General features: G+C 59.6%; 39 protein-coding genes and 3 pseudogenes. 24 read left to right on the forward strand and 18 right to left on the reverse strand.

Annotated elements, in window-relative coordinates:
• The first annotated feature begins 463 nt into the window (after nucleotides 1-463).
• Entirely contained in the window at nucleotides 464-1,390 is a 927-nt protein-coding gene (locus HMPREF3160_RS10080; RefSeq protein WP_218078964.1) for a DDE-type integrase/transposase/recombinase, read from the forward strand.
• A 665-nt stretch (nucleotides 1,391-2,055) separates the two neighbouring features.
• The gene (locus HMPREF3160_RS04800; RefSeq protein ID WP_070507334.1) at nucleotides 2,056-3,036 is read left to right on the forward strand and encodes a PIN domain-containing protein; all 981 of its coding nucleotides are present in this window, start codon (nucleotides 2,056-2,058) and stop codon (nucleotides 3,034-3,036) included.
• Between the two features lie 123 nt (nucleotides 3,037-3,159).
• Here HMPREF3160_RS04800 and HMPREF3160_RS10175 read toward each other — a convergent pair.
• Nucleotides 3,160-3,494 (reverse strand): annotated as a pseudogene (locus HMPREF3160_RS10175) (SCO6880 family protein); the annotation flags it as partial.
• Between the two features lie 26 nt (nucleotides 3,495-3,520).
• Nucleotides 3,521-3,964, reverse strand: a pseudogene (locus HMPREF3160_RS09625) (GNAT family N-acetyltransferase); the annotation flags it as partial.
• A gap of 59 nt (nucleotides 3,965-4,023) precedes the next feature.
• Here HMPREF3160_RS09625 and HMPREF3160_RS04805 point away from each other — a divergent pair.
• The gene (locus tag HMPREF3160_RS04805) at nucleotides 4,024-4,644 is read left to right on the forward strand and encodes a TetR/AcrR family transcriptional regulator (protein WP_256173987.1); all 621 of its coding nucleotides are present in this window, start codon (nucleotides 4,024-4,026) and stop codon (nucleotides 4,642-4,644) included.
• Nucleotides 4,645-4,674: 30 nt separating this feature from the next.
• On the opposite strand, the gene HMPREF3160_RS04810 is transcribed toward HMPREF3160_RS04805, so the two are convergent.
• The gene (locus tag HMPREF3160_RS04810) at nucleotides 4,675-5,058 is read right to left on the reverse strand and encodes a VOC family protein (protein WP_035756255.1); all 384 of its coding nucleotides are present in this window, start codon (nucleotides 5,056-5,058) and stop codon (nucleotides 4,675-4,677) included.
• A 71-nt stretch (nucleotides 5,059-5,129) separates the two neighbouring features.
• Between HMPREF3160_RS04810 and HMPREF3160_RS04815 the strand changes: the two genes are divergently transcribed.
• On the forward strand, nucleotides 5,130-6,140 hold the full coding sequence (locus tag HMPREF3160_RS04815) for a helix-turn-helix transcriptional regulator (RefSeq protein WP_218078965.1): 1,011 nt from the start codon (nucleotides 5,130-5,132) through the stop codon (nucleotides 6,138-6,140).
• A 431-nt stretch (nucleotides 6,141-6,571) separates the two neighbouring features.
• Here the strand turns inward: HMPREF3160_RS04815 and HMPREF3160_RS04820 are convergent, their stop codons facing one another.
• The 3 genes and pseudogenes from HMPREF3160_RS04820 to HMPREF3160_RS10310 all read right to left on the reverse strand — a co-directional run bounded on the left by HMPREF3160_RS04820 (nucleotide 6,572) and on the right by HMPREF3160_RS10310 (nucleotide 10,014).
• A complete protein-coding gene (locus HMPREF3160_RS04820) occupies nucleotides 6,572-7,723 on the reverse strand; it encodes an MFS transporter (protein ID WP_070507417.1) in 1,152 nt (383 codons plus the stop codon).
• 5 nt (nucleotides 7,724-7,728) lie between these two features.
• Nucleotides 7,729-8,334 (reverse strand): TetR/AcrR family transcriptional regulator, encoded by a 606-nt coding sequence (locus tag HMPREF3160_RS04825; RefSeq protein ID WP_070507336.1) that lies wholly within the window; start codon nucleotides 8,332-8,334, stop codon nucleotides 7,729-7,731.
• Nucleotides 8,335-8,339: 5 nt separating this feature from the next.
• Nucleotides 8,340-10,014 (reverse strand): annotated as a pseudogene (locus tag HMPREF3160_RS10310) (ATP-binding cassette domain-containing protein).
• 243 nt (nucleotides 10,015-10,257) lie between these two features.
• On the opposite strand from HMPREF3160_RS10310, the gene HMPREF3160_RS10000 reads away from it, so the two are divergent.
• A complete protein-coding gene (locus tag HMPREF3160_RS10000) occupies nucleotides 10,258-10,422 on the forward strand; it encodes a hypothetical protein (protein ID WP_176744704.1) in 165 nt (54 codons plus the stop codon).
• 101 nt (nucleotides 10,423-10,523) lie between these two features.
• Here HMPREF3160_RS10000 and HMPREF3160_RS04835 read toward each other — a convergent pair whose 3' ends face one another.
• Both HMPREF3160_RS04835 and HMPREF3160_RS04840 read right to left on the reverse strand, forming a co-directional pair.
• A complete protein-coding gene (locus HMPREF3160_RS04835) occupies nucleotides 10,524-10,733 on the reverse strand; it encodes a hypothetical protein (protein WP_070507338.1) in 210 nt (69 codons plus the stop codon).
• Nucleotides 10,714-11,586, reverse strand: a complete 873-nt coding sequence (locus HMPREF3160_RS04840) for a DMT family transporter (RefSeq protein WP_070507339.1) — start codon at nucleotides 11,584-11,586, stop codon at nucleotides 10,714-10,716. The genes HMPREF3160_RS04835 and HMPREF3160_RS04840 overlap by 20 nt, the downstream gene beginning before the upstream one ends.
• A 76-nt stretch (nucleotides 11,587-11,662) precedes the next feature.
• On the opposite strand from HMPREF3160_RS04840, the gene HMPREF3160_RS04845 reads away from it, so the two are divergent.
• From HMPREF3160_RS04845 to HMPREF3160_RS04860, 4 genes are all read left to right on the forward strand, one after another.
• On the forward strand, nucleotides 11,663-12,229 hold the full coding sequence (locus HMPREF3160_RS04845) for a TetR/AcrR family transcriptional regulator (protein ID WP_070507341.1): 567 nt from the start codon (nucleotides 11,663-11,665) through the stop codon (nucleotides 12,227-12,229).
• A gap of 661 nt (nucleotides 12,230-12,890) precedes the next feature.
• On the forward strand, nucleotides 12,891-14,753 hold the full coding sequence (locus HMPREF3160_RS04850; protein WP_083285444.1) for an ABC transporter ATP-binding protein: 1,863 nt from the start codon (nucleotides 12,891-12,893) through the stop codon (nucleotides 14,751-14,753).
• A 332-nt stretch (nucleotides 14,754-15,085) separates the two neighbouring features.
• Nucleotides 15,086-15,472, forward strand: coding sequence for a TetR/AcrR family transcriptional regulator (locus HMPREF3160_RS04855; protein ID WP_070507343.1), 387 nt, complete (start codon nucleotides 15,086-15,088; stop codon nucleotides 15,470-15,472).
• 29 nt (nucleotides 15,473-15,501) lie between these two features.
• Complete coding sequence (locus HMPREF3160_RS04860) at nucleotides 15,502-15,873, forward strand: hypothetical protein (RefSeq protein ID WP_070507344.1); 372 nt, start codon at nucleotides 15,502-15,504, stop codon at nucleotides 15,871-15,873.
• Nucleotides 15,874-15,911: 38 nt separating this feature from the next.
• Here HMPREF3160_RS04860 and HMPREF3160_RS04865 read toward each other — a convergent pair whose 3' ends face one another.
• Together HMPREF3160_RS04865 and HMPREF3160_RS04870 are read right to left on the reverse strand one after the other, a co-directional pair.
• Complete coding sequence (locus HMPREF3160_RS04865; RefSeq protein WP_070507348.1) at nucleotides 15,912-16,205, reverse strand: antibiotic biosynthesis monooxygenase family protein; 294 nt, start codon at nucleotides 16,203-16,205, stop codon at nucleotides 15,912-15,914.
• 163 nt (nucleotides 16,206-16,368) lie between these two features.
• A complete protein-coding gene (locus HMPREF3160_RS04870) occupies nucleotides 16,369-16,887 on the reverse strand; it encodes a hypothetical protein (protein WP_070507350.1) in 519 nt (172 codons plus the stop codon).
• Nucleotides 16,888-17,128: 241 nt separating this feature from the next.
• Here HMPREF3160_RS04870 and HMPREF3160_RS04875 point away from each other — a divergent pair, with 241 nt between their 5' ends.
• The 4 genes from HMPREF3160_RS04875 (at nucleotide 17,129) to HMPREF3160_RS04890 (ending at nucleotide 23,556) form a co-directional block, all read left to right on the forward strand.
• Nucleotides 17,129-20,635, forward strand: a complete 3,507-nt coding sequence (locus HMPREF3160_RS04875; RefSeq protein WP_141739833.1) for a YobI family P-loop NTPase — start codon at nucleotides 17,129-17,131, stop codon at nucleotides 20,633-20,635.
• A 326-nt stretch (nucleotides 20,636-20,961) separates the two neighbouring features.
• Nucleotides 20,962-22,230, forward strand: a complete 1,269-nt coding sequence (locus tag HMPREF3160_RS04880) for an AbiH family protein (protein WP_070507352.1) — start codon at nucleotides 20,962-20,964, stop codon at nucleotides 22,228-22,230.
• Nucleotides 22,231-22,609: 379 nt separating this feature from the next.
• Nucleotides 22,610-23,203 carry a TetR/AcrR family transcriptional regulator gene (locus tag HMPREF3160_RS04885; protein ID WP_070507420.1) on the forward strand — a complete coding sequence of 198 codons (594 nt, stop codon included), beginning with the start codon at nucleotides 22,610-22,612 and terminating at the stop codon, nucleotides 23,201-23,203.
• Entirely contained in the window at nucleotides 23,200-23,556 is a 357-nt protein-coding gene (locus HMPREF3160_RS04890; RefSeq protein WP_070507354.1) for a DoxX family protein, read from the forward strand. Before HMPREF3160_RS04885 ends, HMPREF3160_RS04890 begins: the two co-directional genes overlap by 4 nt.
• A gap of 172 nt (nucleotides 23,557-23,728) precedes the next feature.
• Here HMPREF3160_RS04890 and HMPREF3160_RS04895 read toward each other — a convergent pair whose 3' ends face one another.
• Nucleotides 23,729-24,643 (reverse strand): 3-hydroxyacyl-CoA dehydrogenase, encoded by a 915-nt coding sequence (locus HMPREF3160_RS04895; protein ID WP_070507355.1) that lies wholly within the window; start codon nucleotides 24,641-24,643, stop codon nucleotides 23,729-23,731.
• Between the two features lie 200 nt (nucleotides 24,644-24,843).
• Between HMPREF3160_RS04895 and HMPREF3160_RS04900 the strand changes: the two genes are divergently transcribed.
• Nucleotides 24,844-25,479: a DsbA family protein gene (locus tag HMPREF3160_RS04900; protein ID WP_070507357.1), complete on the forward strand. Its 636-nt coding sequence runs from the start codon at nucleotides 24,844-24,846 to the stop codon at nucleotides 25,477-25,479.
• 44 nt (nucleotides 25,480-25,523) lie between these two features.
• Here HMPREF3160_RS04900 and HMPREF3160_RS04905 read toward each other — a convergent pair whose 3' ends face one another.
• Nucleotides 25,524-26,972 carry an NAD-dependent epimerase/dehydratase family protein gene (locus HMPREF3160_RS04905; RefSeq protein WP_070507359.1) on the reverse strand — a complete coding sequence of 483 codons (1,449 nt, stop codon included), beginning with the start codon at nucleotides 26,970-26,972 and terminating at the stop codon, nucleotides 25,524-25,526.
• Between the two features lie 141 nt (nucleotides 26,973-27,113).
• Here HMPREF3160_RS04905 and HMPREF3160_RS04910 point away from each other — a divergent pair, with 141 nt between their 5' ends.
• Both HMPREF3160_RS04910 and HMPREF3160_RS04915 read left to right on the forward strand, forming a co-directional pair.
• Complete coding sequence (locus tag HMPREF3160_RS04910) at nucleotides 27,114-27,476, forward strand: BlaI/MecI/CopY family transcriptional regulator (RefSeq protein WP_083285434.1); 363 nt, start codon at nucleotides 27,114-27,116, stop codon at nucleotides 27,474-27,476.
• A gap of 25 nt (nucleotides 27,477-27,501) precedes the next feature.
• Nucleotides 27,502-28,284: a M56 family metallopeptidase gene (locus HMPREF3160_RS04915; protein WP_070507360.1), complete on the forward strand. Its 783-nt coding sequence runs from the start codon at nucleotides 27,502-27,504 to the stop codon at nucleotides 28,282-28,284.
• A gap of 52 nt (nucleotides 28,285-28,336) precedes the next feature.
• Here the strand turns inward: HMPREF3160_RS04915 and HMPREF3160_RS04920 are convergent, their stop codons facing one another.
• The 3 genes from HMPREF3160_RS04920 to HMPREF3160_RS04930 are packed head-to-tail and all read right to left on the reverse strand — an operon-like array spanning nucleotide 28,337 to nucleotide 31,007.
• Nucleotides 28,337-29,599, reverse strand: coding sequence for a Dyp-type peroxidase (locus HMPREF3160_RS04920; protein WP_070507362.1), 1,263 nt, complete (start codon nucleotides 29,597-29,599; stop codon nucleotides 28,337-28,339).
• A gap of 48 nt (nucleotides 29,600-29,647) precedes the next feature.
• Nucleotides 29,648-30,301 (reverse strand): copper chaperone PCu(A)C, encoded by a 654-nt coding sequence (locus HMPREF3160_RS04925; RefSeq protein WP_070507364.1) that lies wholly within the window; start codon nucleotides 30,299-30,301, stop codon nucleotides 29,648-29,650.
• Between the two features lie 25 nt (nucleotides 30,302-30,326).
• A complete protein-coding gene (locus HMPREF3160_RS04930; protein WP_070507366.1) occupies nucleotides 30,327-31,007 on the reverse strand; it encodes a copper resistance CopC family protein in 681 nt (226 codons plus the stop codon).
• 336 nt (nucleotides 31,008-31,343) lie between these two features.
• Here HMPREF3160_RS04930 and HMPREF3160_RS04935 point away from each other — a divergent pair, with 336 nt between their 5' ends.
• Entirely contained in the window at nucleotides 31,344-32,678 is a 1,335-nt protein-coding gene (locus HMPREF3160_RS04935; protein ID WP_083285435.1) for a CDP-glycerol glycerophosphotransferase family protein, read from the forward strand.
• 128 nt (nucleotides 32,679-32,806) lie between these two features.
• Here the strand turns inward: HMPREF3160_RS04935 and HMPREF3160_RS04940 are convergent, their stop codons facing one another.
• Nucleotides 32,807-34,246, reverse strand: a complete 1,440-nt coding sequence (locus HMPREF3160_RS04940; protein WP_070507367.1) for a variant leucine-rich repeat-containing protein — start codon at nucleotides 34,244-34,246, stop codon at nucleotides 32,807-32,809.
• Between the two features lie 95 nt (nucleotides 34,247-34,341).
• On the opposite strand from HMPREF3160_RS04940, the gene HMPREF3160_RS04945 reads away from it, so the two are divergent.
• Nucleotides 34,342-35,214, forward strand: a complete 873-nt coding sequence (locus tag HMPREF3160_RS04945; protein ID WP_070507369.1) for a hypothetical protein — start codon at nucleotides 34,342-34,344, stop codon at nucleotides 35,212-35,214.
• Between the two features lie 108 nt (nucleotides 35,215-35,322).
• Here the strand turns inward: HMPREF3160_RS04945 and HMPREF3160_RS04950 are convergent, their stop codons facing one another.
• On the reverse strand, nucleotides 35,323-35,559 hold the full coding sequence (locus tag HMPREF3160_RS04950; RefSeq protein ID WP_035756368.1) for a helix-turn-helix domain-containing protein: 237 nt from the start codon (nucleotides 35,557-35,559) through the stop codon (nucleotides 35,323-35,325).
• Nucleotides 35,560-35,916: 357 nt separating this feature from the next.
• Here HMPREF3160_RS04950 and ald point away from each other — a divergent pair, with 357 nt between their 5' ends.
• A complete protein-coding gene (gene ald / locus HMPREF3160_RS04955) occupies nucleotides 35,917-37,029 on the forward strand; it encodes an alanine dehydrogenase (protein WP_070491635.1) in 1,113 nt (370 codons plus the stop codon).
• Between the two features lie 38 nt (nucleotides 37,030-37,067).
• Here ald and HMPREF3160_RS04960 read toward each other — a convergent pair whose 3' ends face one another.
• Entirely contained in the window at nucleotides 37,068-38,168 is a 1,101-nt protein-coding gene (locus HMPREF3160_RS04960; protein ID WP_083285436.1) for a YeiH family protein, read from the reverse strand.
• A 195-nt stretch (nucleotides 38,169-38,363) separates the two neighbouring features.
• Here HMPREF3160_RS04960 and HMPREF3160_RS04965 point away from each other — a divergent pair, with 195 nt between their 5' ends.
• From HMPREF3160_RS04965 to HMPREF3160_RS04985, 5 genes are all read left to right on the forward strand, one after another.
• Entirely contained in the window at nucleotides 38,364-39,230 is an 867-nt protein-coding gene (locus HMPREF3160_RS04965) for an NUDIX hydrolase (RefSeq protein ID WP_070507372.1), read from the forward strand.
• A gap of 73 nt (nucleotides 39,231-39,303) precedes the next feature.
• Entirely contained in the window at nucleotides 39,304-39,759 is a 456-nt protein-coding gene (gene aroQ, locus HMPREF3160_RS04970) for a type II 3-dehydroquinate dehydratase (RefSeq protein WP_070491745.1), read from the forward strand.
• Nucleotides 39,760-39,955: 196 nt separating this feature from the next.
• Nucleotides 39,956-41,743 (forward strand): DHA2 family efflux MFS transporter permease subunit, encoded by a 1,788-nt coding sequence (locus HMPREF3160_RS04975; protein WP_070507374.1) that lies wholly within the window; start codon nucleotides 39,956-39,958, stop codon nucleotides 41,741-41,743.
• Nucleotides 41,736-42,242 carry a MarR family winged helix-turn-helix transcriptional regulator gene (locus HMPREF3160_RS04980; protein WP_070491631.1) on the forward strand — a complete coding sequence of 169 codons (507 nt, stop codon included), beginning with the start codon at nucleotides 41,736-41,738 and terminating at the stop codon, nucleotides 42,240-42,242. Before HMPREF3160_RS04975 ends, HMPREF3160_RS04980 begins: the two co-directional genes overlap by 8 nt.
• A gap of 133 nt (nucleotides 42,243-42,375) precedes the next feature.
• Nucleotides 42,376-42,918, forward strand: a 543-nt coding sequence (locus HMPREF3160_RS04985; protein ID WP_070507376.1) for a DNA-3-methyladenine glycosylase I, incomplete at its 3' end; no start/stop codon positions are given.

A 42,918-nucleotide genomic window follows, 5' to 3' on the forward strand; every position in this document is an offset into this window, starting at 1 on the left:
CGGTGTTCCCGGGGCTATTCTGCTGCCGCTGCGGTTGCTGTTCACCGGTGTAGTCGCTACTCGTGGCCGCTGGGATAGTTAGTTTCTGCGGCGCCCCGTCTCAACCTGGTCTGCGGCGGCGGACTGGTCGCACCTTGCATCGGAGGGTGAAGGACCTCGTGAAACTAGACATGTCATGTCTAAGGACATTTTGGACGCGGAGTCCATTGACTCTTTGGACAGGATGTCTAGTGGCTTTTTGGACGTCGGCGGCGGTGGAATATCCGGATGGCTATTCCATTGCACAAGCTCAGAAAAGTCGCAGATTTCGATCCCGTTCGTGACGGCAAAACGATCACACAGTTTTGCAAAGAACTTGGTATCTCGCGGCAGACGTACCACAACATCAAAGACCGGATAGCGCAGAAGGGACGATCTGGCATCATGCCGGATTCGACTGCCCCGAAGCACCCGGCTGGAAAATTTGAAGACTTCCGACAAGATCGCAGTCGTCCACGCCAGGCAAACGTTGATGGAGCAGGGCTTGGATTATGGCCCGTGGTCGATCTACTACTTCTTGTTCGACTCTGTCGGTGCCGATCGGACCCCTTCGCGTTCCACAATCGCTTTGTGGCTACATCAGCTGGGGTTTGTCGATGCTAATGCCCGCAAACGGCCGCGGAGTTCCTATAAGCGCTTCGCCCGCGATTTCGTTGGTGAACTCTGGCAGATCGATGGACTGGTCTATCGTCTCTTCGACCGTGCTCACACGCTTGTGACGATCTACCAGGTCATCGACGACGTCAGCAGATTCGATGTCGGAACCAAAGCGTTCGCGTTGCAGGAAAACGGTACTGATGCCCGCGCCGTGCTGGCCGAAGCGTTCGCCACTTACGGCAAACCCCAAGAGATCCTTTCCGATAATGGCGATGCGTTTGCCGCCTACCACCGTGGATATCTCTCAGCGACTGAAACGTGGCTCGCCAGCGAAGGCGTACTGGCAATTGCTGGGTTCGCTGCGACAACCCAGGGAAAAGACGAGCGCTCCCACCGCACGCTGACCCAGTTTCTAGACGCGCGTGGCCCCATCAGCCTTGCCGAGGTCAACACGTATCTCGCTGAGTATCGGCAGGTGTACAACGAGCGACGACGGCACCAGTCACTGTTGGTTGGCAAAATGCATATCACTCCACGCCAGGCCTTCGAGACCTTCCCCAAGGCTCCTTCGCCCACGCAACCACTCGATCCTGACCAGGTCTGGGCCCGCGTACTGGCCTACAACCAGGCACACAATCTGCAGGCAGCATCCGAAATGAGAAACGGCCCCGGGGAAGCGGCAACTTCACCCGAGGCCAGCACCGATGACATGGCAACCCAACACGGCATACCTCCCACCGATACCCCACACTAACGGTGCCAACGACACAACCAACAAACGATTGGTATATCCCAGACCAGCTCCGCGTGAGCAAAGACGGTGTCGTCCGAGTGTGTAGCTACGGGCTCTACATCGGCTTGAGATTCAAAAACCGCAAGCTCTACGCCACGGTCACACACGATAATGTCGCGGAGTTTTTCACAGCCCACGACGGTGAGTTCCTCTTCAGCGTGCCACTACCAATCACACTGAGCCACAGGCCACCAGGTGGGCAAATCAACATCAACCTCGTTGAAGGGATGAAGCACCGCCAATCACCCCGGATGAACCCGAAACTATCCAAACCCCGACCGAAGCGCAGACCACAATAGTGATCCGCTAGAAAGTGTCCAAAAACTCCATGGACTCCGTGTCCACCAAGTCATTGGACTCCGTGTCCAAAAACTCTATGGACATAACATCGTGAAACTAGACACCCCGTCTCCGCTTTTGTTAAGTCTCGGGACATCGTTCTTATCTGCACCCCACTACCAGGCCCCCGAACGAAGCCTACGGCTTCTCTCTCGATGTATATGCAGCGCCGTGCTTGCCGTCACCACGCAGTCCAGTTGCAAGACATAACCGGCGGCCGAGAGATATCGTGACAATCGTCACGGGGTGGACAACCCGAGAATTCTCACCGCAGAGGAGAACAGCTGATGGCCAAGTCAGTCTTCATCGACGCAAATACATACCTTTCGTTCTTTCGCCTCTCAAATAATGACCTGAATGAGATCAAGAAGTTGCTTCAAGGCGTCAAGTCAAAGGAATTGACCTTGCAAGTCACTAGCCAAGTCCGCGATGAATTCGACAGAAACCGGGAGGGTGTTATCTTCGATGCGCTGAAAGAGTTTCGTGCCCAACAAGTTCCGAAGAGCTACCCGAAACTCATACATGGATATTCAAAATATGAGAACCTCAAGAGACTGGCCACAGATCTGCAAGAGCTGCGCAATGACATCTTGAAGGACGCCGAGAAAGATGCTCGAGAATGCAATCTCGAAGCAGATCGACTGATAAAACAAGCATTCGAGTTTGCGAATGTGATCAACTGTGACGATAAAATTCGGAAGTCTGCCCGAGAGCGCATGGATTGTGGAAATCCTCCCGGAAAGAATGGCTCATACGGGGACGCTATTAACTGGGAGGCCCTCTTGGCAGAGGTTCCAGACGATGACGATCTCATCATCGTCTCTGAGGATTCTGACTACACCACCAAGCTGAACCCAGACAAAATGTCCCAGTTCTTGATTGACGAATGGGAATCCTCGGGTCGCAATGGAGACCTCACCCTTTACAAGACATTAAATGAATTCTTTAGGGCGCATTATCCGGACATTGAGCTGCAAATTGAGTTTGAACAGGATAAATTCATCACTGCCCTCGAGACGTCTCCAAGCTTCGCCAGCACACACGCCGCAATTGCGGGCCTCGATCCTCGAGAGTCCTACACGGGATGCCAGAAGAGACGGATTATCAAGGCTGGCGTGGAGAATGATCAAGTTTATTCTATTGGCGAAGATTACGACGTGAAAGACTTCTACTGCGCCTTCCTGGACAAAAACAGATCTGAACTTTCCGACGCAGAGAAACGCCACTTTAGTGAGCACTTCGCATGGACCGATCCTCAGGAAGGTTAACCGGAACAGCCTGAGCCGCGATCATGAAGGCGGGGAGCCATTCTCAACTCACTAAGAGCCGGGTGACGCAACGTGGGTCTATCTCCGCCGTGCGAGGACCGGTATGCCGATGGCAGTGAACGTTCAGACTTGACGGCATGGTGGCATGGTTGCAGAGGTGAAGGCTTTGGCTTGTTGTCCGGCGAGGAGTCGGGTTTCGCAGTTGGCTTGGATGGCGCTTGTTCGAGGGCGGTCACGTGGGCGTCGAGGTCTTCGATCGTGGTGGCGGTGATGGTGATGAGGCCGGTGTAGCGCAGGGTGCCGTGGCCGGCGGTGAGGTCGGCTTCTTGTTGGAGGACGTCGTGGTATTCGGCGGTCTGTGAGGCGTCTTCGATCTGTCCGATTTTAGCGCGTTGGGCTTGAGAGCGCGCCGGTAATGGAATAGTTCCTCGCGCTGTCCTGCGGGCGTGGTCCCGACGGCTCGCTCGACCTCATGGAACCCTGCGTTCGTCAAGCACCGCTGGGAGGCCTTGTTCTCCAGGAGCGTGCGTGCTGTCAAGGTTCGCAGTCCACTGTTGCGTGCGAAGCGCGATGCCAACTCCAGGCCCCGACGAGCGTGCCCTGCTCCCCGCGCATCGGGATGAATCCAGAACCCGACCTCGGCCGCCTCGGAGCTGACGTCGAAGAGCACCATGGACCCCACAAACCGGTCCGCCTCGGCGTCGGCAAGTGCGAGGACTGCCAGCGTGCCGGTCGACAGACCCACAGCAACCTCGTCACGGATCATCCGTCGCACGGAGTCGGGAGTGTAGTCGGGCTCAGGCAGGTGGCCGAAACGCCGCACAGCTTCGTCCCTGGTTCCGGATGCATACGCTTCTGCATCCCAGTCGGACAGGGCGCGTAGGCGAGTGTTCTCAAAGGTGATCGGGAGGGTGGTAGTATCCAGCATGCGCTAAACCTAACATAGAATGGATAGCTAACTGAAGCGTGTTTGGTTAGGCTGGTGGGGTGAGCTACTGGGAACACCGCAAACCTGTGCAACGTCTCCGCGCAGTGGACATCGGGGAGGTTGCGAGGGCATCGGTACGGTTACTAGACGAAGGCGGGTTGAGGGCCCTCACCCTGCGATCTGTGGCGCAACAGGTGGGTGTCGCTCCAGCCAGCCTGTACTCCCGCGTCGAATCCGTCGACGATCTGTTCGACCTCGCCCTCGACACAGCGCTTGAAGACGATCCGGTCATGTCCGACTCGATCCGTAACGCTGACCTGCCTGCCCTGATGCAGGCCTTCTTCGCGCACCTCACAGCCCACCGGTGGGCCGGTCGGGTCATCGGTATGCGCGCTCCCAGGGGCCCGGCGTACCTGGCCCTTTCTGAGCGAATGTGCGTCCTACTCGAACAAACAGGCACCCCGGACCCGCTCGGCACTGCCTACCGACTATCCAATTTGGTGATCGGTTCCGCTCTAACTGCTCCGATGGCGCCTGACGAGAAGCATGTCACCATCGACCCTGAGCAAGCTCCGACCTACGCGCGACTCCACGCGCAGCACCACATCAGCCCGCAGGAGATCCTTGCCGACGGAATCAGCGCTCTCCTCGCCTCGCCCTCCAAGCCGGGTGCGCTTTGAGGGCGAGGCGAGGGAATGCCCGCAAGACCCCTAAAGATTAGTGGGGTCGGTGGCGCAGACGCGGAGGCGGTGCCCGTCGGGGTCAGTGGCGACGAACGTGTAGCCGAACTCCAGGGTGGTGGGTTCCAGCGCGATCGGAAAGCCGAGGGTTGTCCAATCGTGGTAAAGCTGGTCGACATCATCGTGGGTGGCGTAGCTCATGGATAGTTCGACGCTGCCTGGTGTGCCGGTGGCGGCGGGGTCGATCTGGTCGCGGGTCTGCAGACCGATGATGACATTGTCGGTGAGGGCGAACACTGCGAAGTCTTTGAAGGTCTCGATGGGCTCCTTATTCAGGGCTTGACGGTAGAAGATGGTGCTGGCCTCGACGTCGGTGACGTAGAGGATCACGCTAGTGGGTGCGAAGGCGGTCATAGCTTCTCTCTCTGTGAGCGCCCCTTTTGGGGACGATTTTGTCGTTACGCTTACGAAGCTACGGGTGATAGGTGACATCTTCTGTCATGTATCTGTGCGAGTATTGGGGCATGCGAGCGGATCGGTTGTTGTCGATGATCTGGCTGCTGCGTACCCATGGCGGGCTTTCGACGGCAGAGTTGGCGCAGCGCCTGGAGGTGTCGCGTCGTACCGTGCTGCGGGATGTGGAGGCACTTTCGGCTGCCGGGGTGCCGGTGTACTGCGAGCGCGGCCCCCACGGCGGTGTCCGCCTGATGCCGGGCTACCGCACCGATGTCACAGCGCTATCTGAGGACGAGAGCCGCGCGTTGTTCTCCGCGATCTCATCGTGGGGCCCTGATTCGATTGGCTTGGGTGACGCGTTCGCCTCGGGGGTGCGTAAGCTGCTGGCTGCGGTTCCCGACGCCCATCGTAACCAGAGCCTGGAGGTTGCGTCGCGGATCGTGATTGATCCTCAGGGCTGGTTGCCGCAACCTGATGCGTTGCAACCTGGGGAGGCATTCGCAATCCTCGAAGCCTGCGTGTTCGCCCGTCAGCGGTTGCAGCTGACCTATCGCTCACGCCAAGCCACACGTGCACAAGAGCTGATCGTGGAACCGCATGGTCTGGTGTCGGCCGGCAGCGACTGGTATCTATGCGCCAGCACCGAGGGAACGGTGCGGTTCTTCAAGGCAGTCCGTATCGAGCACGCCGCCCCGTTGGCTGAACCGTGCTCCGGACCTGACCTGGATGTGGCCCAAGCATGGCGAGAGCACCGCGGCCGGTTTCTCGACCAGTTCACTCCTGTGAGTGTTGATGCCTGGCTCCTGGCCGCACGGTGGGACGACGCGCGCGAGTGGAGTATCCGCACCAAGCCGATGGATGCGTCCGGGAGCCCACCGGGTGAGGGGTGGCGGCCCGTGAGCCTGGAGTTCATGGACGACCTGCACGCGGTCACCGTCCTGCTACGCCTCGGCTCGGACGTGCGCATCGAAGCCCCCGACGACATCAAAGCCAAGCTCCTGGACCACATCGATCAGGTCGCCACGCTCTACCGCTCGTGATCCTGCTCCGTACAGGGGCCTCTGAGCACCCTGATCTCAGCCAGCTGTAGCCACCATCTGGAGCTGCCAGGCCCCTTGCAGATCGAGGTTAGGAGGCTCCGGCTCACCTGTGTGATGGCCAGGTGAGGGGTGGTTTGGCTGACGATGTCGATGCGGGTGATGTCGGCTGGTGATGGCTACAAGTACTTGCTGCGGACTGTAATGTGTCGGGACATCGTTCCGCTGAACTGCTTCCCATTAGTTGGACTGAGAAATCAGTTACCGACTAGTGGGGAGCAGTTCATCAACGAACAGGCCCTTTAAGCGAGACGGAGAAATGTGAGCGTATTGAGCAAGCTCGGCGAGAGTCCACTTATGTGAAAGATCTCTGCGCATCTCTGTGATGGCGGAATGCACCTCAATTCGTTGCGTCCCATGATCTGTTTTGAATGTCATGGGACAGCACGTGTGTAGGCGAGCGAAATGATTGCCATGATCCCGAAAGCTGCAGCTGTGAGAGGGAGAGCTCCGATACCAGCGGTTGAGAGGATGCTGCCCCCAACCGCGGCTCCGATGGCAACCCCGAGGTAAGTGCCGGAAGTGTTCAGCGCCAGCGCTTGGCCCGAGACGGGACCGGCGAGGTGGTGCAGGCGGGCTTGGATTGCTGGGGAGGTCCAGAACGCCATGCCGCCCCACAGCGTCGCGACGACCAGCACGAGCGGCAGTGGAGCGGGTCTCGCTGTCCAGAGCACCCAAAGGACGATCATCGTGGCGACGATCGTGCCGATACCGATCAGCAGGGTTCGATTCGCGCCGAGGCGGTCGGTAGCGATCCCGCCGAGCCAGATGCCTCCAATGCCGGCGATCCCGGAGAGGCTGAAGGCGAGTGCGCGTTCTTCGATGCCTGCTGTTGTGGTCTCGGCCAGGTAGGGGGCGAGATATGTGAGCATCATCATCGAGTCGGTCATGAGCAGGCAGTTCGCCATCAATCCGAGCGAGATCGGAGCTCGCCGCAGGATGCGGAACTGATCGGCCAGGCGTGGAGTGTCGTCGGTTTCCTCGGAGCGGGGCAGGGTGCTGAGCACGAGGAGGAAGACGAGAGCCCCTGCGATGGCCATCGTCGCGAAGGTCGCTCGCCAGCCGAGGACGCCGCCGATCCAGGTGCCAAGCGGCACTCCGGCTGAGATCGATCCAGTGACGCCGAGCGAGACGATGGCGAGGTACCTGCCGACCTTCTGCGCTGGTGCGTGACGGGCGGTGAACGCGAACAGCGCCGGGGTCATCGCCGCAGCCGTCAACGCAGCGGCAACGCGCAGCGCCGTCAACACCGCAAACGAATCAGTGGCCGCGGCGGCGAGGTTTGCGGCCATGAAGACAGGCAACGCGGTCGTGAACAGTCTCCGCCGTGACACCGCCGCGAGAACGACTGCCGCGACCGGTGCGGTGAGGGCGACGGTCAGGGAGAACATGGTGACCAGTTGTCCGGCCTGGCCCTCGGTGACCCCAAGATCGGCCGCGAGTTCAGGCAGGATTCCGGCGATCACGTAGTCGTCGGTGTAGAGCACGAACGCAGCGGCCAGCAACGTGAACAACCAAGCAGGCATACGCATCACCCGTGACGCGCGTTCGCGAGCAGCATCCGCAGATGTGCCCGCAGGACGGCTCGCAAGCGTTCGACGCTCAGACCGCCGTGTGGCGTCACGGTGTCCAGAGTCAGCCCGCCGATCACGGCGGAGAGCTGCGCCGCAGCGAGGTCAGCGTCCGGCACGTCGAGGGAGTCGAGTGCGTCGCGCAGGACCGCGTGAAGGTCGGCGGCCATGCGCGCGGACATCACGCGGAACACCGGCATCGTTCGGGAGGCCATGATCAGTTCGACCACCACGATCGCCTCGTCCCGCCGTGGCTCATCGACCGGCATGACGGTCTCGACCAAGGTTTGCAGGGCGTCGAGCGCCGCCTCACGTGTGAGCCCGCGCAGTCCTTCGGCCGGATGGGCGGCAAGACGGCGACCCATCCGGGCACCCGCCTCCTCCGCCGCAGCAGTGAGCAGATCGTGATGTCCGTCGAAGTAGTGTCGCACCGAGCCGATGTTCAAACCGGACTCGTCAGCGACCTTCCTCAGCGACACGCCCTCCATGCCTTCGGCCACCACGAGGCGGAATGCCGCCTCGATGACCTGCTGACGACGCTGCTCCGGGTCGATCCGTGCGGGCATGACGCTTACTTCCTCTCCCTGATGACGCCGGCCTCGTCCCACACGGGCTCGCTGCTCTCGTAGACGTCTCCGTCGGCTCCGAAGACGAGATAGCGATCGAAGTCTCGGGCAAACCAACGATCATGAGTTACGGCCAGAACCGTGCCCTCAAACGCCCTGAGTGCGTGCTGGAGAGCCTCGGCGGAAACAAGATCGAGGTTGTCGGTCGGTTCGTCCAGCAGCAGCATCGTCGCTCCGCCGAGTTCCAGCAGCAGTACCTGGAACCTTGCCTGTTGCCCGCCCGAGAGCGAGTCGAAGAGTTGCTCTGCGGACTTCGCCAGCCCGTAGCGCGCGAGTACCCGCGAGGCGTCCTCTCGCGGAAGGCCAGTACGGTGCTCATCACCGCGGTGCAGGATGTCCAGCAGTGTGCGGCTGGCGAGGTCGGGCCGGCTGCGATTCTGAGCAAACCATCCCGGCCGTACCCTCGCACCGAGCCGTGCTGTGCCGCCGTGCGGCACGGGTTCGATCCTCGCATCGGTCACGGGCTCCTGGCCCGGTGCGGGCTCAGTGCCCCCCGGCCGCGAGCAGGCGCAGGAAGTGCGACTTGCCCGACCCGTTCGAGCCGAGCACCCCTACTCGATCACCGAAGTACGCCTCGAAGTCGAACGCGCGCATCAGGCCCGTCAGCTCCAGCGCCTCGCAGGTCACAACACGCTTCCCGGTCCGCCCACCGTGCAGCCGGATCTGAAGGCGTTGCTCGCGAGGCTGTTCTTGCGGAGGCCCGGCCTCCTCGAACCGGGTCAGCCGGGTCTGCGCTGCCCGATACCGGGAGGCCATGTCGGAGTTGTAAGCGGCCTTCTGCTTGTACATGAGCATGAGCGAGCGCAGTTTCGCGTGCTCTTCGTCCCAGCGGCGGCGCAGCTCGTCCAACCGCTGGAACCGCTGTCCCCGCGCACGGTAGTAGGTATCGAACCCGCCAGGATGCGTCCATGTGGTGTTGCCCGCCGCGCCGAGTTCCAGCGTCACGAGCGAGGTCGCCGTCCGGGCCAGCAGCTCACGGTCGTGGCTCACGTAGAGCACGCCCTTGCCCGTCGCGCGCAACCGCTCTTCCACCCAGCGTTTGCCCGGCACGTCCAGGGAGTTGTCCGGCTCATCCAGCAGCAGCAGATCGTCCGGGCCTCGCAGCAGCGCCTCCAGCGCGAGCCGCTTTTGCTCACCACCAGACAATGTTGACAACGACCGGTGGCGACACCGCTCGAAGGGCACCCCGAGAGCGGCGACCGTGCAGACGTCCCACAACACCTCGGCGTCATAGCCGCCCACCTCGCCCCATGCTGCGACTGCCGACGCGTACGCTATCTGCGATTGAGTGGTGCCCTGCTCCTTCATCAGGGCCTCAGAGCGTGCGAGCTGTACGGCAGCATCGCGGATCGCAGGCTGTGCGACCGACAACAGGAGTTTGCCGACTGTTGAGCCGGTGACGAACTGGCGCATCACACCCAAGCTTCCGTCACGGGTTACCGTGCCGGAGTCCGGCGAAAGTTCGCCAGTTACGATCCGCAGCAGCGTACTCTTCCCGGCGCCGTTCGCGCCGATCAGGGCCACCCGCTCGCCCCCGCTCACTGCCAGCGAGGTATCGCGCAGCAGCGGTCGACCATCGGCCAGCGTGTACGTCACAGACGCGACATCAAGATGAACCATGACCCAATACTATCACACCTGTGATAAATACCGGTTGGGCCTGCCAGCCTGCTCACGTGATCAGGTGCTTCTCGTAGTGAGGCTCAGGACGCGCGCATCCGCACCTCGGAGTTGCCACACGTCTTTCAAGCGAGGCCCGAGCAACGTCACCCTGGGCTGAGACTGGGCTCCAGCGTCTCCAGCAGCGCACCTGACCGATGCGAACCCGTCCCGCGGGGACGGGACCAGGGAGGAGCTGGCCGCATGAGAGTTCTGTCATTGGATCGCGCTGAGCGATCCGCGGTCGCGCACGAGATCCGCCGCTACCAGGACTATCGAGTGCGTATCGGTGACGACCTACACGCCTCCCATGTGCTGGTGGGGCATGGAGAGACCGATCCTCCCGATATTACGCCGCAGGTCGTCTGACCCTTAACCCACTTTTTCGGTGGACGTGCCAGGACATCGTTCCACCTTTTTGGGTGCGGCCATAGCTGAGCTGGGCCCCATTAGTTGGACTGAGAAATCAGTTACCGACTAGTGGGGAGCAGTTCATGTTCGCGAGGGCCTTCGATCATGAGCTTGGCTCCGCCGGCGCACCACAGGACGCCTTTGAGGTAGTGGTCGTACTTCTGGGGTGGTCGTTCGCCGCGGGCGTTGTTGGCGTCGAGGTTGGTTTGGACTCGCAGCCTGGTCTCGGCGTCGACGAAGGGCCGGTGGTCAGGCCGTGTCTTCCTCACGGTGGTTGGTGCGTCTGGTCGCGAGGCCGACGCCACCCAGGACGACCGCAAGCCCAATCCACTGCAGGAGCGAGGGCTGCTGGCCGAAGAAGGACCACGCCCACAGCATTGTGACCGGTGCAGTCAGGTAGAGCAGAGTGCTGGTCCTGGTGGCTCCCACCTGGCGTAGGCACCAGATGAACGTGGCGTAGCCGCCGAGGCCAGACAGGAGAACCAGCCAGCTGATTGCCAGCACCAGTACCCCCGTGACCTGCACTGCAAGCCCGTCGGTCAGGAGGGCTATGCCGCTGAAGATCACGGCCGCAACGCTCACTTGCACGGTCAGGCTGGTCACCACGGGCACCTGGGGCTTCCACGAGCGTTCCAGCAATGAGGCCATGGACAGTCCCAGCAGGCTCACTACCACCAGGCCCACGCCTCCCACCCCCACTGCGCTGATGCCTCCCACGCTCAAAGCGACGCCAACCAGAGCGATGAGCAGGCCAACCCACTGGAGGATGCTGACTCGGTCACCGAAGAAAATGCGCCCCGCCGCGGTCACGAGCAGCGGCTGGAGTGCACACACCAGCGCAGACACGCCGGCATCAAGCCCCTGTTCAGCAGCCAGGAACACACCGCCCAGGAAGAACACGTGAGACAAGACGGCCAGGACGACCTGCTGCCACACCTCGCGTCGGCTCAGCGCGCGGAAAGAATCACGCACCGAAGGAACCAGGAGACACCCGACGACCAGTAGAAGGGCCGTCATCAGATAGCGCCAGGCCAGCAGGGACCACGCCCCCAGGCCTGTCCGGTCCGCCAACGTCGCCCCGACAAACCCGGAACTCCACGCCACCACGAACGCCACACACATAAACCATCGCATGCGAACAGCTAAACATACCGGTCGGTATACTGTCAGTGCACCACAGCCGAATGGGGGACGGATCATGCACATCGACCTCGAGGTCTTCGAGCCTGTCGACACCACACCGGTCGGCCACAGGGTTCTCGATGCTGCCTCGGAACTCTTCCGCGACCACGGAATCAGGGCCACCGGTGTTGACAGCATCGTCGAACGCGCTGAGACCACGAAGAGGACCTTGTATCAGCGCTACGGGTCCAAGGATCGGCTGGTCGCCTGTTACCTCCAACAACGCGCGCACGTCTGGCAGGGCAAACTCCTGGAAGCCTTGACCGGCGCCTCCCCAGCCGAAGCCCTGGAGGTCGTCTACCGGCACACTGCTCGGTGGGCGACCGGCACCCCTCGCGGTTGTGCCTTCGTGAACGCTTGGGCCGAGATCGGTGCCAGCGAGCATGAGGCAGGCGATTTCGTTCGGGCGGAGAAGGCCTGGATGTTGGCCTTGTTCACGCAGATCGCCGGTGGCGATGAGAACACCGGCGCCCTCCTGCACCTGCTCCATGAAGGTGCCCAGGTCACCGCGTCGATCCAGGGCGACCCACGGGTGTTCGCTCAAGCCTGCGCCGCATCACAGGAACTCTTGGCCCAACGGTGAGGAGTCCCTCTCACAGCAAGCTCGAGTCGCGTTGCGCTCTTCAACCAACCTCTCCGGGCAGTACGCTTAGTGAGACAGGGCTCGATCACTGCGCAGGAGGAGGGCGATGCCCATGAACCCGACAAGGCATGCAGCCGCTGCGAAGCCAGTGAAACCTGGTACCCACAGCTCCGCGGCAGGGTTCACGGGCCATGAACGCCGCGTAGATGCCGCCTAGCAACGTGACGGAGATCAGGCTGTCGAACTCGTATGACACTTCCTCGACGCCCGAGGGCGAGTACAGCTCGTGAAGCCATTCGGCATCGTCGGCGTTATGCGGACGGAGCCGAAGCCGCAACGCCACGTTGCAACCTTCGCTGACAAGCCATTGATGCCCAACCTAGCTTGACATTCTGAAGCCTTCACGGGTCGCCGTGGTCGCGGCGAACATGCACTAACCCGAGGGCGGGGCTGCAGGCGGTCGAGTCGTTACGGGTGCTGGCTGACACGTTGGAGTTGCGGCAGATCGAGCTGGACCGGACGCACGGGATGGCGGCACCTGGTCGGTGTCCCGCTGCCTCCATTGCAGAAATTCATGGTCTGGTTTAGCCTGTTCCAGACCGGTAGCGCCACTAGCCGGGCGTTCCGCTAACCCGCATCGAAGATGATCACGAAAGACACCATGAACGTCTCTGAATCTCCGATTAACGGCATCGACGACGCGAAGTCGGGCAACGCTGCGGTCCCGTTCCGGGAAGGTATCGCGCTGTTGTGGTCGTACTCGCGCCCACATCTTCGAACCCTCATCATTGGTGTGTTGCTGGGGTTGTTCGCAACGGCGATCGCGCTCGCGACACCGATGGTCACCAAGTGGGTGCTCGACTCGCTCGGCACTAATCTCGATCTCACAGGTCCAGTCACGGTCCTGGTGCTGATCCTGATCGTCGGAGTCATCGCGAACCTCGCCCAGAGCGTGCTACTGGGTAGGCTCTCAGAGCGCATCGTGCTAGATGCTCGCCGTGGCCTGGTCAGTCGATTCTTGCTGGCGAAGCTGGAGCAGATTCAGCGCTTCCGGTCCGGCGAACTCGTCACCCGCGTCACCAGCGACACGCTGCTTTTGCGGGAGGCGACGACGAATAGTCTCGTGCAACTCATCAACGGCCTGGTATCCCTGGTCGGAACCATTGTGTTGATGGCGATCCTCGATTGGCCTCTCCTGCTGGCCACGCTCCTCGCGCTGGTCGTGGTCGGCGTCTTGTTCGGTGTGCTCGTTCCGCAGATCGGTAAAGCTGACAAACGCGCACAGGACGCCATCGGAGATCTTGGTGCGACGTTGGAGGGCGGGGTGCGAGCCTTGCGTACCGTGAAATCCAGCCGTGCCGAGCACCGCGAGATCGCACGGGTGAACGCAAAAGCCGAAGAATCTGCCCGCCACGCGATCCGATCGGTCTGGTTCTCGGCACTGGCGTGGTCAGTCGCGGGCGGCGGGGTGCAGCTGGCGATCATCGTCATCCTCGGCCTCGGCGCAGGACGAGTCGCGCTCGGCGAGCTTGCTGTGTCCACTCTTGTCGCATTCCTCATGTATGCCTTCAACATCGTTGACCCGATCACCTCACTGGCAGGGGCATTCTCCACCCTCCAGAGTGGCCTCGCCGCCGCCGCACGCATTCGCGAAACCGAACACCTCGAACTCGAAGACACGCACGCTCGCCCCGCCGATGCACCTGCTCCTGTGAGCAATCCTGATGCCCCAGTGCTTACGCTCCGTGCGGTCACAGCAGGCTACGCCGACGCAGAAACCCCCGCGCTGCGCGACGTTACTCTCGCCATCCCGCGCAAGGGGCACATCGCACTCGTCGGCCCGTCCGGAGCGGGAAAGACCACCGTCTTCTCACTACTACTCCGTTTCATCGACCCCACCTCAGGGCGACTCGAACTGAACGGTGTCCCGTACGAGCACTTGAGCATCGATGATGTCAGGTCAGGCATCGCCTACGTCGAACAAGAAACACCCGTGATCCCCGGCACCGTTCGTGACAACGTGCTCTTCCGCGCGCCCGACGCCACCGATGAGGAAGCATGGGAAGCGCTCGCGTCAGTACGTCTCGATCAGAAGATTCGATCCCTCAGTGACGGGCTGGACACTAACGTTGCCGAGACCAGTCTCTCCGGTGGGGAGCGTCAACGCCTTGCCGTCGCACGAGCCCTGGTTCGTCGCCCGAACGTGCTCCTGCTGGATGAAGCCACCGCCCAGCTCGACGCGACTACCGAAGCGGCCATCCAGAACCTCATCGCCACCGCTTCACGAGAAGGTGCGGTCGTCACCATCGCACACCGCTTATCCACCGTGCTCGATGCAGACCAGATCATCGTCCTCGAGAACGGTCAGGTGCGAGACGCAGGAACCCACCGCGACCTCCTCACTCGTGACACCCTCTACCAAGAGTTCATCTCCGCACTACACATTCACACAAGCGCCGACCTTCCCCCGGCCGAAACGTTAAAGCAAGCCCGACCCAGTTCTCCGGACACTGATCGTGCGTGAAACATGGATGGCGTGAAAGCACGACAATCACGCTTACCTCATACTAGTCTGGGGAGCACTATATCCCCCACGCCTCTCCACGGAAGCGCACTTGGGGGATTTTTTCTATCCTTCAACGTGGCAGGCTGGAAACGGCTCATTGACGCTACAGACGGAACAGCTCTAATTTCCTGCAGCTCCCCGCCGCGTCGCCAGTAAATCCCAGCTAACCGCCACCTTGAGCGCGCACGGACAAAGGCCGGTCCGTCATCTCGACAGGCAAGCTCCTCATTCCGTTAGATACCCCAGATAAAGTTCTTGACCACCAGTTCTAGAACATCTATTCTGAAACTATGGCAAGACCACGGGAGTTTGATACGGCGGCTCTCCTGCAGCAGGCGGGTGAGTTGTTCATTAGGCGGGGTTTCACTGCGACCTCGATCGACGAGGTCGTGAAAACTACGGGCGTGGTGAGGGGAAGCCTGTATTCGATCTTCGGTTCGAAGCAAGGCATTTTCGTTGCGGCCCTCAAACATGCTGCAGACAAACACAGCGACGACGACGGTCCTGGCCGCGGGGCGTTGCTTGACCTGCTCAACGTCGCTGTCTTTGAGATCGCACCCCACAACCGTGACGTCGCGGAATTGGTTCAGCGCATCATCCACACCAACGGGATTACAGCTCAAGCGCTTGGTCAGCGAGCGCTCGAGCGGGCTTGCCTCACCGAGGCAACCGGCTAGATCTATAGATTTTGAAGAAGGAGAAACGCATGGCTCGCAACAAGGTTGAAATTCAGGACGGGGAGCTCATCGTCACCCCGCGCGGCTTAGACAAGATGTGGTCATTCAAGAGGGAAATCCGTGTGCCGCTGGCACTTGTTCGCGGGGCTACGTTCGACCCGGGTGTGGTGACGGAACCGAAGGGCATCCGTTCACCGGGGCTGAATACGGGGGGTAAGAAGGTGTCGGCGACGTACCGCAAGGACGGGGAACGCCACTATTGGAACGTGACCGGCGCATCGGATGTGCTCGTGATCGAACTGGACCCGACGTTTGAGTACAGCCGCCTCATTCTTTCCGTTGATGATCCGGTTGGTTTGGAACGGCGCATTAACGAGACTGTCCGCGACCGCACACAATGAACGATGGCGGCCGCGGACAAATTTGAGGCAGGTGCGGGCTACTCGTTGAATGGGACGACGTCGAAGCCCAGGAGTTCCACGCTCATGCCGCGCTGCTCATCGTCGCCGTGATCGCGGGCCGGGCGCGCATCAAGCCATGCCTGGAAGTGCTCGCGGGTTTCCCAACGGGTCACAACAAAGTAGCGGTCCTCCCCGATCTGCGGACGCAACAGTTCAAACCCTTGGAAACCTTCAGCGGTGTCCACGGCTTTCTTCCGTGCAGCGAAACGCTGCTCGATCTCGGCTTCGGCCCCTTCGGGGTATGTGAGTGCCGTGATGTTGACGAACGTCATCTGAACCTCCCTAGACGGCGGCGGTGTTACGCGCCGCGACGTGATTCAACCTACTAAACAAGGCTACCGATGTTTCCTGAAGTTTCGCCAAGTGGTGGCCGCGGCTCCGCTCAGGTTCCGGTGTGGGGCGGGCGTGGGCTGTTGGATGGTCATGGACCGCGGTTTAGTACTTCTCGTAGATGTGCGCTAAATGCGGAAACTCAGGGAGTTTGCCTTCATCTCGGATGAAGGTGCAAAAAATAAGGGCTGTATCGTCAATTCTAGTTTCTAGGACACTGTCCCCCTTCTTTGTGGGTCTCCCGTAGAGGTAGCAACCTTCGCCGCGGAGCTGTACCTCATTTCGGTAGAAGTGTATGCCCTTTTCTGGTCCGCGCTTATCTGGCTTGAAGCAAAGAGTTTGGGCGCAACCGTTTGGGATAGCGTCATTGCTGATGATCACGAAAGACTGGTCGTTGTTTGACGCCAGTTCCTGAATTTCTTCTAGCGCCCACCTGATCTGTCCGTAAGACGTAATCGGCGTATCTTCGAAATCGTCAAGGGAAACATATATTTTCCACCCGTCGGGGACTCGCGCGGTGTAGTCGAATTCGGGCACTGGGACCGGCGGAGCAGCCTCCGGCTCGACATGCTCTTGCTCATCTTGTTTTGTGGTGCTGAATATTTTCTTGAAGAGGGAGAACATGGTGACCTTTCTGTCATTGTTCGACCCTTGCCACACTAGCCCAGACCCCTAGCGAGCGCCCCGATTCGATTTCGGGTCCGAGGCACCGGACAAAACGTACTGATTGTGCACAGTTATCACTTAGCATGAGAGCAAATCTCAGCAGCTCACCTTCGTTCGTATAACTAGTGGCATCCGCCTTTCCACGACCGCCAAGGTTCGGCTGTTGAACGCGGGAAGTCTGGTAGCGACGGAGGGTTTAATGAGCGAAACCAATTGGAACCTGGTTCCGCTTACGCCTGAATACATTGAAGATGAGCATGGCGGCTACGTTGCGGAGCTTGAGAACGCGCTTAAGAACGATGAAATCCGCAACATTGCTCTTTCGGGGCCTTACGGTGTCGGTAAAAGCAGTATCCTTCGCGAGCTGGCGCGGAGGCTTAAAGGTCGCGTCGTGGAACTTTCGCTGTCGACGCTTGCAGCCACCAGACCGCCCGAATCAGAAGAGTTAGACGAAGCGGTCCCGATACAGGCCACGACAACTACGAACCGCATTCAGCAGGAGATCGTCAAACAACTGCTTTATCGGATGGACCCTGCCAAGGCCCGAGCGTCCAGGTTTCATCGAATCGAGCGCTTTCGCTGTCCGCGGGCGATCGGCATAGCTACGCTCTTCGGCCTGTTCATCACCATCGCATTCTTGCTGACCGGCTGGACTGAACGGATTGCCACGACTTTCGATGCACTAGCCAGCTTCGGAGCTTGGCCGCATTTAGTTATTTGGGGTGGGGCCACGGCTGCATTGCTTATTTTGCAACGGCTCTTCTACGGGAAGATCCAGATCAAGCAACTCTCCGCGGGAACCGCTAGCGTCACGCTCGATGACAACTCGGTTTCGTACTTCGACCAGTACCTCGATGAGATCGTTTATTTCTTCACCGTAACCGACCATGATGTCGTGATCCTGGAGGACATCGACCGCTTCAACGATTCACACATTTTTGAGACGCTCCGTGAGCTCAATATATTGCTCAATGCATCCCCGCAGGTTAAGAAAACAATCCGTTTCATCTACGCGATCAAGGACAGCATCTTTGACCAAGACCGACTAAGGCAAGAAGGCCGCCAGGTCGAGCCAGGTGCATTCTCCGTTGACGGTTCCGTGCACGCCGAGGTGGCCCTAGCGAACCGCACCAAGTTCTTCGACCTAATTATCCCGGTTGTACCATTTATTGCGCATCACAATGCCCGAGACCTTCTGAAACGATTGTTGGGCGATGACCATGGGGTGGAGATAGACCTGGTGGATCTAGCGGCGAAGTACCTGCCCGATATGCGGCTACTGAAAAACGTTTGCAACGAGTTCATCGTTTTCCGCGATCGCATAATCTCCACTGACAGCGAGCAACTCAATCTTGATGAGACTGAGCTGTTTGCGATGATGCTCTACAAGAACACACACCTTGCAGACTTTGAGAAAATCCGTCTCGGCACAAGCAACTTGGACAAGCTCTACAAACTCAGTCGCGAGTTTACAGCTCAGAACATCCAACGACTCGAGCAAGAAATACATGAGCGTGAACTGCAGATAGATAGTACGGAACTTTTAGATCGCAACTCTGTGGTTCTACAACCATTAGAAATCGATGACCCAGAAGAGTACGATTCGCTTTCACATGATGGACTTTCCGAGTATGAGGAACTAGTAGCCGACACCATAGGAAAACGGGAAGATATCGCATTCCTGCGTGGTGCAGATCTGAGCGGTCTAATAAAGCGTCCAAAGTTTCATATGGACATCAAAGAAAACGCGACGTCTCTGCATAAAGAAACACTCACAAACGATAAAATTGCCAGCAAACCCTTTAGCTACTACGCCAAAGCTATACTCAGCCCCGGTTTAGCTTACGAACTTGTCCGTACTGGATATATCAATCGCAGCTTCACGTTATTCACCTCGAGATTCTACGGAGTCAGTGTGAGCCCCGCGGCGATGAACTTCATCATCCACCACGTCGAACCACGACAAATGGAGCCTTACCTCGTGCTTGCCCCACAGGATGTCGATACCGTAATTCGGGAATGTGGCGAGAACGAATTAGCAGAACCAGGATGCTACAACATTTCCATCCTTGATCATCTCCTTGCAACCGGCGACAATAAAGCCAATATCTTGTTTCAACCATTGGCGCGGCCAGATCAAGATGCAACAGATTTCGTGAGGATCTACCTGCTTCACGGTACGCATCGCCCCGAATTCATTCGACAACTCACGCCGATGATGCCAGCGGTGCTTTCACAGCTCGCGAGGCTACCCCTAGACGAATACTCCCGGCAAGAACTAATGGATATCGCTCTGGCAAGTCTTTCACTTCCAGAGGATGACGTTTTACCGTCATCACAAGTCCTCTTCGATAATGGCCTCGCTGAGCATCTCTGGGAACACTACGCTGAGTATTCCGTCCTCACGAAAGACGGGACGCCCGAACAGGCGAAACGAATCGCCATGCTCTTTGCCGATAATGATATCCAGGTGCCTAAACTGCGCCCCCTCTCAAAAAACGCACGCACGGCATTCATCTCGCGAAGCCTCTATGACATCACGTCTGAGAATCTAGCCATCGCTATTGACAATGAAGAAACCGTGGCACTTGACGCCATTCAAGGTAAAAACGAGGCGGTATATGACTACATGCTCAAGAACCTGTGTGAGTACTTGAAAGCTGTTGATGGTTTCTCGTCAACGATCGACAAGAATGAACAGTTCATCCGGATACTTGAGGACCTACTCAAGAAGGACGAAAGCCAAACCGCGGAAGAGCCGATTCCTATAAACGAAGTGATTGAACATGCTGCGCGAGAATGTCAGGTCCAGGACCTTGCGGACATCTCCGACAAAGCATGGCAGGCGTTGGCTTTGCATAGGCATTTCCCCGCTACGTGCAACAATCTGAGCCAGTACCTTGATGCGTTCGGCATCGAAGAAAACCTTGCTTCACTACTCTCTCACACGGTCGAGGTCACTGAAGTTGACTCAGTCGACGCACAGGAGAAGACCGATTTAGCGATTGAGATTCTTGCAGCAAAAGAGCATTTGCCAAGCGCTTCTATTCGCGCCGACCTTGTAGCGAGCTTGCAACTAGGCCACCCTCTCAATACTGAAAAGATTGATGCTGAACCAGGCGACTTATTTGCGTTACTCCTCCAGCACAACATCATCTCCGACAACGGCACATCATACGAGCACCTCTTGACTGCCGACTGGCCAACCCGTAAAGCGTTTATCCTCAGGTCAAAGAAATTCACAAGCTACATGACACCCGAGCTGCTAAAGCCTGATCTTGGAGAAATTCTGTCTGACGATGACCTCAACGATGAAATCAAGCAGACAATCGTTGAAAATTCTGAAGAGTATGTGGAAATTGCCGATCACGACGAAATAAATAAACTCGCACGTCTTACTTTGGCATATGAAGAGATTGCTCCATTCGAGGTCATCGCAAAGATGGCGCAAAGGGGTGTTCTTGCTGAGCATGTAATCAGACTCCTCAACCCCCATCTTGACACCCTCGATATTGAAGAGCTCCACTCTGTTTTGCATGATCTAGGGGGCTACTACCGGAAACTGACTATAAGGGATGGCTCCCGTCCACGTATCCCTAACACAGAAGAAAACCGTACCCTCCTTAAGTTTCTAGAACAGCACGGGAACATAAGTTCCTATGACAGCGAAGCCTCATCCATCAAGGTTTATATGAGGCGCAAGTAGCCTGTACACCTGCAGGCGGAGGTGCCCTTCTTCGTTACATGAAGCGAGAAGTCAGCCGCTGCCGTTTAGGGATGTCCGAAATGAGGTCTAGTAGCTCCTTAGGCGGACCCGGCGAGGACTATATTGCCCAGGAAACCCGGCAGCGCCCGTTCCCTCCACCCCTACTGTCTCGTTCGCCACCTAAGCTTTTGGCATTCCAGCATATTTCAGGGCACATCTGTACGGGCTTTCGGAACTTTCGCGCTGGCCTATTCCCATCGGCAAGACCCTCCATTACCTTCAAAGAAAGGACCGCCGAAAAGAAAACGGATCAGGAAGGAAACCATATGTCGTGGAGAGAAGGCTGGACCAGTGGGAATCTCAAACAAGATGGGATGGGCCCGGGTTTCACACGATTCACTACGGATGAGTTCAAACGGCTTAGGATACAACACAACGTCATGGTGTTAGTTGGTAACGGCTTCGATATTCAAGCACTCCATGACTATTCGCAGCCCGTGGATTCCCGTTATGCATCTTTTTACTACTACCTAAAGATGCGCAGTTTCAATCCTGAGAATAGGATTTTCCGTCACATGGAGGAGGCGCTAGAACAAAACCATCCCAACTGGAGTGACGTCGAAGCAGCTGTATCCTTCACCTTGAAGAAGGACAAATCTCAGGCAGAGAAACTCTTATCCGACTTACAGGAGATCCAGGCAGCCTTCGCCCAGTTCTTGCAAATGGTTGCTCCGAGCCGTCTCTTAGACAAGATGGGGGCCGATGCCCGCGAATTTGGATGGAGCCTCAAGAGTTTATCAGAGTTTCTCCGTGATTTCAGGAATAAAAATAGCTTCAGATTATTGAGCTTCCCGCGCAAGATCGACCACTACAATGCCTTCAATTTCCTGTTCGTCAACTTCAACTACACCACAATTCTGGATAACTATATCTACCTTGATCAGAAACAGTTTGACCCACTTATGCATCAGACTGTTGACACAAACTTCAGATTTAAAACTGACCCACGCGGCTTCTTAGACAGTAGCTGTTTCAAGAACCCTGAGAACGATCGCGACAACGGCTACTCTGGCTACGTCACCAGCCAAGTACTCCATCCACACGGAATTTTGAGCACTCCAAGGTCATTACTGTTTGGCACCGATGCAGAGGACGATTACAAGGAGAAACGCACCTCAACTGACCACTTCAAGAAGCCATACTGGTCGCAGGCACACACCCTATATCGAAACCACTTTGACCAAGCCGACCTATTTATTATCTTCGGTTGCTCACTCGGGGAAACAGACGGTTGGTGGTGGCGCAACATACTACGTGCACTCAGGACAACGAGATGCCAAACGCCTTTAGGCAATACCTCAGCAGTTTCTAGCTGGACGGGGAGTATAGATTACGAGTTCCCTGAGCTGATCATCTACCGCCGGCAAGATGGCGACAGACACACAGTGGAGTCAGTAAAGAACAAATTCATCGAGGCAGCAGACGGTCTTTCAATGTGCTTCGAGGATCGCCAGAGAGTTCTCAGTCGCATCCACGTCATCCTCTACGATGACCAGACCCCCCGTACATTCCTAAACACACGCCGTACACGCTAGCATTCCAGCCCTAGCGCAGCTGAGAGATGTGATGCGAGGAGCACCTGGCCACCACGCTATGTGACGAAATTGCGGCTTGCTACTACTTACGGGAAACCTAGCCAATGCAGATATGGTCATTTCTTGCATCCCCGAGGCAGTCACGGAAGACGTGGGCCCCATAGCTACTCTCATCCGCGAGAAACATGGCGATGTCTTGCCCTCTATACATCCTTTTGCTGTTAGCGGCTAACGGAGCCAATTTAGCTAACCCGACTAGCTACCGTATTCTTCGCTTCCCCCTCCACTATGGCGTTTTGGCAGGGCAGGCTCTGTACTCAAAAGAACCGTCACACAGGATAGACTGAACGTGTTCAGTGAACACGTTCAGGAGGTTTCCGTGGCCCCTACTCGGACAGAAACGAGGCACGCAACCCGTCGCGCCGTGTTGGAAGCTGCAAGTCGCCTATTCGGCGAGCGCGGGTTCGCTTCCACGACGATTCGCGACATCGCGCAAGAAGCGGGCGTGAGCGTCGGCACCGTCATGGCCGCCGGGGACAAAGAAGCCCTCCTCATCGAACTCTTCGATGGCCTCATCGATCAACGCCAACAGCGCATCGACATCCCCGTCTTAGATCCCAACAAACCGTGCGGAGAGAGTGCGGTGGCCATCGTGGAGCCGTTCGTCACTCTCTTCGAGGAACGCCGCGACCTCGCCCGCACCTATGCATCGATCCTGGTGAGCGGGCGCCACACCTCCGTCGTCTTCACCGACCTCGCACGCCGACTCATCACAGTGTTCGAACAACTCATCACCGCCCACGGGTGCACAAACCCGGCAGACACACGCGGGTGGGCCGAAGCCCTTCATTCTACCTACATCGGCAACCTATTCATCTGGGCTTCCACCACCGAGCAGTCCGGCGCCGACCTCCTCACCCAGCTACGCAAAGTCTTCACCGCAATCTGCCCACCAACAGGAAGCAACTCATGATTTTGATTCCCTCATCATGGTTACCACCAGCACTCTTAGCAGCAGTCCTCCTCATCGACGTTGCGTTATCAATCCGGCCAGTCCAGTTCATCCGCTACTGCCTCCACGGCGTCCGCTTTCCCGAAGAATGGTGGTGGTCCCTACTCGTCATCAAGGCGCTTGCAACAGCCGGGCTCATCGCAGGGATCTGGATGCCAGGACTAGCTTTCGCCGCAAACAGCGGCGTGATCGTCTACTTCCTCTGCGCAGCCATAGCCCACATCCGCGCGAAAGCAACAGGTTCAGCCTTCTGGATCAACTGCCTTGGAATGCTCGCCCTATCCTGCGCCACACTAGCGTTGAGCCTCATCTAGCTGCAGCACCTACCGCACTGCAAAGGCCCCGGGATCGTTTCGCTCCCGGGGCCTTCCGCCTACCTAGTTCACGGTGACCAAGCTGGGGTGCTGAACTGGACGTCTACGCAGCCCCGCCTACACAACCGAACCTACACAGGCTCAGCCACCGCCGAGACACCAGCCATGTGCCTCACTCAGTGAAGAACTCGTTCGGGCCTACCGGCTTGCCGTTCTCGTCGTAGACGTAGAAGCCCTTGCCGTCCGCGATACCGCTGAACCCGGCATCGATCGCTTCCTTGAGTTTTTTACCGAAACGCTGGCGGGTCTCATCCTCGGACGTGTTTGCGATATTCGACGCCACGTGGAAACCAACCACGTCGTACACCTCGAACGGACCGCGGGCGAAGCCCGTCCCGAGCTTCCACGCGTTATCGATATCCTCAGGGGTACCCACGCCGTTCATGTACAGATCGCTACCGGCGTTGAGCCATGGGATCAGCAACGAGTTCAAGAAGTAGCCAGGGGTTTCCTTCTTCACATGAGCGGGAACCATGCCGGTCTCCTTGGCATACGTCAGCGCCTTCTCGACGAAGGCCTGCTCCGTCTTCGGGGTCTCCATGACCTCCGCGAGGTTCTGCTTCCAGATCCGGTTCGCATAATGGATCGCGACGAAACGCTCCGGAGCGCCCGTCGAGTCAGCAAACAGCGACGGCAACAACGACGACGTGTTGGTCGCCAACAGGGTCCGTTCATCAGCCAACTTGCCGACCTTAGCCCAGGTTTCGCGCTTGAGCTCAAGGTTCTCCGGGACAGCCTCGATGATGATGTCGACGTCGGAAACCGCCTCTTCAAGATCCGTTGTTGTCTTGATGCGCGCTACAGCTTCCTCGAACTTCTCATCCGTGAAGTCGGCCAGGTCCTCGCTATACCCCTTGCGCATCCACGCCCAACGGGCTGGCAGCTTGTCGATTGACTCCTGGAACGGATCGTAAATAATGACGTCTTTACCGTGGTAAGCGGCCTGCATCGCAATCTGCGACCCCAGCACGCCTCCACCCAGAACTGTGACAGTTGTGAACTCAGCTGCGTTGTTAGTTTCAGACATCATCCGCTCCTTTGCGAGGGCTAACTTTACACTTGTAATTTTACTCCTCCGTAGGTGCGTAGATTGCGTTTTCAACCCACAGCGAACCCAGCCGCAGGTCTCATGCCGCTAAGGAATAAACCCGGTCCCGGAACCGGTTAAAACACATGAGCTTGCCTCATACGCAAGCACCTACCTAAGGCCCCAACCGAAGGAGCGTCATGAGCACCACCGTTGACTTCTACTACGACCCCTGCTGCCCCTTCTGCTGGGTCACCAGCCGCTGGCTCGTCCGCGTCCAAGAAGACCGCGACATCACCGTCACCTGGCGCCCCTTCTCACTCGCCATCAAAAACGACGAACTCGGCAACGGCACCGCTGACCACAACGGCCGCGGGCACATCGCCGGCCACCGCGTACTGCGCGTCATCGCTGCCGCCGAAAAGAACGGGGCCGACGCCGGCGAGCTCTACACCGCATTCGGCCGCGCCTACCACACCCAAAACAGCAACATGGATGACACCCTCATCGCCACCGTCCTCAAAGACCACGGCCTTGACGCATCCTTCGCCGACGCCGCAGACGATGACTCCTGGGACGCTCACCTCGAAGCCGAACAGCAAGCAGCGCTGGATGCGGTCGGCAACGACGTCGGCGTGCCAATCGTTCTCTTCACGAAGGACGGCGCGGAACCACAGGGCTACTTCGGGCCGGTCATCAACGCACTGCCAAGCCGCGAAGAAGGCCTCGACCTGTGGGACGGCCTCGAAAAGCTCGCCCCAGTCCCTTCCTTCTACGAGCTCAAGCGAACCCGGCCAAAGGGTGGGCCAGACACAACCGGTACCGACGCCATCTAGCCGCGGCTAGGCAGCACACTCTGGGCAGGCCCGGTGACCTTCCCTTAGCGGAAGGTCGCCGCGGCCCGCTCGAAGTCTGGATACTCGAACACAGGCCCCACCACCTCAACCGCGTTCGTTTCCGCCTTCACACCATGCAACAGAAGCCCCGGCTCAAGCCCCGCCAACCCGCCAGCGGCACGCATCACACCAGCCGGAACCGGCAACCGAACACCCTCACCAGACTCGGAACTAAGTAGCCGTAGCGCTTCCGAAAGCCTGATCGGCTCCGGAGCCGCCGCCACCACAACCCGGTCATTCAACGCTTGGAGAGCACCAGCATCGGCCGTCTGCTCTTCCTGCATGAGCAACGCGTGCACAATAATCCGCGCCCAGTCCTCCACGTGGATCCAGGACAGCCACGGGTCCACGCTCGGCCGCACACGCGATGCCGCAACAGCCTTCAACCCTGCAAGCCCCGGCATCCCGGAACCCAGAACGGGCGCGATTCGCACCACCACGGCATTTTCAGGTGCATCGTTCTCCCACTCACGCAACAACGCGGCCATCCCCGGTACCGCTTCCGGCGCCCAGTCCGGCGCGGTCTGCGCGGTATATGCCGGGGCATCCACATCGGTAGTCAAGGCAAGGGCCGATGCGTGAACCCACCCCGTCACGCGCCTCGCCTTCTGCGCCGCCTGAGCCAGTGCACGCGCCGCCGTCAGCCGAGCCACGCGAAGCTCCGCCATCTTCGCGGCCGTCGCTTTCTTGAACATGCGCGGCCCCACCATATTCACAATCGAAACCCCGGCAGGGTCAGCGAAAACCTCCGCCCACTCCCCAACGCTCACGCCATCCCACTGGCGCCGCGGAACCAAACCCCCGGTGCGCCGCGAACGGCTCAAAACCACCACGCGGCGGCCCCGCGCCATCAACGTGTGGGCAAGCCTGCCGCCCAAGAACCCCGTGCCGCCTGCGATCACAACCAGCGGCAACTCACATGCGGCATCGTGATCGGCAGGCTCCGCAAGCATCTCGAAAAGGCGCGCACCAACCTTGGATAGATCGCTATCCAGCAGGCCGCCGAAAGCCGCCCCACCAGCAGCTGACCCGAGAGGCCCCTCAGCCTCGATCCGTCGCTCGACCAGGGTCCCGCGACCATCCGCGGAATCAATAAGCGACCACGTGACCCGCGTGAACCCGCCAGGTTGATCCTGCTGCCACGCGAAACGCAGACCCTCATGCATCTCAACAACCCGCGCAGGGGGTGCCGTCAACGCGTGCACCGTGCCCCGCGCCACCGCGCGAGGAACCACCATGATCCGCTGCCCCACCGTCAGGTCACCGGTCTCACCCGCGGCCACATCGTCCAGAACCGTGCCATCCACAGCCACCGGCGCGCAGCGCTGGATCGCATCGTCCACCACGGGCCACACATCCGGGGTCATCAAGGCACCCCATACGGCCTCACGAGGGACGGCAACACGAACCTGCTGTACACGCTGAAAGGTCATGAAACCAGCCTACCCACCAACAACCTAAGTTACTGTCACAGCCACAAGAACCAACGCGACATCCGATGCCACATCTTGTAGTGTTATATAGGATCGATCAGGGATAATTCCCCATAACTTCAGCAAGGAGGTGACCCAACCGTGACGCCCATTCGCGAACGCGGCCAGCTGGAACGCGAAGTCCTAGACATTCTGCGGGAGAACAGCTCCCCCATGAGCGCCCGCCAGCTGCAAGACGCCTTCGAGGAACCCACGCCGGCATACACGACGCTGATGACGGTGCTCGCCCGCTTAGAGAAGAAAGGCGAAGTCACCCGCGGCGGTCCCTCTCCACGCAAGACAACCTTCCAAGCTGTCCGCAGCGATGAAGACGCCGCGAGCCACGGAATGCTCGCAGCCCTCGGCCAAGCCAATGACCGCAAAGCGGCCCTGCTCGCCTTCGCCGGTAACCTCGATGCCGCAGACGTCGCCCTGCTTAACGAAGCGTTCAGTTCCAAGAAATAACGCCGCTTCCTGACATACTGCGACTATGCTCTGGTGGGTTCTCACGTGCTTCGGCACCGCAACAGCGCTCGCTTATCTAGCGCCCATCGTGCTCACCAAGGGCCACTGGCATGTTCGCCGCCCGAGGCTCGCTCTCACCCTGTGGTTCGGCGCGTTCTTCACCGGTCTTGGGTTGACTCTGCTCGGCCTCATCTTGAGCGCGAGCACCGCGGTCTCCACCCCTAAAGCGGAAACCGGGCTGGAATCACTCACGCTGTCGATGCTGGCCTGGGTCGGCCTGCTCGCGCTCGGCGCGGTCACCGCGCTGATCTATACCGCGACCGAACCACTCGTGGAAATCCAGAGATCCACAGTCTCGCATCTAGAATCAGCGAGCTATCAACGCATCCAGCACCGCGACTACGAACTCATCCTCTTCCACGCCGCCGAACTGCTCGCATGCGCAGTGCCCCTCAAGCACGCGACCGTTTTCATCTCCTCCGGCCTGCGCGAAGCCCTCACAGACGCGGAACTCGACGCGGTCATAGCGCACGAACACGCCCACCTCACCCAACGCCACGGGCTCGCGCTACGCATCGCCCACGTGAACTCGATTGCCCTCGGAGCGTTACGGGCCGGCCGCGAGCTGCGCCGCGCCTCACTCCTGCTGGTTGAGCTAGCCGCCGACGACGCCTCAGCCAAAGCCACGAGCCCCACCGCACTCGCAGGAGCTTTAACCACGATGGGCATGCAACTTGGTGACGCCGGCATGCTCGCACGCGCGCAACGGCTCACAGCTAGAGCCCAAGCCAAAACAGCGGCGGCCTAGCCGCGCTGGAGGCCTGGCCTCGCTGTGCGCTCCAGCGGCGCCCTGAGGACAGTTACGCGAAGAGGGTTTCGCCGATGAACCCGCCGTCTTTGCATCCTGGCGGGATCGCGAACACGGCCGAGCCGATGTGGGTGATCCACTCGTTGAGCAGATCAAGCTCATCAAGCCGCTTCTGTAGCGGCGCATACTGGGTCACAGGGTTGTGCTGGAACGCCGTGAAAATCAACCCGGAATCTGAAACATCCGTCCCGGTGGGGTGCACGTCGTAGTTATAGACGCGGCGGAAGATCCGCTCGTGCGGGTTATCCGAGCGTGCCCGGCGGATGTGCGCGAAGTCCGCGATCACCGGGAACCCTGCCGCGTTATTGGCCTCAAAGTCCGGTTCGTCGTGCTCCTTCTGGCCCGTCAACGGTGCACCGGAAGCCATGCGGCGGCCCACGGAGGCTTCGCGACCATCGCGGTCCAGGCGGTCCCACTTATCCAGCATCATCTCGATGCGGCGGATCACCAGGCTCGTCCCACCGTCAAGCCAGGCAGGATTCTCCTTAGGCCCTTCCCACACGACGGAAGCGAAGTCATCCGTCTCCGGCCCCATATTCACGGTGCCGTCCAGCTGCCCGAAAAGGTTGCGCTGCGTGTGGGTGTCTTTCTGCGAACCATAGGCGCGCCGGAAACCCTGCTGAACCCACGCGACATCCATAAAGTGACGCGAGTCCTTGAGCAACATGCGGGTCGTGTGAGCGACCGTCACCGGATCATCCGCTGCCACCTGAATCAGGAAGTCCCCGCCAGTCCACTCCGGTTTCAGGGTGTCACGTTTGTATTTCGGCAGCGGCTTGAGCCAGTCCGGCATGACCTTCGGGTCAGGGTTGATCCGCTTGACCATCTCAGAGCCGAAACCGAACGTCACGGTGAGCCGCGAGGGATAGAGCGCGAGCTCCGGCTCCGTATCCGCCAACGCACCGTCACCCTGCGTGAGGCGGGACGCATCGTCGGTAAGAATATTCAGCATCCGGTGGAGACCTTCGCGGTCCGCTGTCTTCTTCAGCGTCAACCCCACCAGAGTCTGATGCGCCTGCGGGTACATCTCGATGCCGGCTTGGTGTTTGCCATAGAACGGTAGCTTCTTGACGCCTTGGATGACGTCAGCATCCGCGAGAGCTTCTTGCCTCGCCTGATCTTCTCGATTGCTTGCGAACGCATCGACGCCGACAACGGCCGCAGCTCCCGCTACGGTCGCGGCACCCCCGAAGAGCAATGAGCGGCGTGATAAGCCACCCCGACCTTTCTGGTCGTCTTCTTCCGCGTGGGTCATACGTGCCTCATCCTTTCTGTCGACGCCGATGCGTAAGCAGGAAGGAACTTACTTGTCCTTCTTGTCTTCCTTGTCGCCGTGATCATGGTCGCCGTGGCCGTGGTCGCCGTCGCTACCGTGGCCGCTGTGATCGCCGTGCTCGTCCTTGTCCTTCTTATCGGACTTATCACCGTGTCCACCGTGATCGCCGTGGCCGGCGTGGTCGTCATCGTAGTTTTCGTTGGCGCCGGTGAATTCCTTGGCTGGGGCCTCAATGTCGAAGCTTTCGCCGTCGGTGGTCTTGAGTGTGATCTTGATCGTGTCACCCGGCTTGATCTCCTTGGACAAGCCCATGAACATCAGGTGGTCAGCGCCCGGCTCGAGAGTGATGCTCTTATGCGCAGGAACAACGAAGCCGCCTTCCTTCTCCTGCATCTTCTTGCTGCCATCCGGGGTGTCGATGACCTCGTGCAGCTCTACCTTCTTCGCGTACTCGCTGGTTGCGGACTCGATAGTGACGTCTTTATCAGTCTTGTTCTCGATGACGCCGAATGCGGCGGTCATGCCTTCAGAGGCCGCCTTTACCCAGGCGTCCTTGGCCACGAGCGCTTCCTGCGAGGCCTCCTGCTTGGTCTCTTCCTTCTTCGTCTCACCCGAGCATGCGGACAAACCGAGAAGGGCGGCTGCACTCAGTGCGATTGCGGCGGAAATACGACGGTTCATGATGGTCCTTTACGAAGGTTGTGCCTCAGTTAGTTTTTTGGCCTCGGCTGGCGAAATACCAGACGGCCAGACCCGCTATCACAACGCCTGCGCCGGCGGCCGCGATAACCCAGACAGGGACACCAGATTCCTTCCCGGAATCAGCGCTAGCTGAGGCTTCGGCAGCACCGTCATAGATACTGCCGCTATCGACGTCCTTACCGTCAAGGGCAGGAACCTTGGGCGCGTCAGTGACATCACCTACAGAAAACGGGATAGTCCCCGAGATGGGGTGTCCATCCTCAGAAACCACACGCCACCGGATTTCGTAGTATCCATCCGGCAGTTTCCCGTCCAAGGGCTGGGTGACTTTGAAGTCCTTGATCTTCGCGTCAAGGCCCTCAGCGTGGTTCTTCTGTTCGGCATCCACCACCATGATCATGGTTCCCAAATCCATGGGGCGCCCCGAGAACTCAAGCGTGATGTCCTGCGGAGCCTGATCAAGTGCCTCTTGGCTGGCAGGGGTGGAGTCAACCAAACGGTCATGAGCGTGCGCGGCTGGCGCACCAAAGATCGAGGCGACGAGCAACAACAGCGTGAACGCCACCGCACCTAATGCGACGGCAAGGCGCTGTGCACCAACAGCAGAGGCCCATGCAGCGACAGCAGAGCCCGGTGTAGCGACGGGCGCCGATGCAGCGGTAGACCTCGCTAGTGTGCGCGTCATGCTTCCGATCTCCCCATGAGTTATACGTGTTTGAACACTGTGATATCGAGTACGCACCTAACTCTACAAGATGTAGTCGCTAATTCCTATTGGCTGTCGCATCAGCGCAGTCACCAAACCCGCGTAGCCACCAGTTCCACGCAGATCATTGAGGCGCACACCTACAGGCTTAATTATGGAGCATGCCTCGAACGGAAACCTGTTTCACGCTTGTAATATAGAGTTGATTATTTGGCAAGCCCTCGTTCACCTAGGGCCACAAGGCCGTTACCTACCCCATCATGTGCGCGCCCTCATTGTGAGTGAGCCCTCGTTCTACGTTTATGCAGGAGTCCTGTGGAAAAGCAGCTGAAGAAGTTAGCCCGTAAAATTTTCCGGTCCAAAGCCTGGAAAGCGTCCAGCCAGTGGCTGCGAGGCACCCGCGACTACAACTTGACCGCGAAAGAGTACGCAGACTCCGCAGCACCGGACGCACAGATCCTCGCATACTTCGGAGACACCCGCGCCAAGCTCTATCAGCTGCGCCAGTGGATCCCCGTGCTTGAAGAGCTCAACGAAACCGTACCGACCGCGATCTTCCTGCGCCGCCCATCGGCCATTAAAGCGGTAGAAGAAATGACGAGCCTACCGGTCGTCTACCGCGGCAGCTTCGACCGCATGATCAGCTACTACGAAGAACACAAGCCAAAGCTGTTCCTCTACGTCAACAACGGCCGCTCCAACTTCCAAACCCTCAGCTACGCGCCAGCCGTGCACGTGCACATCAACCACGGCGAATCCGACAAGCTCTCGATGGTCTCCAACCAGGCGAAAGCCTACGACGCCGTCTTCACCGCCGGCCCGGCCGCGCTACGCCGCCACCGCCGCGCACTCATCGACTTCGACGAATCCAAGCTCATCTCCGTCGGCCGCCCACAGCTGGACCTCGACTACGAGAACGAACTGCCAGAAACCACCCTGCGCACCATCATGTACGCACCAACCTGGCAGGGTGAAAACGACAACAACAACTACACCTCGATCGACTGCTACGGCCCACAAATCATCGAAGCCGCCCTCGCAACCGAAGGCACCCGCGTGATCTACAAGCCACACCCACGCGTGGCAGGGGCACGCCAGGCCGACATGAAGGCAGGCCACCGCCGGATCATGGAACTCATCGAAGCGGCAAACGAGGAAGGCGGCGAGCACCTCGTGTTACGCACCGGCAATATCCTCGCGATGTTCGCTGACGTTGACCTCATGATCACCGACATCTCCAGCGTGGGCCTGGACTTCCTCTACCTCAAGGCTGACAGCCCGATGCTGTTGACCGACCGCCGCACCAACCGTAAACAGCTCACCGACGAATCCCCGGTCGCCTCCGCTGTACCAGTGATCGACGCAGACACCGTGGATACTCTGCCTGAGATGATCGCCGATGCGCTGGCCAACGGTGGCGATAAGGACGCCCGCGCTGAAGCCCGGGCACTGTACTTCGGTGACTACGGCGTCGGCGAATCCCGCGTCGCTTTCATCGACACCGTGCAGCGGCTCATCGCTGAACGCACGGAGAAACTCAAGCACCTCGTCCTCCCCGCAGCCACCGCAGCCGAAGCCGGAGACGACCCAGAGGAAGACAACCTCGAAGGCGAGAACACGGCCGCTGAAAACCCGGCCGAAGAACACTAGAACACAGCAAGTCCAGCCCCAACCGGACGAGGACTACAACACAGCAACGCCCCGGGGCTATTGACTGCACCCCGGGGCGTTGCTGTATCGCTGTAGCTCTGCGGCTCTGTGACTTTGTAGCTTTGCGGCTAGTACGTGATGAAGTGGGAGCGGCTCAGGAATACACCGCGCCCGGTTTTGCTGTTCCAGCAGGTGAGGCCGTGCTCTTCAGAGACGCACACGAAATCACCGTGGACAACGGATTCGCCGTATCCGAGCTTCTGACCCTTGAACCCGTCTTCACAGCCGTTCTTCTCGAAGCAGAACTTACCTTCGTGGGAGCCGCCGTAGCTCGCCAAAGACTTGTTGGCGCCCAAGAACACGTACGGAGTGGTGCCTTGCTTAGGTTTCGGGTTCGCGGCTACCGGCGCCCGGTCCTTCCACGACTTCACGGAGCACGCGATCGAGTCGCCAGCATCCCCGCTGTCATCGTCACTGTTTTCACGCAGGCGAATGTCACAACCGATATTGCCGGTCGGGGTCATGACCGAGGCGATCGTCATGCCGTCTTTCTCGACCGTAGCCTGCGGCTGCTGGGCATCATCCGGAGCCGGACCACGGGCACCCGCGTACACCTGCGGCGGCAACGGAGTCTGGTCCTTCTCCTCAGGCTCTTCCTCATCCTCATCCTTCGCGGGCTCGTCGCTTGGCTCCTCGGATGGGCTCGCGTCCGTGGCTTCAGCGACCGTATTCGGCGCCGAGTCCTTGTCTTTATTGCCTCCAAAGAGAGTTGTCGCCGCGAAAACCACGGCAACGATCGCCAAAACCGCCACAATCACGATGGGCAACACGGCCCCGGAACGGCGGCGCGGCTCTCGATCTTCCTCAACATATTGGTCTTCCTCAACATATTCGTCGGAGTGATCATCGTAGGAATCCTCCGGCGGATAAAAGCCCGCGTACCGAGTGGGTTGCTGTGGGGCGGGCTGCTGGGCTGGCTGTTGGGCTGGTTGCTGCGGGTTTGAAAATTGTTGCGGGGCCGCTGCCGCTTGGGCGTTGAACTGCTGGGTTGCTTGCGCATCCCCGGACTGCTGGGCGCCGTATTGCCCAGCGCCATACTGCTGGGCGTTGAACTGTTGCGTAGCTTGATCGTCATGCTGCTGAGCATTGAACTGCTGCGTTGCTTGATCATCAAACTGTTGCGCAGCACCGTATTGCTGAGCCCCATACGGTTGCGGGCTGTGTGGTTGCGTGTTGTGCGGCTGGGCTGGCGGGTTGGGAGGCATGTCCCCCACCGCCGCATCCTCTGGGGTGACTGGCGGCAGGATCGGGGAAAACACAGGCCCTTCGGCTGGGCGAGGAGGTTCGCTGACGGCCTGCATGTGCTGCGTAGCCTCAGCGTCAGGGGCGTCCGCCCCAGGGATTTCGGCGAGGATCTGGGCCACCAAACCGGCAGGGCAGTTCGGGTGCATGAAGACCTGGCTCCTCAGCTGAGGATATTGCTCAGCGATACGAACCAGTTCATCAGCAGAAAGTTGCGGATCTTGCAAACGCGAACGCGCCTCGTCCATCTCCCCATCCTCGAACACGACGTCAAAAACTCCTCAGCTGTGCTATTCACACAGCTAAAGAACAGTGCAAACATTGATTGTAGACTGTTTCGCCCCGCCCTGAGGAGAGCACTATGAACAGCCAGAACCCTCAACAGTCGGTGCCACCATCCTCCACCCCACCCTCTCGCGAGCAGAAACGCTCAGCCCGGGTGATAGCGATTGTGAGCGCCGTGGTCGCTGTTCTCGTATTGATTGCGGGGATCATATGGATCGTGGTTCGCGGCGGATCCGACGACAACGCGAAACAGCCTTCACCTGAAAACCCAGCCGCCACAGCAACCACTGGCGCAGAAAATGGCGGGGCGGCTCCCTCGGATACTCAGGCCTCGGCTACGGACGCCACCTCAGAAGAACCCAGCGAGAACGGCGCTAGCGACGACAGCAACGAGCCCGGCGGCGGCGAGCAGGGCGGCGAATCGGACAGGAAGCCAGACACGGGCGTGGACGTTCAGGCCGGGAAACTACCGAAAGCTGGGGCACCCGCCCCACGCTCCGCTATCGAAGCGGAACGCACCCGTAAGGTACGCGGCAGCCTCGTTGCTTCGATCCAGGTACCGAGCGGCAACATCGTATGCAACATCTATAAACCTGAATCAGACCAAGACCGCATGGGCAATCAGCTGATGTGCACCGTCGACTCCTGGAAAACCAACCCGCCTAAGAACTTCAGCGAAGAAGCCCCGCACCATACCCCGGATGACGATGCGATGGTCGCGATCACCGAAGCCGACCGGAAACCGTTCTACGGAAGCGGCCGTGTAGAAGATAAGTGCTACAAGAAAGACGTGTGCGAGAAAGGTTTCGAAGGCCAGGTGCTCGAGTACGGGACCGCCGTGAAACACGGTGACTACGTATGCCAGTCTGAAAAGGCCGGCCTCACGTGCTGGAACACCAAGACCGGCCGCACAGTATTCATGAGTAAAGAAGACCTGCGAGTCTTCTAGATTTATGAGCACAGAAGACCTCCGCGTTTTCTAACAACGAAGGTCTTCTGCGCTAGCTAAGCCCAGCGGTCTAGCTTCGGGGCTCAGTTCTTAGCCGAGTCTCAGCGCTTAGTCGGCGAATTCGTCAGCGAGTTTATCCATCGCCGCGGCTTCACGGGTGTATTCGTACTGCCGCTGAATATAGGACTCGAGCTCGTCGCGTTCGATGCGCCAAATGCCGCGGCCACCAACCTTAATGGCTGGTAGAGCGCCTGTTCGCACCAGCGAGCGGGCCTGCTGCATGCTGACGTTCAACTCATCAGCTACGTCCTCTAGACGTAGGAAACGAGGCTGTTTTTTCTCCATACGGTTCTCCCCCAAACGGTTCTCCACAAGCTCACAACTATCCCGATGGACAGGTCATCGAACAGATGTGGATGCACCCCACCAGGTCTTTCTTATGGAATTAGATACAGAATATCACCGCCAGGCGCCAGCAAGAAAGAGCTAACAGCATAAAAGAGAGGCAAAGCGGGCACACAGCCAGGCGCGGCGCTTCAAGGTGAATGTGACCGCCACATTAAGGCATGATGTGTGTGATAGGTCACAGCTTTACTACGGCCACTCCACGGACCACATTTCGAACAGTCACGGTCTAAACAGGCACAGCCTAACCAGACACAACCCAAGCAGATACAACCCAACTATGAGTACGGAGTCCACATGCGCATCGGTGTCCCCACTGAAGTCCTCAACAACGAGTCCCGCGTAGCGATCACTCCTGCCGGGGTATCCGAACTCGCGGCTCAAGGCCACGAGGTCCTGGTCCAGTCCGGCGCTGGCATCAACGCAGGCCATAGCGATGACGACTATGCGGCCGTGGGCGCGCAGATCGTCGCGGACGCCGAACAGGCGTGGGCCGCCGAACTCGTCCTCAAAGTCAAGGAACCACAGCCGAGCGAATACAGCCTGCTACGTAAAGACCAGGTGCTGTTCACCTACCTGCATCTTGCCGCATCGCGCGAATGCACTGACGCTCTGTTAGAAGCCGGCACCACATCGATCGCATACGAGACCGTGACCCAGGGCCGCACGCTGCCGTTGCTCTCCCCGATGTCCGAGGTGGCGGGCAGGCTTTCTGCGCAGATCGGGGCCACACTCCTGCAACAGCCAGCTGGCGGCTCAGGCATTTTGATGGGCGGCGTTCCAGGGACGCGGCCAGCGAAAGTTGTGGTGATCGGCGCCGGAAACGCTGGGGAACAAGCCGCACGCACAGCCCAAGGCATGGGTGCAGAGGTCACGATCGTGGACATTTCCGCATCCCGCCTCCACGAGATCGACAACCTCGCCCGCGGCCACATCAAAACCATGGCCTCAACCAAGCTCGCGATCGCCGAACTCGTGAAAGAGGCTGACCTCGTGATCGGTTCCGTGCTCATCCCGGGTGCGGCTGCGCCGAAGCTCGTGACCCTCGACATGGTCAAGACGATGCGTCCAGGATCGGTGCTCGTGGACATCGCGATCGACCAGGGCGGGTGCTTCGAAGGCTCCAAACCAACCACGCACGACAACCCGACCTACCGCGTGCACGACGCTCTCTACTACTGCGTAACCAACATGCCCGGCGCCGTCCCACAAACCTCAACCGCGGCACTCACCAACGCGACACTCCCCTACGTGATGCAGCTAGCGAATAAGGGCTGGCGGGATGCGCTCGCGGCCGATGAGGGCTTCGCATCCGGACTCAACACCTGCGACGGGAAGGTCACCAACCGCGGAGTCGCCGAGGCACACGGAATGGACTTCGTGGCTCCCGCAGACGTGCTCGCAGGCTAGGAACGGGTCTACAAACTGGCGGTCGGCGCCGCGCCATACTAACTGAGCGCCGGTGCCGCGCCGAGCGCGATGCACACGATCACAACGAGGATGATCACCACGCTCGAACCCGCACCGAGAAGCAGTGGGCGGCCGCCGAGCTTCATGAGCGATTTCACGTGAACGCCCAGACCGAGCGCGAACATCGCTGAAGCCAACAGGAATGTTTGGGCGATCTTCGCGACATCCAGAACCGGTTGCGGAACGATGTGCAGCGACGCGATCACAACCATCACGATGAACCCGAGCACAAACAGCGGCATGATCGGCGGGAGCTTGACCTCCGCATCGGCGCTATCTGCGCTACCGTCTGAACCGTCTACGTTGCCGCCGGTGCCGCTAGCTGTGGCGCGGGCCGCGCTTGCGTCTCGGCGAGCGCTGAGCGATACGGCGGCGATCATCGGGGCGAGCATCAGGACTCTTGCGAGCTTGACGGTGACGGCGGTGGATAGGATGACGCCGCCTCCTGCGATACCGCCTGCCGCGACTACTTGGGCGACTTCGTGGACGGAACCGCCGATGAACATGCCGGCGGCGGCATCGTCATAGCCGAGTAGCTGCGCCAGAAGTGGAGCGATGGGGATCATGAGCGTCCCGCACACTACGACCATCGCGACCGCGGCAGCAACGAACTCTTGTTTGGCGCGGGTAACACCTTGCATTCCGGCGACGGCCGCGGCGCCGCAGATCGAGAAGCCTGCGGCCATTAGCATCCGTAGGTCTTTTTCGATGCCGAGCGCCTTACCGAGCCCGAGGGTCGCAACGAATGTGATGGCCACTGCAGCGACGGCGACCACGATCACGCCCCAGCCGAGGCTAGCGATCTGGGTGACGGACAGTTGCAGGCCAAGGAGCACGACCCCTAGCCGCAAGACCCGTTTAGCGGCAACCGCGATGCCGGGATCGAAGACTGCGGGCACTGGGGCGAGGTTACGCCATAGAGCGCCGAGCAGGATCGCGATCAGCATGACCGGGATCGAGGCGTTCAACGCGCCCAATCCGATACACACAGCCCCCACCGCGAACGCGAGTCCAAGCCCCCACCACACTGACGGTTTCGCAACCGTGCCGTTGCTCTGTTGGGCTTGGTTCCTGGCCACGTGACGCTCCTCGTTAGGTAGGCGGGCTTGAAGTATGTCGCACCCTTCAGGCTAGACCCTGCCCCACCCTGTATCCACAGACTCGGTTCATGATTGCGCAGAAACACTAGACTCAAGACAACACTGAATTCAGGCAAGCACCAGACACAAGGCAAGCGTCCAGCCGCATGGTAACGATGAGAGAAAGGCCCCGATGTGACTTCTTCGACGTCCGCTTCGACGTCCGCGTCAGCTAAAAACTCTGCGTCAGTACTGCTGGTCCGCCCCGCCTCTGAGGCGAGCAGCGGCGTTGAGGTGTTCGTGCATGTGCGTGCCAACAGTATGGAGTTCGCGCCGGGCGCCGTGGTGTTCCCTGGCGGCGGCGTTGATCCGAGCGACGCTGACGGCACTTCAGCCTGGGAATTGCCGGCGCCGCTTGCGGCATCACTGACAGATGACGCGGCAGAGGCGTCCGGGATTTCTGCGGCTGAGCGCGGCCGCCCGGTCGCCCCACAGACCCTTGTTGCCGCGGCGGTGAGGGAAACCTTCGAAGAATGCGGGGTTCTGCTCGCCCGCCCAACCGAGGAATCCACCAGCCCGGGGCTGCATCCTGAGCGGGAGGCACAGCGCCGAGCGTTGGAGGAGCACCGCATCGGGATCGATCAGGCAATCACAGCGCTCGCTGCGGTCCCCCACCTGGAGAGCATCGTGTGCGTTGACCGTTGGATCACCCCCGCCAGCCTGCCGAAACGCTACGACACCCGGTTCTTCGCAGCGGTACTCCCTGAAGGGCAGATAGCCGATGGCCACACGAGCGAATCCGTAGACAGCTTCTGGATCCGGCCCGAGGAAGCGCTACGCCGCTATAAGGAAAGAACGCTTATGGTGATGGCGCCGACGTGGGCGCAGCTTATTCGGCTTGCGCAAGCCGAAACCGTCGAAGACGCCCTGAAGCCCGCCGCCACAGGCGTCACGATGCCGCGCATCATCAAAGAACCCGGCGCGAAACCAGGTGCTAAGACGCGCATCGCGTTCTGGGGCGAAGAAGCCTACATTGCAGCCGGCAAACCCATCTACAGCTAACCCATCCCACCACAATTCCTAGCCACCAGCGGAACCGAACCCAACTGCCCCGATAGCCAAAGCGAGCATGATCATGAGCACCAAAGCACAACGCACCGTGTATGTTTTCAACGGCCCCAACCTCAACCTGTTGGGCACCCGCGACCCGGAAACGTACGGGACCACGACCCTCAGCGACGTCAAGGACCTGTGCGAGGCCGCTGCTGCCGGGCAGGGACTGACTCTGGATTTCCGGCAAACCAACCACGAGGGCGAGCTCATCGACTGGATCCACGAAGCCGGGGCCGCCGTCAAGGACGGAAAGGCGGTGGGTGTTGTGCTCAACGCCGGGGCATACACGCACACCTCGCTCGCCCTCGCAGACGCGATCTCGGGGGCCTGCTGCCCCACCATCGAAGTGCATATCTCCAACGTTCACGCGCGCGAAGAGTTCCGGCACCACTCCTACCTCTCCCCCGTTGCGAAGGGAATCATCGTGGGGCTCGGGGTCACCGGCTACGAACTCGGGATCCGTGCTCTCGCCCAGTAACACTGGGTTCATCTGGCACAACGCACTTAGCCGGTAAACAGCCTCGCCCCGTAAAACCTGGACCCCGGCCCGTGACCGCGCGCCGTGTCGCGCAAGACACCACGCAAGTAGTTGACAATGCGCAACTACCTTGGATTATTGTTGACTTTCATCAACAACTTTTGTCGTGACTGCCGCAACATGTCCAGGAGGTTGCATGGCCGAAAACCCTGCGTCTGAACAGAACCCTGCACCGGCATCCAACCCGGCGCCGATGTCTCACAGCGCCAAGATCCAGTCGCTGACAGCGCTGATCATGGCGATGTTCGTGGGCATGATCGCCAACACGGTCGTCTCAACCTCGATGCCGCGCATCGTTCACGACCTCGGCGGTACACAGGCACAGTATTCGTGGGTTATCGCGGCCGCAATGCTCGCGATGACGGTCACGGTCCCGATTTGGGGCAAGCTCTCTGACCTGCTGGACCGCAAGATGTTGATGCAGGTCTCGCTCGCGATCTTCGTCTCAGCAACAGCGTTCGCCGGCTTTTCACAATCCATCGACATGCTCATCGCCGCCCGCGTGTTCCAGGGGATCGGTATCGGCGGGACGATGACGTTGTCACAGATTGTGATGGCTGACGTCATTTCGCCTCGTGAACGCGGTAAATATATGGGGATTTTCGGTGCGGTCATGGCGTTCGCGACCGTCGCCGGGCCGCTGTTGGGTGGCTGGATCACGGATACGTTCTCTTGGCGCTACAACTTCTATATCGCGTTACCGGTAGCGATCGTCGCGTTCATCATGCTGCAAACCCGCCTGCACTTGCCGCCGCAGGAGTACCGCCGCTTCCGCCTCGACGTGCTCGGGCTGGTGTTGCTCTCCAGCGGTATCTCCCTGTTGCTGATTTGGGTCACGATGGGCGGCAACGCTCCCGGGGCGATGTTCCCGTGGAAGTCGGTTGAGACGCTGTGGATGACCAGCGCATCGGCTGTTTTGTTGATCGCGTTCGTGTTCGTTGAGTTGCGTACGGACGAACCGTTGCTGGATTTGCGGTTGTTCAAGAACCGTACGTTCACGCTTTCGGTGATCGGTTCGATCGCGGTGGGGCTGGCGATGTTCGGCGCGACCGTGTACCTGTCTCAGTTCATGATTATGGCGCGCGGCGCGAGCCCCACCATGGCGGGCATCATGACCATCCCGATCATGGTGGGCAGCATGATCTCCGGCAACGTCGTCGGCGTCATCATCAGCCGCACGGGCGTGTGGAAACCGTATGTGATCGCGTGCTCCGTCATGCTGGTTGTGGGGCTCGGATTGATGTCTGTGGTTCGCGCGGACAGCAACTATTGGTTCATGGCGGTGCTCATGTTCCTCATGGGTGCCGGTGTGGGCGGCACGATGCAGAACTTTGTTTTGCTGACGCAGAACGCTGTGCATCCGCGGGTCATGGGGGTTGCATCTTCCGCGGTGGCTTTCTTCCGTTCGATGGGCGGGACCGTTGGTATCGCTTGGCTCGGTGGTGTGCTCGCTAACCTCGCTCCGGCGTTGATTTCTGATAGGCAACAGGACTTGATGCGCGCGATTTCTAGCCTCCCGGCGTCCGAGCGGGCCGCGGTTTTGGACATGCAGACCTCTGGCGAGTTGCCGGCCCCGAGCATGCTCCCGGATTCTGTGGCAACCATCATTGAGCACGCCTACGGTGAGGCAATCGCGCACTTGTTCCTGTACGCCGCACCGTTCGCTGTGCTTGGCCTGGTGGTTGCGATCTTCATCCCGAACCTGAGCTTGTCGACTCATACCCGCCACGAAGAGCTCGCCCGCACCGCAGGGACCGACAGAGAGCCTGCTGGTGAGGAAACGACTGGGTCCGCAGGCAACCCGGGCTCTGCGGATAACTCTGGGGCTACGGGGAGGCCCGGGTCTGCTGGTAGTTCAGGGCCTGTTGACAAGTCCAGGCCTAAGAACATGGTGCCGCGGCAGGAGGTGCGCCGAGATGTCTGATGCGTGTAGCGAGGAGTTCACGGAGCAGCTGCGTTCGCTGACCCGCGAGTACCGGATCCTGTTGGCCGCGGCTCGCCGCAGCTTCCGTGAGCAGGCCGCCGCCCTGGATGCGTCCCTCCAACCGTTCGACGGGGTTGTAGCTTCCGCGCTGTACCGTCGGTTCATGGAGACCGGCAGTTGCACCCCGGACGCCGGGATGACGGTGACCGAGCTGTCCGAGGTTGTGGATGCCGATAAGTCGATGGTGTCCCGCGCGATCAAACGGCTTGAGACTGCGGAGCTGTTGGTGCGCACCGCGGACCCGAAGGACGCCCGGAGCTATCTTCTGGTTCTGAGCGATTCGGCGCGAGCTCGCTTCAAGGATTACGTTATGAAGCGGCAACAAGAATCCGCCGTCATGTTCGAGGACTGGAGTATCGAGGAAGTCTCGAGGCTAGCCGCGCTATTGAAGAAACTCAACGACAGCCGCACCCGGATGCAGGGTCGAGAAGCGCTATAGCTCGGGTTTCGGCAATCCACACCCGGTTCCTATCGGAGTTTTATCCACGGATTGAGGGTGCGGCTGTTTCGCGCCCGTGTTGTGCTGGGAGGCTGGAAACCCTGAGCATAACAGCCGCCTGAAAGGAGCCGTCGTGACCGATTCAGCTGACCAAACCGAGTTACTTGACCACACCGAATCAACTGAGCAAACCGAGGTACCTACCCAGGACCTGGCGTTGCCCCGCACAGCATGGGCGTTGCAGGATCCGCTTCTGACCGAGTATTACGACACCGAATGGGGCCGGCTGATCACGAGTGAGCGTGGGTTGTATGAGCGGATCGTGCTCGAATCCTTCCAAGCGGGGCTGTCTTGGCTCACTGTCCTGAAGAAGCGCGAGGCCTTACGGGAGGTCTTCGCAAACTTTGACCCGGAGGCGGTCGCGGAGTTCACCGAGCAGGACGTCGAGCGGCTGCTGGCTGATGCCCGGATTATCCGCAACCGCGCCAAGATCGAGGCCGCGATCACCAACGCACAAGCAACGCTTGCGTTGCGTGAATCGGGTGGGCTCGCCGCACTCGTGTGGTCGCATACCCCGGCGCGCAGCTGCGTTCCTGTAACCGAGGAAGAGATCCCTTCGCAAACCGAGGAGTCCCGCGAACTCGCACGCGCCCTGCGCGGGCAGGGTTACCGTTTC

Origin of the sequence: Arthrobacter sp. HMSC06H05 (assembly GCF_001807395.1) — a bacterium.
Classification (GTDB): domain Bacteria; phylum Actinomycetota; class Actinomycetes; order Actinomycetales; family Micrococcaceae; genus Pseudoglutamicibacter; species Pseudoglutamicibacter albus.

What these genes read in the sequence shown, in the direction of transcription:
- HMPREF3160_RS04860 (WP_070507344.1), top strand. Translation starts at nt 15,502, where the DNA reads ATGGCTCGCAACAAGGTTGAAATTCAGGACGGGGAGCTCATCGTCACC.
- HMPREF3160_RS04900 (WP_070507357.1), top strand. Translation starts at nt 24,844, where the DNA reads ATGAGCACCACCGTTGACTTCTACTACGACCCCTGCTGCCCCTTCTGC.
- HMPREF3160_RS04925 (WP_070507364.1), bottom strand. Translation starts at nt 30,301, where the DNA reads ATGAACCGTCGTATTTCCGCCGCAATCGCACTGAGTGCAGCCGCCCTT.
- HMPREF3160_RS04945 (WP_070507369.1), top strand. Translation starts at nt 34,342, where the DNA reads ATGAACAGCCAGAACCCTCAACAGTCGGTGCCACCATCCTCCACCCCA.
- ald (WP_070491635.1), top strand. Translation starts at nt 35,917, where the DNA reads ATGCGCATCGGTGTCCCCACTGAAGTCCTCAACAACGAGTCCCGCGTA.
- HMPREF3160_RS04865 (WP_070507348.1), bottom strand. Translation starts at nt 16,205, where the DNA reads ATGACGTTCGTCAACATCACGGCACTCACATACCCCGAAGGGGCCGAA.
- HMPREF3160_RS04810 (WP_035756255.1), bottom strand. Translation starts at nt 5,058, where the DNA reads ATGACCGCCTTCGCACCCACTAGCGTGATCCTCTACGTCACCGACGTC.
- HMPREF3160_RS04915 (WP_070507360.1), top strand. Translation starts at nt 27,502, where the DNA reads ATGCTCTGGTGGGTTCTCACGTGCTTCGGCACCGCAACAGCGCTCGCT.
- HMPREF3160_RS04820 (WP_070507417.1), bottom strand. Translation starts at nt 7,723, where the DNA reads ATGCCTGCTTGGTTGTTCACGTTGCTGGCCGCTGCGTTCGTGCTCTAC.
- HMPREF3160_RS04950 (WP_035756368.1), bottom strand. Translation starts at nt 35,559, where the DNA reads ATGGAGAAAAAACAGCCTCGTTTCCTACGTCTAGAGGACGTAGCTGAT.
- HMPREF3160_RS04840 (WP_070507339.1), bottom strand. Translation starts at nt 11,586, where the DNA reads ATGTGTGTGGCGTTCGTGGTGGCGTGGAGTTCCGGGTTTGTCGGGGCG.
- HMPREF3160_RS04850 (WP_083285444.1), top strand. Translation starts at nt 12,891, where the DNA reads ATGAACGTCTCTGAATCTCCGATTAACGGCATCGACGACGCGAAGTCG.
- HMPREF3160_RS04975 (WP_070507374.1), top strand. Translation starts at nt 39,956, where the DNA reads ATGGCCGAAAACCCTGCGTCTGAACAGAACCCTGCACCGGCATCCAAC.
- HMPREF3160_RS04800 (WP_070507334.1), top strand. Translation starts at nt 2,056, where the DNA reads ATGGCCAAGTCAGTCTTCATCGACGCAAATACATACCTTTCGTTCTTT.
- HMPREF3160_RS04880 (WP_070507352.1), top strand. Translation starts at nt 20,962, where the DNA reads ATGTCGTGGAGAGAAGGCTGGACCAGTGGGAATCTCAAACAAGATGGG.
- HMPREF3160_RS04920 (WP_070507362.1), bottom strand. Translation starts at nt 29,599, where the DNA reads ATGACCCACGCGGAAGAAGACGACCAGAAAGGTCGGGGTGGCTTATCA.
- HMPREF3160_RS04855 (WP_070507343.1), top strand. Translation starts at nt 15,086, where the DNA reads ATGGCAAGACCACGGGAGTTTGATACGGCGGCTCTCCTGCAGCAGGCG.
- HMPREF3160_RS04930 (WP_070507366.1), bottom strand. Translation starts at nt 31,007, where the DNA reads ATGACGCGCACACTAGCGAGGTCTACCGCTGCATCGGCGCCCGTCGCT.
- HMPREF3160_RS04980 (WP_070491631.1), top strand. Translation starts at nt 41,736, where the DNA reads ATGTCTGATGCGTGTAGCGAGGAGTTCACGGAGCAGCTGCGTTCGCTG.
- HMPREF3160_RS10000 (WP_176744704.1), top strand. Translation starts at nt 10,258, where the DNA reads ATGAGAGTTCTGTCATTGGATCGCGCTGAGCGATCCGCGGTCGCGCAC.
- HMPREF3160_RS04905 (WP_070507359.1), bottom strand. Translation starts at nt 26,972, where the DNA reads ATGACCTTTCAGCGTGTACAGCAGGTTCGTGTTGCCGTCCCTCGTGAG.
- HMPREF3160_RS04845 (WP_070507341.1), top strand. Translation starts at nt 11,663, where the DNA reads ATGCACATCGACCTCGAGGTCTTCGAGCCTGTCGACACCACACCGGTC.
- HMPREF3160_RS04895 (WP_070507355.1), bottom strand. Translation starts at nt 24,643, where the DNA reads ATGTCTGAAACTAACAACGCAGCTGAGTTCACAACTGTCACAGTTCTG.
- HMPREF3160_RS04875 (WP_141739833.1), top strand. Translation starts at nt 17,129, where the DNA reads ATGAGCGAAACCAATTGGAACCTGGTTCCGCTTACGCCTGAATACATT.
- aroQ (WP_070491745.1), top strand. Translation starts at nt 39,304, where the DNA reads ATGAGCACCAAAGCACAACGCACCGTGTATGTTTTCAACGGCCCCAAC.
- HMPREF3160_RS04890 (WP_070507354.1), top strand. Translation starts at nt 23,200, where the DNA reads ATGATTTTGATTCCCTCATCATGGTTACCACCAGCACTCTTAGCAGCA.
- HMPREF3160_RS04870 (WP_070507350.1), bottom strand. Translation starts at nt 16,887, where the DNA reads ATGTTCTCCCTCTTCAAGAAAATATTCAGCACCACAAAACAAGATGAG.
- HMPREF3160_RS04825 (WP_070507336.1), bottom strand. Translation starts at nt 8,334, where the DNA reads ATGCCCGCACGGATCGACCCGGAGCAGCGTCGTCAGCAGGTCATCGAG.